This is a genomic window from Micromonospora sp. CNZ303, assembly GCF_004345505.1.
Genome location: NZ_SLVT01000021.1, coordinates 1 through 56,432, shown reverse-complemented (window position 1 = coordinate 56,432; position 56,432 = coordinate 1). Strand labels below are relative to the sequence as shown.

Sequence of the window (56,432 nt, the reverse complement as noted above, 5' to 3'; positions counted from 1 at the left end):
TGCGCCGGCTCGTCGCCGACCCCGCGCTCGCCGCCGAGGCCGGCCGCCCGTCGGCCCCCACGACCTGCCACGACGCCTTCGACTACCGACTCACGGTCGGGACGGTGGAGACCGGTTACGTGGACTGCCCGTCCGACGGTGGCGCGCCGACGACGACCCGCGCGGTGGTGGAACTGCTGCTCACCGCCACCGCCTGAGCCGCCCCTACCCCGCCCCGCGCCGTCGCACAAGGACGGGCGGAGCCCTCCGGCCCTCAGAACCGGTAGTCCTCCGGCAGGCCGGTGCCGCGCAGCTCCGGCGGCAGATGGGCGGTGTCGTTGACCGCGAGCAGGGTCGGCGGACCGCCCGGGCCGTAGCGGATCACCGTCAGCCCGCAGTGGTGCGCGTTGAACCCCAGCCAGCGCCGCTCCGGCGCGTCGAGCGCGTGCCGGACGAACCAGGCGATCAGGAACGTGTGCGTGACGACCAGGTCCCGCCGGTCCCCGTCGTCCGGGGCGGTGGCGAACCGCCGCACGGCTGCCGCCGCCAGTCGCGGCCCGTCGGCCCGCTCCGCCGGGGAGAAACCCGCCAGCAGCCGGGCGTACGCGGGCGGCAGGCCGGCCGGACCGGTGTCGTGCGGCAGGTGGTCACCGACCTCCTCGGCGGCGTGCACCGGCACCCCGGGCAGCGCCGCCGCGACCAGCTCGGCGGTCTCGACGGCGCGCCGCAGCGGGCCGTGGTGGACGGCGTCGACGGGCACGCCGCGCAGCCGCTCGCCGAGCAGGGTCGCCTGCCGGCGGCCCCGGTCGGACAGGCCGGTCTCCGGCGGGTCGACGCCCGGCGGGGTGCCCGGCGGGCGGTCCTGCTCGCCGTGCCGGGCCAGGTAGAGCAGGCGGGTCCCCACGGCGTCCCCCTCGTACGCGATCGAAAGGCGTGCCACCGGCGGCACGCCTCCCGATCATGGCTCCCTGCCGCCAGGTCAGCCCCTGGGGAACATCTGGCCGATGCGGATCTTGTTGCCGAACGGGTCGCGGATGCCGAAGTCGATCCCGTACGGGCGCTCCATCGGTTCGTCGGTGATCTCGACGCCCTTGGCCACGAGGTCCTCGTACGTCTTCTGCGCGTCGTCGGTGGTCATGAAGAGGAACCCACCCAGCGCCCCCTTGGTGAGCAGCTCGCGGACCTGCTCGGCGGTGGCCGGGTCCAGCGCCGGCGGGCCCGGCTTCTCCAGCAGGATCTCCCGTTCCGGGTCGTCGGGGAGGTTGACCGTGAGCCAGCGCATGAAGCCGAGGTCCTGGTCGGTGTTGACCTCCATGCCGAGCTTGCCCACATAGAAGTCGAGGGCCTCGTCCTGATCGAGGACGTAGATCTGGGAGCGGCTGATCGCGTTCATCGTCATGCCGGAAACGCTACGGGGCTCCCCTGACCTGCTGCTTATCCAAAACTGACCTCTGCTGCCCGAAGCTGCTGGGCCGGGTCCAGGCCTTGGTGAAGCACATCGGCACGGCGGCGGTCGGCGCCTTGCGCCGGCGGTACTCCGACGGCGACTCCCCGACGATCTGCCGGAACGTGCGGCTGAACGTGCCCAGGCTGGCGAAGCCGACCGCGTAGCAGACGTCGGTGACGTCCCGGTCGGTGTGCAGCAGCAGGTACATGGCCCGCTCCACCCGCCGCCGCTGGAGGTAGCGGTGCGGGGTCTCGCCGAAGGTCGCCCGGAAGGTGCGGATGAAGTGCGCCTCGGAGACGTACGCGATCCGGGCCAGGGCGGGGATGTCCAGCGGCTGGTCGTACGCGCGGTCCATCGCGTCCCGGGCGCGCAGCATGGCCCGGTTCGACTCCTCCGTCGCCCTGCTCACGCCGCCCAGCATAGGGTGCCGCCACGCCGGGCCCGCTACGGTGCGCGCGAGCACGTTGGGGCCGAGCATGGGACGCCCGATCAGGCTCGCCGCCCAGGGGTGCCGGAGGATGGCCGCCGTCAGTCCCGGGCCAGCGTGCGGAAGTCGTCGCGCCAGTCGCCCACGTCATGCGGGAGTCGCACGCCGCCGAAGACCTGGTCGACGGCCAGGTCGAGCACGGAAAGCACCACCACGAGTCCTGGGAAGCCGCCCGGAACGAGGTCTGGCGCCACGGCCGCACCCCGGCCGCCGAGCCGGTCTTCGTCGGCGTCACCAACGGCAGGCCCCTCCGCCTGATCTACGACGTCGAGGTCCACTTCGACACGACCGCTGCGCCAGGGCAGCCTCAGCTCGCGGCGGACCACCGGGAACGGAGGCGGCCGGTCACGGCAGGGGCGCCCGGGGGTGACCGGACCGGCCTCGTGCGGCGGTTGGCGTAGCCCGCTTGGGATTGCGCACCGTCAGCTGCGCCCGCGCGCGCGGGCGACGAGCTGCTCGAGGCTGAACAGGTAGGCGTCGAAGGCCTTGCGCCCGTCGTCGGTAAGGCGGACAGAGGTCCGATGCCGGACACTGCGGTCCTTGCGGACTTCCACGAAGCCGGCCTGCTCGAGTGCGGTGAGTTGTTTGGACAGCGCAGAGTCGCTGGTGCCGATGCTGTCACGCAGGAAGGAGAACAGCACCCACTCGGCCGGGGCGAGCAGAGCGCAGATGTTCAACCGGGCGGGGGTGTGCAGGAACGCATCCAGCTCCCCTGCGGGCGGAACGCCGTTGGCCGCGGGCGCGGCCGGCTCAGAGCGGCTCACGGGTGCAAGCTGGCGGCCAGGCGCGCCTGCACCGGACGGCTGAGCAGCGCGATCGTCGCGAGGGCGCCAAGAGCGCCGAGGGTGTTCGGCAACGGCCACTGCAGGGCACGGACCACGAATTGCACGGCGACGTCGGCGACGAAGGCCAGCACGAAGGTCGCCGCCAGCACCGCGGTCCAGCGCCTGGAAGAGCGGGTGGGCCTGAGCTGCACTCCGCGGTTCCACGCCACCCCCAGACCGATGACCATCAGCAGGCCCCACAGCCAGATCATGTCGGCGTCGATGAGCAGACCCAGGGCGAGGACGCTGAGGCAGATGCTCCACCACACCCGTGGAGGCCATGCGGCGGTGCCCGCTTCGATGCTCTGACGGCGGCGCTCGGCCGCCTGAGACAGAGTCCGTTCAGCTTCGCGGGCGTCCAACAGTTCCCCTCCAGGGCCGGCCGGGTACTTTCCTCACAAGAAAGTACTTCGGTCTTTCCCGACAGGCAAGTGGAGGTGGCGGCGGGGAGAGACACGGCGTTCTCCCCGACATGGAGAACTCGCGCGCCGCAGCGCGCGACAGCGTCGGGCACGAAAGGCCTGATGGAATTGGAGCCCCCGGCCGGGATCGAACCGGCGACATCTCGCTTACAAGGCGAGTGCTCTGGCCAGCTGAGCTACAGGGGCGTGTGGTGCCGAGGTCAGCATAGCGACTGACGTCCGGATTTCCGCCGCGGCAGGCCCCCCGACCACCGGAAACGTCTCCGCCCCCGTGCGGCGGACCGACATTGACGGTCGATTGATGTCCGCCCGTGCCCGAGTGACCGGAATGTCTATGCGGTCCGTCCCACCCCGTGCGCCCCGCCTTGGCAGGTGGCGGAAAGCCGTTTACCGTGCAGTGACACGGACGACATCTCGATCACCGAGAGGTTGCCCGTGGGCCGGCGCGTCCCGTGCCGGCCGCTCCTTCACTCGGATCGTCCGGCACGTTCCTGCCGGTGAAAGGAAGCACCCCACCATGGCTACGGTCACCTACTCCAAGGCGTCCCGGATCTACCCGGGCACGGAGCGTCCCGCCGTCAACCAGCTCGACCTGGAGATCGGCGACGGCGAGTTCCTCGTCCTGGTCGGCCCCTCCGGTTGCGGCAAGTCCACCAGCCTGCGCATGCTCGCCGGCCTGGAGGATGTCGACCAGGGCTCGATCCACATCGACGACCGGGACGTCACCCACCTGCCGCCGAAGGCCCGCGACATCGCGATGGTCTTCCAGAACTACGCCCTCTACCCGCACATGACGGTGTACGAGAACATGGCGTTCGCGCTCAAGCTGCGCAAGACCTCGAAGGCCGAGATCGACCGGCGGGTCAAGGAGGCGGCGGCGCTGCTCCAGTTGGAGGAGTACCTGGGCCGCAAGCCGAAGGCCCTCTCCGGCGGTCAGCGCCAGCGGGTGGCCATGGGCCGGGCGATCGTCCGCGAGCCGCAGGTCTTCCTCATGGACGAGCCGCTGTCGAACCTCGACGCGAAGCTGCGTGTGCAGACCCGTACCCAGATCGCGTCGCTCCAGGCGAAGCTGGGCGTCACCACCGTCTACGTCACCCACGACCAGGTCGAGGCCATGACCATGGGCCACCGGGTGGCGGTCATGCTCGACGGCGTGCTCCAGCAGGTGGACACCCCGCGGGCGCTCTACGACACCCCGGCCAACGTCTTCGTCGCCGGCTTCATGGGCTCCCCCGCCATGAACATCAAGACCGTGCAGCTGAGCGAGCGGGGCGCCGCCTTCGCCGACCTCCAGATCCCGCTCACCCGTGAGCAGGTCGAGGCGGCCCGCGCCGACGGCGGCGACAACAAGGTGACCGTCGGCTTCCGCCCCGAGGACTGCGACCTGGTCAGCCCGACCGAGGGCGGCATGCCCGTCGTCGTCGAGCTGGTCGAGGACCTCGGCTCGGACGCCAACATCTACGGCCACGCCGCGCTCGAGGGCAGCAACGAGCGCTTCGTGGTCCGTACCGACCGGCGCACCATGCCGAACATGGGCGACACCGTGTTCGTCAAGCCGCGCGAGGGCCGCAGCCACGTCTTCAACGCGAGCACCGGCCACCGCATCTGACGTACGACGAGATGGGGGTGCCCGCCGACCGGCGGGCGCCCCCATCGTCGTCTCCGGCTGTAGGCCCCCGGGCGGGAGAAGGGGCGGCCCGCCATCGGCGGACCGCCCCTTCTCCGTGTCTGCGGATCAGCCCTCGGCGGCCCGGCGGCGCGCCACCTCGGCGAGGGTGACGGCCGCGGCGACGCTGGCGTTGAGCGACTCGACGTCGGAGACCATCGGGATGCTGACCGTCAGGTCGCAGGTCTCGCCGACCAGCCGGGAGAGCCCCCGGCCCTCGGAGCCGACCACCACGACCAGCGGGCCGACGGCGGCCTCCAGGTCGTAGAGGTCGGTCTCGCCGTCGGCGTCCAGGCCCACCACCAGGAAGCCGGCGTCCTGACAGGCCTTCAGCGACCGGGTCAGGTTCGTCACCTGGGCGACCGGTACCCGCGCCGCCGCACCGGCGCTGGTCCGCCAGGCGGTCGCCGTGATCCCGGCAGCCCGCCGCTCCGGTACGAAGACACCCTGCGCGCCGAAGGCGGCGGCGGACCGGATCACCGCGCCGAGGTTGCGCGGGTCCGTCACCCCGTCCAGCGCCACCAGCAGCGGGGCGGCCTGCTCCAGCGCCGCCGCGACGAGGTCCTCGAAGGGCTCGTACGCGAACGCCGGCACCTGGAGCCCGATGCCCTGGTGCAGCACGCCGCCGGTCATCCGGTCCAGCTCGGCCCGGCTGATCTCCAGGATCGCGATGCCCCGGTCGGCGGCCGTCCGGACGATCTCGTTGACCCGGTCGTCGGCGTCGATGCCCTGCGCGGTGTAGAGCGCGGTCGCCGGCACCTGGGCACGCAGCGACTCCAGCACCGGGTTGCGCCCGACCAGCAGCTCCGGCGTGTCCTTGGACGGGTTGGACTTGCGGCCCGGCGCGACCCGGGGGCCGCCACGACCGGTGGGCCTGGCGCCCCGACCGCCCGTACCGCGCCCGCCCGTGGTCGGCACGCCCCGGCCACCGCCCTTGCCCCAGGTGGTGTCCTTGCTGCCCGGCTGGCCGATCTTGGGGGCGCGCCCCTCCTCGGCCGCCGCCCGGCGCTCCTTGTCCTGCTTCCAGGCGGTGCGCTGGGGCAGCTTCTCGGTGCCCGAGTAGGCCTTGTGCCAGGGCCGCTCGTCGGCGGGCAGGGTCCTGCCCCGCCCGGCGAGGGCGTCCTTGTTCTTGCCACCGGAGCCCTTCGGGGCTCCCGCCTTCGGCGTCAGACGCCGGCCACGGCGCTGCGAGTTGCCGGCCATCAGTCCTGCTCTCCAATAGTCCAACGGGGGCCCTGGGGGGTGTCCTCGACCACCACGCCGGCCTGCTTGAGCTGGTCGCGTACGGCGTCCGCGGCGGCCCAGTCCTTGCGACCGCGGGCCTGTGCGCGCTGCTCCAGGGCCAGCGCGATCAGCGAGTCCACCACGCCGCGCAGGTCGTCCGTGCGGCCGCCACCGGTCCACGCCGGGTCGAGGGGGTCGACCCCGAGGATATCCAGCATGGCGCGCGCGGAGGCCAGCGCCGTGCGGACGGTCACATCGTCGCCGCCGGTCAGCGCGGTGTTGCCGTCGCGGACCACCTCGTGCAGGACGGCGAACGCGGCGGAGGTGTTCAGGTCGTCGTCCATCGCCGCCGCGAACGCGCCCGGCAGCTCGCCGAGCTGGCCGGCGCCGACACGCTCGACGGCCCGCTGCACGAAGCCCTCGATCCGGCGGTACGCGACGGCCGCCTCGCGCAGCGCGTCCTCCGAGTAGTCGATCCGGGACCGGTAGTGCGCGGCGGCGTAGTAGTAACGCAGCTCCACCGGGCGCACCCCGAGCGAGTCGACGTACGTCAGGTCGAGGGCGTTGCCGAGCGACTTGCCCATCTTGGCGCCGCCGATGCTGAGCAGCCCGTGGTGCACCCAGTAGCGGGCGAACGGCAGCCCGGCGGCCTGCGACTGGGCGATCTCGTTCTCGTGGTGGGGGAAGGTGAGGTCCAGCCCTCCGCCGTGGATGTCGAACTCGGCGCCGAGGTAGCGCCAGCACATCGCCGAGCACTCGATGTGCCAGCCCGGCCGGCCCCGCCCCCACGGCGACGGCCAGTAGGCGTCCGCCGGCTCGTCGGGCTTGGCGCCCTTCCACAGCGCGAAGTCGCGCGGGTCGCGCTTGCCCCGGTCGGGCGCGTCCCCGGCCGACTGCATCGCGTCCGGCGACTGCCCCGACAGGGAGCCGTAGGCCGGCCAGGAGCAGACGTCGAAGTAGACGTCGCCGGAGTCGTCGGTGGCCGGGTAGGCGTGCCCGTCGGCGATGAGCTTGGCGATCAGCTCGTGCATCTCCGGGATGTGCCCGGTGGCCCGCGGCTCGTACGTCGGGGGCAGCACGTTGAGCGCCCGGTAGGACTCCGCCAGGACCAGCTCGTTGGCGTACGCGATCGACCAGAAGGGCTGGCCCCGCTCCATCGCCTTGACCAGGATCTTGTCGTCGATGTCGGTCACGTTGCGGATGAAGGTGACCTCGTAACCGGCGGCGAGCAGCCAGCGGCGCAGCACGTCGTAGTTGACGCCGGAGCGAAGGTGACCGATGTGCGGCGGGGCCTGGAGGGTGAGACCACACAGGTAGACCCCCACCTTGCCGGCTTCCCGCGGGACGAAGTCCCGCACCGATCGGGTGGCGGTGTCATACAGGCGTAGCGTCACCGTACAAGGGTAGCCGCCCCCGCATTCCTGGGTTGTCCGGAGCCGGGTCGTACGCTGCTGGGCGTGGAGACGACGGCGCGGGGCGGGGAGACGGCGCAGACGCTGGACCGGGGGCTGCGACTGCTGCACCTGGTCGCCGACGCGCCGGGCGGGCTGACCGTCACCGAGGCGGCGAACCGGTTGGGCGTCGGCCGGGCGGCGGTGTACCGGCTGGTCGGCGCGCTCGCCGCGCACGGCATGCTGCGCCGCGACGGTGAGGGCCGCCTGCGCCTCGGCGCCGGGGTGCTGCACCTGGCCCGGCGGGCCCAGCCGCTGCTCGCCGAGGGGGCGCTGCCCGCGTTGCGCCGCCTCGCGGAGCAGGCCGGCGCGACCGCCCACCTGACGGTGGTCGAGGGCGGCGAGGGGGTCGCGCTCGTCGTGGTCGAGCCGAGCTGGACGTCGTTCCACGTCGCGTACCGGACGGGGGCGCGGCACCCGCTGGAGCGCGGGGCGGCCGGGCGGGCCATCCTCGCCGGCCGGGCGGGCGCCGCCGGCCCGGTGAGCACCGCCGGGGAGTTGCAATCCGGGGCGTACGGCGTGGCCGCCCCGGTGCTCGGCGTGCCGGGCCTGGAGGCGAGCGTCGGGGTGGTGGCGCTGGCCCCGCTGGACGCCGGGGTGGTCGGCGCGCAGGTCCTCGCCGCAGCCACCGCCATCGCCACCGCCCTCTCCTGAGCCGCCGCCCGTCCGCGGGCGCGGGCGCTCTACCACATCCGCGCCCCGCCGTGCCGGTTGTCCACAGTCGGCATTCGTCGGGGCGGTCCCGGTTGTCCACAGGGCTGTCGGGCGGGGCCGGACGGCGGGCACGCTGCCCCACATGCCACCTCCACCGCACCGGCCCGGCGTACTGGCCTGGCAGGTCTTCCGCGGCTCAGACGCGATCCGACAGGGACTGGTCACCGAGCACCAGCTGCGCAGCTCGGCCTGGCTGCGCCTGCGCCACGACGTCTACGCCGACGCCCGGCTGGAACGGGACCACGCCCTCGCCTGCCGGGCCGCCGCCCTGCGGCTGCCGCCCGAGGCGGTCGTCGCCGGCCCTTCGGCGGCCTACCTGCACGGCGTCGAGCACGCCGCCTCCTTCGCCGACGACGTGCACGTCCTCGTCCCCAGGGCGATGCGCCTCGGCCCGCAGCGGGGCCTGCGCGTGCACTCCATGGGTCCGGCCACGTCGCCGTCGTACGCGTCTGCCCGGTCCCGGGGGACGGGCGGCGGTCCGGGCACGGCGGTCGGCCAGCCCGCCGTCCGCCGGGATGTCCCAGTCCGCCCGGCCGCTGGAAACCTGAGCACGGCGGTCCGCCCGCCCGCCGGCGGCTGGCGCACCGCGGTCCTCCCGTCCCCGGGCGGCCTGCGGGTGGCGGACCTGCGGACCGCCGGTGTGCCGGTCGCCACGGACCCGACCTCGGCGGCGTGGGAGACAGCGGTCTGGTTGGAGCCGCTCCGTGCCGTCGGCATCGTCGACTCGCTGCTCCGACAGGGGTCGACCAGCCGCGAGGCCCTCGCCGACGTCGCCGACCGCAACGCCGACCGGCCCGGCGGTCGCCGGGCGCGCTGGGTGTTCGGATTGGCGGATCCGGGCGCCCGGTCGCCGGCCGAGTCCGAGCTACGGGTGCGGCTGGTGCTGGCCGGGCTGCCGCGCCCCGCCGCCCGGCACCCCGTCCGGGTCGCCTCCGGGCTGGTGCTGCACGCCGGCCTGGCGTGGCCGGCGTACCGCGTCGCCGTCGCCCGGGACGGGCAGCACGCCGAGGCAGGCGGTGGGCACCTCGACCGGATCGCCACACTGGTCGGTGCCGGCTGGCTCGTGCTGCCGGTGACCGGCAGGCGACTTCGCCAGGACTTCCCCGGTGTCCTGCGCGAGGTTCGCGCCGCGCTCGGGGCCCGGGGCTGGCGCCAGTGACCGGTGCGCTTTCGCCACCGTCCGGCGGGTCGGCCGCCCACCGCCGGACATGCGAGGGGCCCGGCCGAACGAGTCGGCCGGGCCCCTGCCGTCCAGCCCTACGGGCGGGCGTTGGGCTTCAGCGGGGTCTTCACCGCCGCGTACGCGTCGACGATGCCGTAACCGTAGAAGCCGTTGAAGTTCAGCCCTCCGGCGCAGTAGGCGTCGAACTCCGCGTCCCGGCCCTCGTTGGCGTACGACTGCAGGCGCGGCTCCGGGCAGGCGTGCTCGGCCGCCGTCCGGTAGAGGTGCTGCTCCACCAGCTTCGGCGCCATGCCGAAGCCGCCGTGCCGCTCCTTCTTGCCGTGCTTGCTGACGATCAGCGCGGCGACGCCGGAGGCGTGCGGGGCCGCCATGGAGGTGCCCTGCAGGTAGGTGTAGTACCCGCACTCACCGTTGGCCTTGCACTGCTTGAAGACCGTCTCCTCGAACCCGGCGACGATGTTGCCGTTCGCGTCGACCGAGCCCTCCTCCTGGAGCACCTTCTTCGGGTACGTCGAGAGGATCATGTTGGCGTCGGTGCGGAAGGTGTCCGTGCCGAAGCCGTCACGGAACCAGCCGCCGGGCGCCGCAACGGCGGTCTGCTCGGTGCCGTAGTTCGAGAAGTCCGACTTCTTGCCCGACGGCCCGACCGCCGACACGCTGATCACGTTGGGGCCCTCGGTGGGCAGGTCCCAGCAGCTGTCGTTGTCGATCTCGCGCGGGTAGGGCGCGGTGTCGCCGTAGTCCGGGCTCGACACGTCGGTACGCGGGGCGCCCAGGTCCTCGTGGTTGTTGCCCAGCGCGCCGACCAGCGTGACGCCCCGGGCGTGGGCGAAGTTCAGCGCCCGCTTCATGGCCTTGATGGTGGCCCGCTGCTCGGCCTGGTCCTCCGGGGAGTCGGCCGGGTTGGCGGTGCAGTTGTAGAGCCAGGGGTCGACGTAGAAGGACATGTTGACCACGTCCAGGCCGACCTTGCCGGCGTGCAGCAGGCTGTTGACCACCGGCTCCAGGAAGAAGTAGCCGGAGTCCTGGCCGCCCTTGAGCTCGACCAGGGAGATGTTCGGGGCGACGCCGGAGAGGCCGAAGCCGTTGGCGGCGGCGCCGATCGTGCCGGCCACGTGGGTGCCGTGCCCGCCGTCGTCGGTGCCGACCGGGTCGAGGCAGCTCGCCACCTCGCACGGGCCGTCGACGTCCACCATGTCCGGGGCGAAGTTGCGGGACAGCGCCCAGTTGAAGTTCGGCGCGATGTCGGGGTTGCTGGCGTCGACGCCGGTGTCCAGCACGCCGACGGTGACCCGGCGGTCGCCCGGCTCGACCTTGCGGGCCTGGTCCGCCCGGATCATCTCCAGGCCCCAGAGCTTGTCATCCAGCGGATCCATCTTCTTGCCACGCTTGGCACCCGCGCCCTTGGCCGCGGCGGCGGCCAGCAGGTGCTCCTGCTCGACCCGGTCCAGCTTGGGCTTGCGGCCGATGGCCTTCTGCTCGGTGGCGCCGATCAGCGCGGTCGCGGCGGTGGCCTTCGCCGCGAAGTCGGCCCGGTCGCTGGTCACCCGGAACATGCCGACGTCGTCGGAGCGGGAGACCACCGTGCCGCCCGCCGACCGGATGGCGGCGATCGCGGCGTCCGCCGAGACGCCGTCCTCGGCGACGACGGTGAAGGTACGGGCACTGCTCGGCTCGGCGCTGGCCGGCACGCTCATGCCTGTCACCGCAAGTGCCAGCGCCGTCGCGGACGCGACGGCACCGGCGGTGAAGCGCTTGCTCACCACATCGGATCCTCTCGTTGAGGGACGTGGCAGCCATCAGACAACACCGCGGCACTTTCCGCCATAGCAACGTCGGCTATCACGCGAATCTGGTTCTCATCCGTGGTGGGCACCGCCGGACGGCGTGTGCGAGTCACGGCACGGCGGGCTCGGCGACCTGCGGCTGCGGATCGCCGGCACGGGGAGCGCGCAGCTCGTCGACGCGTACCAGGGCGACACCGGCGACGATCAGAGCGCCGCCGAGCAGTTGCACCACGGTGGGCAGTTCGCCCAGCACCAGCCAGGCGATCAGCACGGCGAACATCACCTCGGTCAGCCCGACGAACGACGACAGTCGGGCGCCGAGGATCCGGGTGCCGGCGATTCCGGCGAGGTACGCGACGACGGCGGCGACCAGCGACAGGCCGATCACCGGCACCAGCCAACTGGTGCGCTGCCCGGCGAAGGTGACCTCGCCGAGGGACACCCGCAGCGGCAACGCGCCGACGGCGCCGAGCAGCAGCAGGACGGCGGCCCCGACGGCCATGCCGCCGCTGGCCATGGCCACCGAGGGCAGCTCCTCGTCGACCCGCCCCGCGAGCACGAAGTAGCCGGCGAGGCCGACCGCCGCCCCGAGCCCCCAGAGCACGCCCACCGGGTCGAGCCCGCCGGCGCCGGTCAGGTCCAGGACGAAGAACAGGCCGGCGAGGGCCGCCACCGAGCCGACGACGGTCAGCCGGCGTGGACGCTGCCGGTGGACCAGCCACATCCAGCCCACCACCAGCACGATCCCGAGGTACTCGAGCAGCAGCGCGACGCCGACCGGCAGGTAGCGGACCGCGTTGAAGAAGCAGACCTGGGCCGTGGCGACCCCGAGCAGCCCGAACACGCCGATCGCGGCGAGGTTGCGGCGCAGCACACCCCACCTGCCGCGCAGGGAGAGCACGGCCGGGACCGCCACGACCAGCGCGGCGACGCCGACCCGGGCGGCCACGGCGGCTTCGGCCGACCAGCCGGCGTCGATGAGGGACCTGGCGAACGTGCCGGACGTGGCGAAGGTGACGGCGGAGAGCAGGGCGAGGCCGAGACCGAGCCCGGCGGCGGGTGGTTGACGCATCGATCCACTCCCACTGTCATGAGTAAACTGCCACTATGCTCATGACGCTAGGCGGGCGCCACGACAGGAGTCAAGTTGCTCTTCACCCATGACACGGAATGCTCCCTGACTGCCATGGCCGCGCTGGTCAACACCGACGGCCGCGCCGGTGAGGGCCTGCCCGACGTCGCCGCCCTGGACGCGTTCTTCATCGCCCACACCTACAGCGGGCGGCACGAGCACAGCGAGGACGAACTGCGGGCGGTACGCGACCTCCGACCCCGGCTGCGCCGCGTCTGGTACGCCGACACCGAGGGGATCGTCGCCATCGTCAACGGGCTGCTGCGCGAGAACGACGCGCTGCCCCAGCTCATCACGCACGACGACGAGCCGTACCACATCCACGCCGTGCCGCGTGACGCGCCGCTGGCGACCCGGATGGCCGTCGAGGCGGCGATGGCGCTGGCGGATCTCGTACGCACCGGCGAGCTGCGCCGGCTGCGGATCTGCGACCACCCGGACTGCGAGAACGTGCTGGTCGACCTGTCGAAGAACCGGTCCCGCCGGTTCTGCGACGCGGGCTGCGGCAACCGCGCCGCCGTCACCGCCTACCGCGCCCGCAAGACCGCCAGCCGGCACTGAGCCGACCACGCGCACCGCCGGCATCGCATCGTCGGCACAGCCAATGGCCATCGCTCGCCGAACGACCGTGCAGCCGTGAACGACGGTGAGAGCCGGGGCCGTCGGCTCGACGAGAGACGCCAGCCACCAGAGGCCCAGCCTGGGCTCGCGAACCAGCCGCGATCTGGCGAGCTGCCGCTCTGGTCCCATGCACGGGGCAGCTCGACAGTGACGCGACGCCCGGCCTCAGGCCGAGCCATCCCGAGGCCGGGCCAGGCCGAACCGAGCCGAGCCAGGCCAAGCCAAGCCAGGCCAAGCCAGGCCAGGCCAGGCCAGGGCCAGCCGGGGCCGGGTTCAGGGGTGGGTCATCCGGAGCAGGTCGAGTGCCTCGTCGAGCTGGGTCTCGCTCAGCTTGCCCGAGTCGACGTGTCCCCGGGAGACGACCACCTCGCGGATCGAGACCTGCTTGGCCAGCGCCTCCTTGGCGATGGAGGCGGCCTCGTCGTACCCGAGGTGGCGGTTGAGCGGGGTGACGATCGACGGCGAGCCCTCCGCGTACGCCAGGCAGACCTCGGCGTCCGCGACCAGGCCGACCACCAGTCGGTCGGCGAAGAGCCGGCTCGACGCGGCGAGCAGGCGGACCGACTCCAGCAGGTTGCGGCCCATCACGGGGAGCATGACGTTCAGCTCGAAGTCGCCCTGGGAGCCGGCGAACCCGACGGCGGCGTCGTTGCCGATCACCTGGGCGCAGACCTGTCGCACCGCCTCGGCGACCACCGGGTTGACCTTGCCCGGCATGATCGACGAGCCGGGCTGGAGGTCGGGGATGCGCAGCTCGCGCAGGCCGGCGCGGGGGCCGGAGCCCATCCAGCGGATGTCGTTGGCGATCTTGTAGAGACCGACGGCGACCGTACGCAGCTGCCCGGAGGTCTCCACCAGCGCGTCCCGGGCGCCCTGCGCCTCGAAGTGGTTGCGCGCCTCGGTCAGCGGCAGCCCGGTCGAGCCGCGCAGCTTCTCGATGACCTTCGCGGCGAAGCCGAGCGGGGTGTTGATGCCGGTGCCCACCGCCGTGCCGCCCAGCGGCAGCTCGGCCAGCCGGGGCAGCGCCCCCTCCAGCCGCTCGATGCCGTAGCGGACCTGGGCGGCGTACCCGCCGAACTCCTGCCCGAGGGTGACCGGGGTGGCGTCCATCAGGTGCGTACGCCCGGCCTTCACCACGGTCTCGAACTCCGCCGCCTTGCCCTCCAGCGCCTCCGCCAGGTGGGCCAGCGCGGGCAGCAGGTCCCGCGCGACCGCCTCGGTGGCGGCCAGGTGGATCGAGGACGGGAAGACGTCGTTGCTGGACTGCGAGGCGTTCACGTCGTCGTTCGGGTGCACGTCCCGGCCCAGCTCCCGGCTGGCCAGCGTGGCGATGACCTCGTTGGTGTTCATGTTCGACGACGTGCCGGAACCGGTCTGGAACACGTCGATCGGAAACTGGTCGTCGTAGCCGCCCTCGGCCACGTGCGCGGCGGCGGCGGCGATGGCCGCGGCCACGTTCGCGTCGATCACGCCCAGCTCGCCGTTGACCTCGGCCGCCGCCCCCTTGATCTGGGCCAGCGCCCGGATCTGGGCCGGCTCGATGCCCCGGCCGGAGATCGGGAAGTTCTGCACCGCGCGCTGGGTCTGCGCCCGCCACAGCGCCTCGGCGGGCACCTCCACCTCGCCCATCGAGTCGCGTTCGATCCGGTAACCCGTCGCCTCTGGAGTCGTCACGCGTACCATCCTGCCGCGCCGCGCGCCGACGTGCAGATGATCGCGGCGAGCCGGGTCGACAGCCTGGCCGACATCCGGCGGTACGGTCCGACCGGCGCAGCCAGGCCGGTCGGAAGCCGGCCGCCACCGCATGGTCACGCACTTGAGATCGCGGAAGTATCCACACTCCATCAGAGGGTCTTCCTCGCGGTCCGCGCAACCGACCAGCACGCCAGCCGGGCGAGCTGACGCACGGAGACGACGAGGGGCGCCGGGCCATCTGCCCGGCGCCCCTTCGCGTACGCGGGTCAGCGGCGACCGACCGTGAGCACCGGCTTGGTGACCTCGGCGAAGAAGTCGTTGCCCTTGTCGTCGACCACGATGAAGGCCGGGAAGTCCTCCACCTCGATCTTCCAGACCGCCTCCATGCCCAGCTCCGCATATTCCAGAACCTCGACGTGCTTGATGCAGTCCTGCGCGAGCCGGGCGGCCGGGCCGCCGATCGAGCCGAGGTAGAAGCCGCCGTGCTGCTGGCAGGAGCGGGTGACCTGGGCGGAACGGTTGCCCTTGGCGAGCATGACCTGCGAGCCGCCGGCGGCCTGGAACTTCTCCACGTACGCGTCCATCCGGCCGGCGGTGGTCGGGCCGAACGAGCCGGACGCGTAGCCCTCCGGGGTCTTGGCGGGGCCGGCGTAGTAGACGGCGTGGTCGCGCAGGTACTGCGGCATCGGCTCGCCGGCGTCCAGCCGCTCGGCGATCTTGGCGTGCGCGATGTCGCGGGCCACGACGAGCGGGCCGGTCAGCGACAGCCGGGTCTTCACCGGGTACTTCGACAGCTCGGCGCGGATCTCGTCCATCGGCCGGTTGAGGTCGACGCGGACCACCTCGGACGCGTCGAGCGTCTCGTCGGTGACGTCGGGCAGGAAGCGCGCCGGGTCGGTCTCGAGCCGCTCCAGCCACACGCCCGACGGGGTGATTTTGGCGACCGCCTGCCGGTCGGCGGAGCAGGAGACGGCGATCGCCACCGGGCACGAGGCGCCGTGCCGGGGCAGCCGGACCACCCGCACGTCGTGGCAGAAGTAGCGCCCGCCGAACTGCGCGCCGATGCCGAAGTTGCGGGTCAGCTCCAGCACCTCCGCCTCCAGCTCCAGGTCCCGGAAGCCGTGCGCGCTCATCGAGCCGGACGTGGGCAGCGCGTCGAGGTACTTGGCGCTGGCGTACTTGGCGGTCTTCAGCGCGTACTCGGCGGAGGTGCCGCCGATGACGATGGCGAGGTGGTACGGCGGGCAGGCGGCGGTGCCGATCAACCGCAGCTTCTCCTCCAGGAACTGCATCATCCGCGTCGGGTTCAGCAGCGCCTTGGTCTCCTGGTAGAGGTACGACTTGTTCGCCGAGCCGCCACCCTTGGCCATGAAGAGGAACTTGTACGCGTCGGGCTGCCCGTCGGGGTCCTCCGCGTAGAGCTCGACCTGGGCCGGCAGGTTGCTGCCGGTGTTGCGCTCCTCCCACATGGTCAGCGGGGCGAGCTGCGAGTAGCGCAGGTTGAGCCGGGTGTAGGCCTGGTAGACGCCGCGCGAGACGGCCTCGGCGTCGCTGCCGTCGGTGAGCACGTGCCGGCCGCGCTTGCCCATCACGATGGCGGTGCCGGTGTCCTGGCACATCGGCAGCACGCCGCCGGCCGCGATGTTGGCGTTGCGCAGCAGGTCGAGCGCGACGAACCGGTCGTTCGGCGAGGCCGCCGGATCGTCGATGATCGCCCGCAGCTGGGCCAGGTGCGCGGGGCGCAGGTAGTGCGCGATGTCGTGCATCGCCTCGGCGGTCAGCGCGGTGAGCGCGGTCGGCTCCACGGTGAGGAACCGGCGACCCCCCGGCCCGTTGACGACGTCGACGCCCTCGTCGGTGACCAGGCGGTATTCCGTCTGGTCCGGGCCGGTCGGCAGCAAGGGGGCGTACGAGAACGCGGCGGCACTGCTCATGAGCGGAAAGCCTAGGGCAGAAGGGTCGATCAGTCCCACCCGCCGGGTGGGTCCTGGGACGACGCTCTCACCCGGGGCAGAGCTCCCGCTTCGGGCCGCAGCTGTCCTCCGGCCCGGGTACGCCCGCCGTGCCGCCGGGTCCGGGTACGCCGCCGTCGCGCGGCGGGACGGGGGCGCCCGGCACCCCGCCGAAGCGGACGTAGCCGATCTCCCGCCCCTCACCGATGATCATGCCTCTCGGGCCGACCGCGAGGGCGTTCGCGGAGGTGCGCAGGCTCGCCAGTTCCCGCCCGGTACGCGGGTCCAGCGCCACCAGCCGGGACGGCTTCTCGTCGGCGATCACGGCCGCGTACGGGGTGAGCGCCGCGCCGGCCTTCGGCCCGGTCGGACGGGTCCACCGGACGCGCCCGGCGCCCAGCTCCCGGCCGACCACCGCGCGCTTGTCGGCCGGCCGGACCAGGGCGTACCGGTCGTCGACCGCGAGCAGCTTCTCCCCGGCGGAGGTGACCAGCAGCAGCCGCCCGTCGTAGCCGTCGAGGACCGCCTCGCGGGCGTCCGGGGCCACCCCGATCAGCACGTTGCGCGCGCCGTGCGGGTCCTCCCGCTGCACGCAGCCGGCGTTGTCGGCGGTCCGCAGGTTGATCCCGGCCCGCTGCCACGTCTCCTGGCCGGTCGCCGCGTCCCGGCCGGAGATCGCGAAGTAGCAGGTGCCGTCCTGGGAGCGGGCGGTGATCCGCAGCAGCCGACCGCCGACCACGGACAGCCGTTCGTCGCGGCCGGGCTCGACGTCCTGGAGCACCCGCCCGGTGGCGGTGTCGAGGACGTGCACCCGGCCGTCGATGGGGAAGCCGAGCAGCGGCGGTACGGGCTCCGGGCCGGCCACCCCGTCGTCGATGCGGACGGCGTCGAGCCGGCGGGTGTCGAGCAGCCCCGGATTGTCGCCGAGCAGCCCGCTGCGCACCCCGGGCACGAAGGCCGTCCAGAGCGGTGCGGTGCCGCGCGCGTCCCAGGCGCTCACCGTGCAGTCGGTGGCCTCGACGCAGCGGGCGTCGAGCAGCATGTTGCGGTACGTCCAGACGGCCACCGCGTCGCCGTTGCGCCGCCGGGTGGCGCCGGTCGTCGGGTCCAGCACCTCGTAGCCCTTGACCAGCAGCTTGCCCACGACGACGACGGAGTCCCGGTCGCCGCCGGCCACCGCGGCCCAGTCGGCCTTGCGTTCCCACAGCTGGGCGCCGGTGGCCAGGCTGCGCGCCTCCACGCGGGTGCGCTGCTCGACCACGACGGTCTCGCCGGCGATGGTCACGCTGCGCGGGGTGCCGCCGACGCGCTGCTGCCAGACCACGTCCGGCTCGGAGATGGGCTGGCTCCGGTTCACCCAGTCCCACATCCCGGGGAACGGGTTCCACACTCCGGTCGCGGCGAGCGCGACGACGACGACGAGCGCGAGCAGCAGCCCGCCACGCCACCCCCCGGGGCCGCCCGCCTTCGCCACACGCACACGGTAGCGACGACCGCCGCGCCGCCGCCGTCCCGCGCCGCCGTGTCGCCCCCCTTTCTCGCGCGCCTGCTCAGCGTTGGGCGGCGGAGCGGATCAGGGGGAGGGTGCGGTAGGTGATCTGTTCGGCCAGGGCGATGATCGTCGAGGCGCGGCGGATGCCCTCGTACGAGACGATCTGGTCGATCACCCGCTGGAGGTCGGTGTTCGAGCGGGCCACGATCCGGCAGAGCAGGTCGCTGGAGCCGGTGATGGTGTGCGCCTCCAGCACCTCCGGGATCGCGGCCAGGTGCGCGGCGACCAGGTCGTGCCCGTCCCGCTGGCTGATCTCCAGGGTGACGAAGCTGGTCACTCCGAACCCGATCGCCGCCGGGGAGATCTCCGGCCCGAAGCCCGAGATGACGCCCCGCTCGACGAGCTTGTCCAGCCGGGCCTGCACGGTGCCCCGGGCGACCCCGAGGCGCCGGGAGCACTCCAGCACCCCGATCCGCGGTTCCTCGGCGAGCAGTTCGATCAACCGCGCGTCGAGGGCGTCGAGCTGTACACCCTGACCAGCACTCATGGCATATCACCCTACTGAATGCGCAACCTGACCAGGCATGGGCGCGACAGTTGCCCAGTGCGGCACTTCCCCGCGATCCTCGCCACAGCACCACCGCACAGCAGCACCATCGCAGCACCACAAGCACCACAGCACATGACCGACGGCGGCGGCCACGGGGCCGACCGGAACTTGAGGGAGACCGCGATGACCCAGGCGATCGACCGACCCCAGGCGTCCGACGACGTCGACGTCGACGTGCTCGTCGGCGCCGTCGACCACGACATCAGCCGCGACCCGTTCCCGGTCAAGGGCCTCGACCACGTGCACTTCCTGGTGGGCAACGCCAAGCAGGCCGCGCACTACTACTCGACCGCGTTCGGCATGACCTGCGTGGCGTACCGGGGCCCCGAGCAGGGCTACCGGGACCACGCCCAGTACGTGCTGACCAGCGGCTCGGCGCGGTTCGTGCTGACCGGCGCGGTCCGGCCGGACGCCCCGGGCGCCGAGCACGTGACCAGGCACAGCGACGGCGTCTCCGACATCGCGCTGGAGGTGCCGGACGTCGACGCCGCGTACGCGCACGCCACCGCGCAGGGCGCCACCGGCCTGACCGAGCCGCACGACGTCAGCGACGAGCACGGCACCGTCCGGATGGCCTCCATCGCCGCGTACGGCGACACGGCGCACACGCTCGTCGACCGCTCCCGCTACACCGGCCCGTTCCTGCCCGGCTTCGTGGCCCGCAAGCCGATCGTGGACCGGCAGCCGATGATCGACGCCGGCCTCCAGCCGAAGCGCTTCTTCCAGGCCGTCGACCACGTGGTCGGCAACGTCGAGCTCGGCCGGATGGACGAGTGGGTCGAGTTCTACAAGCGCGTCATGGGCTTCTCGAACATGGCCGAGTTCATCGGCGACGACATCGCCACCGACTACTCGGCGCTGATGAGCAAGGTCGTCGCGAACGGCACCCGCAAGGTGAAGTTCCCGCTCAACGAGCCGGCGATCGCCCGCAAGAAGTCGCAGATCGACGAGTACCTGGAGTTCTACCGGGGCCCGGGCGCCCAGCACATCGCCGTGGCCACCAACGACATCCTGGCCAGCGTCGACGCCATGCGCGCCGCCGGCGTCGAGTTCCTCGACACGCCGGACTCGTACTACGACGACCCGGAGCTGCGCGCCCGGATCGGCCAGGTGCGGGTGCCGATCGAGGAGCTGAAGGCCCGCAAGATCCTGGTGGACCGGGACGAGGACGGCTACCTGCTCCAGATCTTCACCAAGCCGGTGCAGGACCGCCCGACGGTCTTCTTCGAGCTGATCGAGCGGCACGGCTCGCTCGGCTTCGGCAAGGGCAACTTCAAGGCGCTCTTCGAGGCCATCGAGCGGGAGCAGGAAGCGCGCGGCAACCTGTAACACTGACGAGCGTGACGCAGCCTCCGACGTACCCGACGCCGCCGGCCGGTGGGCCTCCGCCCGCCGCCGGCGGCTTCGCGCCGCCGTCCGGTCCCTCCAGTCAGGGGTACGCGGTGCCACCGCAACACGCCCCGCCCGGTCAGGTCCCGCCCCCGGGCTGGACGCCGCCGCCCCCGGGCTGGGCGGGGCCGCCCCGTCCGGCCCCGGCGCTCGGGCCGGGCGGCCAGCCGCTCGCCAGCTTCGGCGACCGGCTGCTCGCCGCGCTGATCGACGTCGCGCTGAGCACGGCGGTGGCGATGGTCCTCTTCCTGCCGCCGTTCCTGATCCTGATCTGGAACATGATGGACGACCTGACCCGGACCAACCCGGACGGCACCCTCGCCGATCCCGATCCCGCGTCGTTCCTGACCGACGTCATGCTGCCGATCCTGCTGCTCGAACTGGGCCTGATCGTGGTCATGCTCGGGCTCTACTGGCTCTACCACGTGGAGTACATGAAGCGCACGGGCCAGACGTACGGCAAGCGGGTGATGAAGCTGCGCGTCGTGCCGCTCGACCCGGCCGCCACGCTGGACCGGCGGATCGCCGGCAAGCGGTACGCCGTGCAGTACGTCGCCGCCATGTTCCTGCCCGGCCTCAGCTACCTCGACGGGCTCTGGCAGTTGTGGGACAAGCCCTGGCAGCAGTGCCTCCACGACAAGTTCGCCGGCACCGTCGTCGTTAAGGTGTCTGCGTGAGCGAGCGCAGCGAGGCCAGGCCATGAGTGTCGGACCGGGATGGTACGTCGACCCGGCTGATCCGGAGACCCGACGTTACTGGGACGGCGAGGGCTGGATCGGCGCACCGATCCCCGTCGACGCCACCCCGCCCGAGGGGCCGCCGCCGGCCGAGCCGCCACCCGCACCCGCCCCGACGTCACCCGCGGCCCCGGTGCCCGCGCCGGGCGCCCCCGCGGGCGGGCAGCCCTTCCCGGGGCAGCCACCCCCCGGGCAGGCACACCCGGGGCAGCCGCACCCCGGGCAGCCGCACCCCGGGCAGCCCTATCCCTGGCAGCCGCCGCAGGGGCCCGGCCACCCGCAGGGTCCCCCGCCCGGCTGGCCGCCCGGTGGCGGTCCGCCGCCTGGCTGGCCACCCGGTGGCTGGCCCGGACGGCCGCCGGAGCCGCGCCCGCACGGGCTCCCGCTGGCCGGGTTCGGCGCCCGGCTGGTCGCGCGGCTGATCGACTTCACGGTCGTCTTCGCGCTGAACGCCGTGGTGAACGGCTGGTTCGTCTGGCGGCTGGTCGAGGAGGTCACGCCGTACTGGCGGGAGGTGTTCCGGCGGGCGATGGCGGGCGACAGCTCCACCGACAACCTGCCGCAGCCCAGCGAGCAGGCCGGCGGCCTCCAGGTCGTCATCCTGCTGATCGCCACCGCCCTCTGGCTCGCGTACGAGGTGCCGACGACGGCCTCGGGCGGGCAGACCTTCGGCAAGCGGCTGGTGGGCGTCAAGGTGCTGCCGGTGAGCGCGGACGAGCCGCTCGGCTTCGGCCGGGCGCTGCGCCGGTGGAACACCCTCGGCCTGCCCACCCTGCTCTGGTACTGCTGCGGCCTGGGTCTGCTGCTCCAGCTCGTCGACGCGCTCTCCCCGCTCTTCGATCACCCGCTGCGCCAGGCGCTGCACGACAAGCGGGCACAGACCGTGGTGGTCCAGCTCCCCCGACGCGACCGCGGCGCCACGGGCGGGCGCACCGCCACCGACAAGCCCGCCACCGACGGGGACGCCGCCCCGAACGACCGCACCCCCGACGACCGCACCGACCCCTCGGGAGACACCCCATGACCGACCCCGGACGTCACCAGCCGGAGCTGCGGCTGACCCGCCCCGACCTGGACGCGCTGCCCAACTACGTGCCCGGCCGCAGCCCGGCCGACCTGGCCCGCGAGCTGGGCCTCCCCGAGGCGATCAAGCTGGCCAGCAACGAGGTGCCGTACGGGCCGCTGCCCGGCGTCGTGGAGGCCGTCGCCGGGGCCGCCGCCGGGGTGCACCGCTACCCGGACATGGGCGCGCTCGCGCTGCGCGAGGCGCTGTCCGAGCGGTACGGCGTGCACGTCGACCAGATCGCCACCGGCTGCGGGTCGGTGGCGCTGGCCGAGCACCTCGTCCGGACCACCTGCCTGCCCGGAGACGAGTTCCTCTACGCGTGGCGCTCCTTCGAGGCGTACCCGATCATCGCGGCGACCAGCGGCGCGACCAGCGTGCGGGTGCCCAACGACGCCGGGCACGGGCACGACCTGGCGGCGATGGCGGCGGCGGTGACCGACCGGACCCGGCTGATCGTGGTCTGCAACCCGAACAACCCCACCGGGACGTCGGTGCGCCGGGCGGAGCTGGACCGGTTCCTGGACACGGTCGGCGAGGACGTGCTGGTCGTGATCGACGAGGCGTACCGCGAGTTCGTCACCGACCCGGACGTGCCGGACGGCCTCACCTACCTCGACCGGCCGAACGTGGTCGTGCTGCGCACGCTCTCCAAGGCCTGGGGCCTGGCCGGCCTGCGGATCGGCTTCCTGGTCGCCCAGCCGACGGTGGCGGCGGCGATCCGCAAGGTCGTGACGCCGTTCTCCAGCAACATGGCCGCGCAGGCGGGCGCGCTCGCCGCGCTGGCCCAGGAGGACGAGGTACGGCGGCGGTGCGCCCTTGTGGTCAGCGAGCGCGACCGCGTCACGGAGGCGCTGCGCAAGCTCGTCCCGGACGTGCCGGACAGCCAGGCGAACTTCGTCTGGCTGCCGCTGGGCGACCGGGCGGTGGACTTCGGCAAGGCGTGCGAGGCGCGGGGCGTGATCGTCCGCCCGTTCGCGGGCGACGGGGTCCGGGTCACCATCGGCACCCCGGCCGAGAACGACGCCTTCCTGGCGGCGGCGGAGACCGCGCTGGCCTGAGGCAGGTGCCGGTCCGGTCCGCCATCCCCTCGCGGACCGGACCGGACTCTCAGGCGACCTCCACCGGTTGCCGGATCCGGGCCCGGCGGCGGTACGCGTGGACCGCGAACAGCAGCAGGACCAGCCCCGAGGTGGCCAGCCCTCCGGTGAGCACCTGCCCGGAGCGGTCGACGGCGCTGGTGGCCGCCACCGGTACGGGCCCGAAGCTGACCCTGCCGGTGGCGGAACGCTTCGTCCAGCCGCTGGCCAGGTCGAGCTTCGCCGCCCAGGGTCCGTCCGGCAGCCGACGGTCCAGGGCGACCCGGACGGTGCTGCTGCCGTCCAGCGCGAGGGTGCCCGCCTCCACCTTCACCGGTCCCGCCGAGAGCCCGCCGGGCCCCTCGGTGAGCCGCAGCTCGCCGGCCAGGTCGAGCGCCCGCCTGCCGGTGTTGCGGACCTGGGCGGTGAGGACGGGGGTGCCGTCCTTCTCCCGCCTGCCGGTCAGCGGGCCGATCTCGAAGCCGGAGGGCGGCTCCCCGCCCGGGCCGACGGAGAGGTAGACCCGGATCCCCGCCCGGCCGACGTTGCGCACGTTCTGTCCGTCCACGCCGGCGACCTCGGCCCAGACCACCGCGTACCGCTCCCCGGCCTCGGCGCTGCGGGGCACGGCGATGGTGACGAGGGCCTCCACCTCCTCGTCGGGGGCCAGCACCTCCTCCGCCGGCGCGACGTCGATCCAGCTGCTCAGCTCGTTCCCGGTGCGCTCCGGGGCGAGGACGAACCCCTTCTTCGTGACGTCGGCGGCGGCGGAGTAGAGGGCGACCGTCCGGCGGATCTCCGAGCTGTTCTGCACCATGATCCGCCGCTTGATCGTGGTGCCGGGGCGGACGTGGTCGACGATGTACCTGTGCGCCCGGGTGTCGTCGCGTCGCTCGACGGGGGCGTCGAGCAGGCGTATCCCGACCGTCGTCGACGGCGCGTCCGGGCTCGGCTGCGCCGAAGGGCTGGCGGAGGGCCTGTGCGGGCCCTTCCGCCCCTCCGGCTCGACGGCCGGCACGTCCGCCTCGGGGACCTGCGGCTCGGCGAGCGCTGGCGGGCGGCCGGCGGCAGCCGGCGAGGGCTGTGCGGCCGACGCCGGCGCCCCGGCCGTGACCAGGACGGTCACCGCCAGGGCGAGGGCGCGGGCCCGGTCATGCCACCGAATGGGTGATCACCCCCGTGTAGGTGCCGCCGACGGCGGTGGGCGGAACGGCGATCCGGATGTCGGGGGCCCAGCTCGCCGTGTTGTTACCGCTGCCCGAGGTCTTCGAGAAGGCGGTGCGGGGGACGCTCAGCGTGACCGCGTCGGCCTGGGTGGGCTGCCCCGGCACGAACACGCCGGTGCCGGTGGTGTTGGTCGCCCCGCCGGACCAGTACTCCGCCAGGCCCGGCGTGATGGTCTCCTCGGGCGTGCCGCCGCCGGTGGTGAAGGAGCTGGCCGACACCGTGACGGTCCAGGTGGCGTTCAGGGCGGCCCGGCTGTCGGTGACGGTGACGGTGCCGAGTTCGCCGGTGATGACGCCGCCGGAGAAGACGGAGCCGAGGTTGACCGAGGCGGGCACCGTGATGTTGAGGTCGGCGGTCGCGACGGTGAAGGTGACGATGGTGTCGCCGGTCGGCGCGGCCGCGGCGGGCGCCGCCATGGCCACCACGGCGGCCGCGGCGGCGGTCAGGGCAAGAAGTGGCTTCTTCATGAGACGCACGTTAGACGTCGCAACAGGGACAATGACGAAGCTTTGAGACAAATCGCCCATCAGGCGACAGAGTGCGTGATCGTGCCGCGGTAGGTTCCCCCGACGATGCCAGCCGGGATGGCGATCCGGATCGTCGGCACCCAGGCCACCGTGTTGTTGCCGCTGCCGGCGGTCTTGCGGAACGCCTCGCGGACGACGTTCAGGGTCACCGCCTGGGCGGAGGTGGGCTGTCCGGGCACCAGCGTGCCGCCGCCCGTGCTCCGCGTCGCCGGCCCGGACCAGTAGGAGACCCGGTCGTTCGCGATCGTCCGCTGCGCCCCGCCGGCGCCGGTGACGAAGACGGTGGCAGAGACCGTGGCGACCCAGGTGTTGGGGTTGACCGGGCCGCGCGCGTCGCGCACCTCGACCGTGCCCAACTGGCGGGTGATGGTGCCGCCGGTGAACCCGCTGCCGAGGTTGACGGAGGCGGGAACGGTGATGTCCACCCCCACCGTCCGGGCCAGCCGGACCGTCCGGCCCGACGGCGCGGCGTCGGCCGGCGAGGCGGTGGCGAGGATCAGGATCGCGCCCAACAGGGCTGCCAGGAAGCGCACAGTGGGACTATAAATAACTTATGTCCGATTTGTCGAGCAGCCGGGCCGGTCGGGGTGTCACGACGCGACGCGGATCGCCGCTCACGCCGCGGCGAGGATCAGCGGCTCCGAGGTGAGGTAGTACCGCTGGTCGTCCGCCGCCGGGTCGACCGGCTTGCGGAGCCGCTCCACGGCCACGAAACCGCTGCCCGCGTACACCGCGCCGGACACCCAGCCGATCCCGTCCGAGCCCACGTTGAGCGCGAAGAAGGACCGCTGCGCCCCCGTCGCCGGGTCCAGCGTCAGCAGGTCGTTCGTCTCCGTCAGCAGGTGCACCCGGTCGGGCTGGACGGCGAGCAGCCGCGCCTGCGACAGGCCCGGACGGCGCCACAGCTCCGCGCCCGTACGCGCCGAGCGGCCCACCGCCACCCCGTCCACGACCGCCACGGCCGTCCCGCCGACGAGTTCGGCGTCCGGCCGGTCCAGGGCCGGGGCGGCGACCGGTTCCCCGGCGCCGAGCAGCCAGCCCCGGCCCGCGTCGTCGCCCGGCCTCGCCGTCCGCAACCCGGTGCACCCCGTCCGGCCGGTGCCGCAGCCCAGCAGGGTCGCCACCAGCTCGTCGCCGGCATCCGGCGGCCGCCAGCGCATGCCCACCGCGCCGGTCGCGGCGTCGCGGAACTCCACCGTCGCCGGCTCCGCGCAGGAGTCGACGGTGATCAGGTGTCCCGACGCGGTCGTGCCGAGCGCGTCCCGGCACCCGGCGACCGTGTCGCCCGGTGGCAGCGTGACGGTGACGTGCGACCGCCACAGTTCGCGGCCGTCGGCCAGGTCCACGGCACGCGCCCACTCCGCCCCGGCCGCCACCACCACCTGCCGCCCGTCGGGCGCGGGGGCCACGAAGATCCCCTGCGGATCCCAGACCGTCGCCGCGCCGGTGCGCCGGACCGCCCGCTCCCCGACCGGCGCCGGCCCGTCCGCCCGCCAGGCGACCCGGCCCGTCCGGGCGTCCAGCGCCACGAGCCGCCCGTCGGACCAGCGGGTGACCACCGTCGTCCCGCTCGCCACGACCCCGTCGAGCGCCGCCGGCCAGCGGCGGTACGACCAGTACGGGGTCGTCCGGTGCCGGCCGTCGACCGGGCGGTCGGCGTAGACCTGACGGTGGGCCGCGTAGACCCGCAGCCGGCCGTCCACGACGAGCGGGGCCACGGGGAGCCGACCGATCACGCCGGCTGAGGGGGACGCGGCAGCCGGGTACCCGGCCCGCGCGGGCGTGCTGACCTCGGCGGGGGCGAGCACCCGGTAGACCGTCGCCGCGACGGCGACGGTGCCCAGCAGCGCCGCGACCGCCACCGCGATCCGCCGCCGGCCGTTCGGGAACCCCATGCCGCACCTCCGCCCGGCACCCTACCCAGCGGAGCCGGTCCGGGCCCTGTCAGGTCGCCGGCGCCCGGGCGCTCCGGCGGTGACCCTGCCGGGCACTACGTAAGGCCCCGGCGTGCGCCTCGGACCACCCGGCGTGCGCCTCAGGCCGCCTCGGTCGCGTTGGTGGCCGCCGCGGCGGCCAGGTCGGCGAGGTCCTGCCGCAGCGCGCGCTCGACCGCGCGGGCCGCCAGCCCGCCGAGCAGCAGCGCGACCACCCGGCCGTACGGGGCGGTCGGTACCGCCTCCTGCTCGACCGTGACGGCGGTGCAGCCCCGGCGACGCCGCTCGACCGGGCGCAGCGCCCAGGTGATCCGGTAGTCCACGCCGGCGCCCCGGGAGCCGAGCACCAACCGTCGGGGCGGCTCGGCCTCGATGACGAGGAACTCCTCGACCAGCGCGGTGCCGTCGGGCTGGGAACGGGTCTCCCGCCACACGGTGCCGGGACCGAACGGGCCGGGGGTGAGCACCTCCACCGGCCCGGTGAAGCGCCGGGTGCGGGTGGTCAGGTCGGTCAGCAGCCGCCAGAGGTCGACGTCGTGCGCCTCCACGAACTCCGTGACCGCCACCGTCGACATGCCACCTCCCGTGGCCTCGACGGTACGCCGGGTGAGCGCGGACCGGGGCCCCCGGAGCGGAATTTCCACCGCCGGGAGCCCCGATCCGGAGCGGTCGACCCGTCAGCGACCGAACTGGCCGGCCCGGATCGCGCCGACGAAGGCCGCCCACCCCGGCGGGCTGACCGCCAGCGTGGGGCCCGCCTGGTCCTTGGAGTCGCGTACGCCCACCACGCCGAGGGCGTCGACCAGGTTGTCCGCCACCTCCACGCAGAGCCCCTGGTCGTTGGAGCGGCTGCTGGTACGCCAGACCGCGCCCGGGAGATCGTTCATCGTCGTCACCTTCCTGTCGTCGGTACGCCAACCGGCGGCCGGGCCGGGACCGGAAGGGGGCGTCCGGCCCGGCCCCGGCGCGGCATGGCGACGGAATCCGCGACGATCAACGCGCAAGCAACGGTCCCCGGTCGCACCAACTGTGCGACCGGGGACCGTCGATGATCGGAAGGTGGGTCAGCGGGCGGCGAGGATCTTCCCGGTCACCTCGCCCAGGGCGATGGTGGTGCCGTCCGGGCCGGGCGCGGTGGCGGTGATCGTCACCGTGTCGCCGTCCTCCAGGAAGGTGCGGGTCCCGCCGTCGGCGAACTTCACCGGCTCGCTGCCGCCCCAGGTGAGTTCCAGGAACGAGCCGACCTGTCCCCGTTCCGGCCCGGAGACGGTGCCCGAGGCGTAGAGGTCGCCGGTGCGCAGCGAGGCGCCGTTGACCGTGAGGTGGGCCAGCTGCTGGGCCGGCGTCCAGTACATGGTGGCGAACGGCGGCTCGCTGACCCGCTCGCCGTTCCACTCCACCGACAGGCGCAGGTCCAGCCCGAGGTGCGGCACGTCGCGCAGGTAGGCGGCAACCGGCGGGTCCTGGTCGGGGGCGGGGACGAAGGCGTCGCCCAGCGCGTCCAGCGGCGTCACCCAGGCCGCGACCGAGGTGGCGAAGGACTTGCCGAGGAACGGGCCGAGAGGCTGGTACTCCCAGGCCTGGATGTCGCGGGCCGACCAGTCGTTGACCAGCACGACACCGAAGACGTGGTCGGCGAAGTCGTCGGCCGCGACCCGGGAGCCCAGCGGGCTGGGCACGCCGACCACGAAGCCGACCTCGGCCTCGATGTCGAGGCGTACGGACGGGCCGGTGACCGGGCCCTGCGGGGTGGCCCGCTGCCCGCTCGGCCGCACCACCGGCGTGCCGGAGACGACCACCGTGCCGGCCCGACCGTGGTAGCCGATCGGCAGGTGCTTCCAGTTGGGCAGCAACGGCGGCTGACCGGGGCGGAAGATCTGGCCGACGTTGGACGCGTGGTGCTCGGAGGAGTAGAAGTCCACGTAGTCGGCGACCTCGAACGGCAGCTGCATCCGCGCCTCGGCCAGCGGCACCAGCAGCGGCTCCACCGCCGGCCGGTGGGCGTCGTCGGTGAGCAGCTCGGTCACCCGCTGCCGGACGGCCGTCCACTGTGGGCGACCGAGGGCCATGAAGTCGTTGAGGGTGGGCCGACCCAGCGTCCCGGCGGCCAGCACCAGGCCGGCCTCCTCCGCGCCGGCCAGGTCGAGCACGAAGTCGCCGATGCGTACGCCGACGCGCGGCGCGCCCTCCGCGTGGCGGAACACCCCGTACGGGAGGTTGGCGACCCCGTACGACGAACCGTCGGCACCCGTCACCCAGGTCATGCTTGAAAGCCCCCGTTCACCAGCCCCAGCCGGATCAGATCGGTCAGTGGTTCCAGGATGCTGCACGAGCCGAAGCCGATCCACAGCGGGCGCGGGCCGTCCAGCCCGGCCTCGGCGTACTGCACCAGCGGGCGCGGGTCGGTCGCGGTGAGCAGCTCGGCGACCGACTCCACGGTGGCGCCCCCGGCGGCCGCCAGCGTCGCCGCCAGCACGTTGACGAAGCCGTGGTGGGTGAAGCCGGTCTCCGGGTCGAGATGCCGGACCGCCTGGTGCAGCCCGGCGGTCAGCTTGAACGGCAGGTCCCGGTCCCGGCAGGCGCAGATCACGGCGGCCAGCTCCGCCGGGGTGGGGAACAGCTCGGCGGCCAGCCCGCCGGTGCGGAACTTCGCGGCGATCGGCACGCCGTCGGCGCGGGCGGCGGCGAGCGCGTCCAGCGCCCCCATCAGCCCGAACGTGAGCGGCAGCTCGGCGTATACGGCGTCGAGGGTGGCCGGACCGGCACCGGCGCGGCGGGCCAGCGCCACCAGCTCGGTCAGGCCGGGAAGCGGGTCCTCGCCGCGCTTGGCGACCGCCGCCTCCACCTGGCGCACGCGGATGCGCGGGTCGGCCGTGGCCCGCACCTCGTCGAGCCGGTCGAGGGGCACGTCGCCGATCACCCCGACCGCGATCCGCTCGTCGGCGCCGAGCAGGCCCGCCACCTCGGGCAGCCTCGTGGCCGGGACCAGGAGCGGGCCGACCAGGTCGGCGTACCAGGAGGCGCGGTGCCGCCGGTGCGCGGCGACGGCGTCGGGCAGCGGCGCGCTGCCGGGCGGGAAGACGGCGGCGTCGTCGACGAGGCCGTCGACGAGCGCGGGCACCTGCGTTGACACGAGACAAGAATGTACGGGACGCTACAAGTAACGGACAACAGCGTCCGATTATCGGACGCCGCTGGATCGGTGAACGGGACGAACCGGGAGGCGAGATGCCGTACTACCGCAGCGTCGGCGAGGTGCCGCGCAAGCGCCACACCCAGTTCCGCCAGCCCGACGGCAGCCTCTACGCCGAGGAGCTGATGGGCCAGGAGGGCTTCTCCTCCGACTCGTCCCTGCTCTACCACCGGCACGCGCCGACCGCGATCGTGGCGGCCGAGGAGTTCACCCCGCCCGCGTTCGCCCGGGTGCCGAACCTTCCGCTCAAGCCCCGCCACCTGCGCACCCACAAGCTCGACGGCGCCGGCGCCGACCCGGTGCTCGGCCGGCAGTACCTGCTCGCCAACGACGACGTGCGCATCGCCTACGTGCTGGCGGACCGGCCGTCCCCGCTGTTCCGCGACGCCACCGGCGACCACTGCCTCTACGTGGAGTCGGGCACCCTGCGGGTCGAGTCCACGTTCGGCGTGCTCGACGCGGTGCCCGGCGACTACGTCGTCATCCCCACCTCGACCATCCACCGGCTGGTGCCCACCGGCGACGCGCCGACCAGGCTGCTCGCCGTCGAGGCGGCGGGGCACATCGGCCCGCCCAAGCGCTACCTCTCCGTGCGGGGCCAGTTCCTGGAGCACTCGCCCTACTGCGAGCGCGACGTCCGGGGGCCGGACGCGCCGCTGCTGGTCGACGGCGAGGACGTGGAGGTGCTGGTCCGGCACCGGCGCGGTTGGACCCGCTACGTCTACGCCCACCACCCGTTCGACGTGGTCGGCTGGGACGGGCACATGTACCCGTGGGCGTTCTCCATCCACGACTTCGAGCCGATCACCGGCCGGATCCACCAGCCGCCGCCCGTGCACCAGACCTTCCAGGGCCCCAACTTCGTGATCTGCTCGTTCGTACCCCGCAAGGTCGACTACCACCCGGACGCGATCCCGGTGCCGTACAACCACCACAACGTCGACTCCGACGAGATGCTCTTCTACACCGGCGGCAACTACGAGGCCCGACGTGGCTCCGGCATCGAGCAGGGCTCGATCTCGCTGCACCCGTCCGGCTTCACCCACGGCCCGCAGCCGGGCGCCGCCGAGCGGTCCATCGGCGCGGACTTCTTCGACGAACTCGCCGTCATGGTCGACACCTTCCGGCCGCTGGACCTCTGCGACGCCGCGACCGCGTGCGAGGACGACGGCTACGCCTGGACCTGGGCCCGCCGCCCCTAGGCGGACGGTTCCGGGTGAGCGGTGCCGCCCTCCGGCGGCGCGGACCGCGGCACCTTCGTGCGTAGGGGTGACGGGCCTCCCGCACATCGGCCGCGTGAGCGCGGTTCCTTCTGTTCGTCAGCCGGCAGCCGTCGTACGGCCATCGGCGACTGGACGCTCGGACGAATAGTTCGTGGGCGGAGCTGACTAACATCTTGCGCACTGTCCATCTTGTCATCGACAAGTGCGCTTGTTCGTCGACGACATTCCCCCTGGAACCGGAGTACACGATGCGCGACATGACGGCCACGCTGGCCGACCTCGAAGACCTCAACCTGGCCGACCTGGAGGTGTCCGACCTGCTGGAGGTGCACGCCGTGCGCGACGCGGTGGCCCTGCCGGAGACCGGCGCCTCGGCGAGCACCTCCGCCGTCTGGCGGTGGCTGGGCTACTCGTCCTGCGCCGCCCAGCTTCCCCAGTAGTCGTACCGGACCGGGGCTGAACCGGTGGGGCCGGGGACGCCGACACCGGCGTTTCGCGGCCTCACCGGCTCAACCGGGGTCGCTGCCGACGACCGCGTACGGAGGAGACCGTGACAACCACCCGCCAGTCCCCTGCCCCGCCGGTGTCGCCGGCACCGGGCGGCCGAGTCGCGCCGGAGGTCCAGGTCGCCCCGTACGTGCTGATCCGCAGGACGGCGGTCGACCTGCCGGCTGCCGGTCCGGTCGGACGGCACCTGCGTCGTCTCCAGGACCAGCTCGTCGATCGGTTGGTCGATTGCCAGGCCCTCGGACCCGAACTCACCGAGGAGCTGTACCGGCTCGGCGGTCAGGCCCCGACGGCGTACCGCCGCTCGGTCCTGCTGCCGCTGCGGCGGGACGTACACAACGACCGGTCGCCGGCCAGCGACCTGCGCGCCCGGCTCGGCGACCTGCCCGACCGGCTGCCGGCGCTGGGGCGTTGGTTGCGGGCCCGGGCCGAGATCGACCGGCTCACCGGCGCCGTCGACGCCGGGTCGGCTGCGGCGCTGGCCGAGGAGCGCGTCGCACTCGCCGCCCTGTGCGGCAGCGAGCCGTTCGGCCGGGCGGTCGCGTTGACCAGCCCCGAGCTGTTGGCAGCGGTGCAGCGGACGGCGGCGCGCGGCGGCGAGCCGGACGCCCGGGGTCGCAAGTCCGAACCCACCGTGCTCCGTTACGCGTTGCGAGCCACCACCCGGACCAGCCCGCTCTCCTGGTTCACCATCGTCGGCTGGGCCCCCTGGCCGGACGACGGAGCCGTCCCCGCCCCGCCCGACCGGGCGCTGCCGACCCACCCGGACCTCGCGGCGGGCCTGGACGTGACAACGGCGGGAGAACCGGTGGCGGTGACCCGTCCCCCCGCCAGCCTGGTCACCAGCCTCTTCCTGGCCGGGACCAGCCGCCCGGACCAGATTCTGCGCACCCCGCACCGGCTCGCGCCCGGCACCCGCGTGCAGGACGGGCACGTGGTGTTCTACCGCGAGCACCCGACGACCGGCGCCGACGGCACGCCGGTGATCCGGGAGGAACGGGTCCGGATGCCGCTGCGGCCCGCACTGGCCGCGATCATCCGGGTGCTCCGCGCCGCACCCGACGGACACCCGCCGGCGGAGCTCGTGGCGGCCCTCGGCCGAGGCGCCGCGCGCCCCGCCACGGACGCCGCCGAGGCCGAGCGGCTCGCGCGGCGTCTCGTCACCCAGCTCTGCGACGAACGCCTGCTGATCCCGGTACCGCCGACCACCGAGCACGACCCGGCGGCGCTGGCGGCGATCGCCGACTGGCTCGGCGACACCGGTGCCCCCGCCCTCGCCGACCAGGTACGGCATCTCGACAAGGACATCCGGTCGCTGGCGGACGTCGACGCTGCGCGGCGCGGCCCGCTCGTACGTCGGATCGACGCCGGCTGGCACGGGGCCCTGCGGCAGCTCGGGGCCGCCGCACCGGCCCAGGCGCCCGTCACCGAGGATGTCGTGCTACCCGGGCCGGCACGCCTGACCCGCCGGCCCGGGGACACCGCCGACCTGACCGCGCTGACCAGCCTCGCGCTGCTGTTCGACGAGGACCAGGTGCTGCGCCGGCTCCTGCGACACCGGTTCGTCGAGCGCTACGGTCCCGGGGCCCGCTGTGCCGACCTCGGCCAGTTCTTCGCCGAGATCGGCGCCGGCTTCGACGACCTGCCGACGGTGACCCCGGAGGGGACCCTGGTGGGCGGTCCGATCGCCCTGGTGCCCGAGCTGGCCCAGCTGGCCACGCTGCGGCAGGAGGTGGTCCGGGCGGTACGCGCCGACGGCGGGAACGACGGTGTGGAGACCGTCATCGGTGCCGGCCTGGTCGCCGAGGCGGCCGCCGCACTGCCCCGCTGGCTGCGGGCCCGGCCGGTGTCGTACGCCTTCTTCGGTCAGCACGGCCCGGACGGGTCGCTGCACCTCAACCACGTCTACGGCGGCTGGGGCCGGTTCACCAGCCGCTTCCTGGACCTCTTCGGCGACAGCGGCATGCGTGCCGCGGTGGCCGCCCAGCTCCGCCGGGTGCTGCCCGGCCGGGTGGCCCAGTTCCGGCCGGTGCACGGGTTCAACGCGAACCTGCACCCGCTGCTGCTCGGCGAGGACATCGGCGACGACCAGCGGCTGGGCGGGCTCGACCTCGCCTCGGTCGAACTGGTGCACGACCTGGCCGGCGACCAGATCCGGCTGCGCGATCCGGCCACCGGTGACCTGCTCGACGTGCTGTACCTCGGGTTCCTCTCGCCGCCGGCGCTGCCGGCCCGGGTGGCCGCGCTGCTCGGCGACCTGGGCAGCGGCGAGGTGGGGCTCCGCCACCTGGCCGCGACCCGGACGGTGGCCGGCCCGGGCGGACAGGCCGTCGTCTCCGACCGGCTCCGCTGTGGCCGCGTCGTCCTCGCCCGCCGGAGCTGGCGCTTCGACGAGGGCGCCGAACGGCACCTTCGCGAGCTCGGCTCGCCGTCGGTCGCCGACGCCGCGGCGCTGCGGGCGGGCTGGGACCTGCCCGATCAGGTCTTCCTGAACCAGGGCAGCCGGCGCGACGGACGGCCGCCCGCACCGGGCCACGCCGCGCGGCACCCCGGCACCCCGGCGCGGCAGCCGTCGGAACGTCCGTCCGCCCCGCCGCCTCCCCCGGCGATCGCCGGGCTCCGGGAGGCGGTCGCCCGGCCCAAGCCGCAGTTCGTCGACCTGGCCAGCCCGCTGCACCTGCGCTGCGTGCCCCGATGGCTCGGGCGGATCACCGGCCGGCTGCTCGTCGAGGAGGCCCTGCCCCGCCCCGCCGGCCACGACCGGCCGCACCGGGTCACCGAACTGGTCGTCGAGACCTACCTCCCGGCGGCCTCCCGTGACTGACCGGCGCCGGCCGTCCGACCGCACCACCGAGCCGAGTGGAGCCCAGCCATGACCGAGCCGAGCACGACCGGACTGACTCCGACCACCGACGTCGTGTGCCACTACCACGAGGAGGCCAAGGCGTCGCTGCTGCGCGACGCCGTCCTGCCCGTCGCGGAGCGGTTGCGCGGTGCCGGGCTGGCCGTCCACCTGGAACGGCACTGGTTGCACGGCCCGCACGTGCGCCTTCGGCTACGCGGCCCCGAGGCGCAACGGGCCACTGCCGCCGCCGAGGCCGCCGAACGGTTGCGTGGTCACCTGGCGGTGGCGCCGTCCCGGGCCGGGCTCGACGAGGAGCTGCTGCTACGCCGGTCCGAGGCGGCCGGCCGGGCGGAACTCGTACCGCCCCCGTACGACCCGATCCACCCGGACAACACGGTGCTGGTGACCGACGGCGACCAGAGTGCGCTGGCCGCGCTGCTCGGCACGCCGGGCGCGGTCGAGTGCCGTGCCGACATCCTCGCCGCCGGGCTGGCTCCCGTGCGGGTGTCGCTCGACCAGCTCGCCCTCGTCGGGGACGCCCAGGCCGCCCGGGTGGGCGTCGTGGTCACCGCCATGGCCGCGCACGCCGACACCTGGCCGGGACGGCTGCTGTCCGGCTACCACACCTTCCTGTCGCACCTGGAGGACTTCCTCTTCGGCGAGCGGGACGAGCTCCTGCGCCCGCGCTTCGCCGCCTTCGCCGACCGGGCCGGCGGGAGGTACCACGACCTGGTCCGCCAGGCGTCCACCCCGGACACCGCCGAGCCGGTGGCGGCGGCGTGGCGGGCGTGGAGCGCGGCCGCGTGGCGGATCGCCGAGCGGGCGTACGACGCGGGCGCGCTCGACGGGGCGTTCTCCGCCGAGTTCCGGCGGCGTACCACCTCGTTCGACGACGCCACCGCGATCCGGTGGGACCTGAGCCGTCGCGGGGCGAGCGCCTACCACCAGGCGCTGGAGGCGTCGGGCTTCCAACGGGTCGCCGCCAGCCGGGAGTTCCAGGTCTACCGGTTCTGCACGAACATGCTCTACCAGCTGCTGACGCTCTGCGACGTCGCGCCGCTGGAGCGGTACCTCGGTGCCTATCTGCTCGCCGAGGCCACCCAGGAGATCCACGGCGTGACATGGCAGGACGCCCTCACCGCCCGCACCGGGTGACCCGGGTGGAGGCGACGTGGGTGAGGTGACCCTGCGACCGGGCACCCTGGTCCGGGCGGTCGAGGGCGGGCTCCTCGTGAGCGGCTGGCGGTCCAGCTCGGTGGTGACCTGCCCGCCGGTCGCCGGCGAGCTGTGGCAACGGCTGGAGCCCTCCCTCCGCCGGGGGCTCGACCCGGCGACCGCCACCCTGGGACTGCCCGACCGGACCGCCCGGGCGGTGGGCTGGCTGCTCGGTCTCCTCGCCGAGCACGGCGTCCTGGTCGACGTCCGGGTGCCGCTGGACGGCCATCCGTTGGCGGCCTGGCTGGCGGGGCTCGCGCAGGATCCGGCCGACGCGCTGGACGCGGTGTCGCGGTGTGCGGTCGCGGTCACCGGCGAGGGCGACCTCCCACCGGCCGTACGGGCGGCACTGGCCGTGTCCGGGCTCTCCGCCGCGCCTGGAGAGGCTCTCCACGCCCTGCGGGAGCTGCCCGGGGACGGCGGCGGCGCGGACCTGGTCGTGTGGGTCCGGACGGAGGACCCCGGCGAGCGTCGGGAGCCGCCCGTTCCCCCGTGGCCGGAGGCGGCACCGCGGCAGCCCGGCTCCCTGCGGCCCGCGGTGCTGCCGGTGACGATCCGTCCGGACGGCGCGCTGATCGGCCCGCTGGGCCCGCCCGGTGACCCCGCCGCCGCAGGCCACACCGCCTCGGGCCAGGCCGCCGCAGGCCAGGCCGCCGCAGGCCAGGCCGCCGCAGGCCAGGCCGCCGCAGGCCAGGCCGCCGCAGGCCAGGCCGCCGCAGGCCAGGCCGCCGCAGCCACGGACGGCGGTCCGGCCGTGTCGGCGACCGACCACCGGCTGCTGCCGTCCCTCGTGGCGCACGAGGTGGTACGCATGCTGGCCGGGCTCGCCGACGGCACGGCGCTGTCGCTGCGCGGCGGGGTCGTCCAGCGCGTCGGCGAGCCGACCGGCCGACAGCCCTGGCCACCGGCCGCGCGGACCGGGCCACCCGCCGCGCGGGACGGGGCGCTCACCGGTGACGGGGCGCCAGCCGCGCGGGGCGGGGCGGGCGCCGGTGACGGGGTGCCGGGCGCCGGACCGACGGCGGGATCGGTGCCGGCCCGCCCACCGGTCGGCCTCGACACCGCGTCCTCCGGTCCAGGCGCGGCGGAGGACGGCCCGATGCGGGTCGTCGGGGACGACGACCGCCTGGTCCGGGCGATCACCGTCAGCGCCTCGACCGTACGGCGGACGGACCGGCCCGTGGTGGTGGGCGTCGCGGCGGACTGGCCGGTGGCCCGGCACCTGGCCGAGCAGCGGGCCGCCCACGCGGCCGGCAGGGCGTACCTGCCGGTGCGGGGGCGCGGGACGGCGATCGAGATCGGCCCGTTGAGCGGCCCCGGTGCCGGCGGCTGCCTGCGGTGCGCCGACACCCGGCAGGAGGCCGTCCTCGGCGCCGGCAGCACCGCCACGCTGCTCGCCGGTGGCCGGCCGCTGCCGCTGCCGCCGTACTGGCACGGGCTGGTCGGCGCGCTGGTCGCCGGCCAGCTCACCGACGACGCCGACCCGCGCCTGGCCAGCGTGCTGTCGGCCCGCGACGGCGCGATCAGTCGGCACCTGATCCGAGCAGTGCCGGACTGTCCGGACTGCGGTGCCCTGCCAGCCGACTCGGCCGGGGCCGCCACGATCGCCCTGCGCCCCCGCCGGCAGGCCGCACCCGACCGCCTGCGGGTCCGTCCCGGACCGCCGGACCTGGCCGTGCTCCGCGCCGAACTGGTCGACCCCCGCTACGGGCCGGTGACGCACGTCCACACCGACCGGCAGGGCCCGCTCGCGCTGGCGGCGGCCGAGATGCCCGTGCCCGGCCGCTCCGGTCGGGTCGGTGGATACGGTCGCGCGGCGGACCAACCGGCCGCGCAGGTGCTGGCCCTGCTGGAGGCGGTCGAGCGGGAGGCCGGACGCTGCCCGCAGGCCCGCCGGACGACCACGCTGGGCAGCTACCGGGAACTCGCCGCCGACGCCGTCGACCCCGCCCGGCTGGGCCTGCCGGAGCCGGAGGCGGTCCACCACCCCGGGTACCGGCTGGACCCCTTCACCCCGGACACGGTGACGTCCTGGGTGTGGGCGTACGACCTGGTGGGTGACCGGCCTGTCCTCGTGCCGGAGCACGCCGCCTACTACGGGGTGGACCGTGCCGGGGCCGCCCGGTTCCTCTACGAGTCCTCCAGCGGCTGCGCCGTCGGTGGCTGCCTGGAGGAGGCGATCCTGCACGCCTGCCTGGAGACGATCGAGCGGGACGCCTTCCTGCTCACCTGGTACGCCGGCCGTACGCCGCCGGCTCTGGCGCTGCCGCCCGACGTCGATCCGCTGACCCGGCACCTCACGGACCGGATCGCGGCGGAGGGCTACCGGCTGCACCTGCTCGACATCACCAGTGACGTCGGGATACCGGCCGTCTGGGCCCTCGCCGTCACCGACCGACCAGACCGGGGCGCGACCTTCTCCGCCGCCGGGGCGCATCCCGATCCCCGCCGGGCCGCCGCGGCGGCTGTCCTGGAGGTCGGCGTGAACGTGACCGTCGCGCCGAAGGTGGCCCGCCCACCGCGGGACCGGCTGCTCGCCATGCTCGCCGACGCCGACCTGGTGGAAGGACTGGGAGACCACGCCGCCCTGCACCTGCTGCCGCAGGCCCTGCCCCGCTTCGACTTCGCGCTGCGGGAGGCCGCCGCCGGCCCGGCGCGACCGTTCGACGAGCACTTCGCCGGCTGGCGCGAGCGGTGGCCGCACCCCGACCTGACCGAGGTGCTGCGCAGGGTCGTCGACGCGATGGCCGCCGCCGGGACGCCGCCGCTGGTGGTGGACCAGACCGGGGCGGCCGAACGCCGCCTCGGCCTGGCCGCCGCGAAGGTCCTCGCGCCCGGGGCCGTGCCGATGACCTTCGGGCACCTCAACCGGCGGGTCGACCTGCCCCGCCTGCGGCAGGCCCGGCTCGCCGCCCCCGACCACCTGATCCTGCCCCACCCGTTCCCCTGAAGGAGAGCCGAGCATGGCTCGCTGGTCCGCCCTGCACGTCCACCTGCACGCCGGCCCCGAGTGCACCGAGACGGTGCTGCGGGAGCACATCGTGCCGACCACGACGGACCTGCTCGCCCGGGGCGAGATCTCCTCCTGGTTCTTCGTCCGGTACTGGGAGGGCGGCCCGCACCTGCGCTGGCGGGTCGCCGACGCGACGCCGGAGACGGTACGGCGGATGCGCGCCGGGCTGGTCGAAGCGGTGGCCGCGCTGCCGCCACCTGCCCGGGAACTGCGTCCGGCGGACTGGTACGCCCAGTTCGGAGTGCACACATCCGACCGGCCCGGCGTGGGGCACGGGACCGGCGATCGGCCGGAGCTGGGCTGGCACCCGCACGGCACCGTGGTCGAACAGCCGTACCGGCCGGAGGTCGACCGGTACGGCGGCCCGGACGCGATCGGCGCGGCCGAGGAACTCTTCGCCGCGTCCAGCCGGGTCGCCGCGGCCCTGCTCGGCGCGCCACCCGCCCGCCGCCGGTCGACGGCCGTGGACCTGCTGTTCGGATTCCTCACCGCCAGCGGCCTCACCGGGCACGAGGCGGTCCGGTTCCTGCGCGGCTACGCCAACGGGTGGACGCTGGTGCCCGAGGCGAACGGTCAGGACCTCGGCCCTGCCGTGGTGGCGGCGGAACGCGACTTCCACGCCGACGCCTCCGCCTACCCGGCCCGGCAGCGGCTCATCGCCGACATCGTCACGCGCGGCAGGGGGGCCGGCACCTCCGTGAACTACTGGGCGGACGAGGTCGCCGCCTACGTCGAGCGGCTACGGGCGCTCGACGGGCAGGGTCGACTGCTCGGCACGGTGCCCGGCATCCTCGCCTCGCAGCTGCACATGCTGCACAACCGCCTCGGGCTGAGCATCCCGGCCGAGTGCCACCTCGCCTGGCTGACGTCGCTGGCGTACGGCGCACCGGCCGCAGCGCCGGACTTCCACGCCGACGGGATCGACGCCCCGGACCGCGCGTACCACGAGGGGTCGAAGTTCGTCCGCACGCGGTGGCCGAGCCAGCGTCCCCGTACCGTCGAGCCCGCGCCGGGTCGCCCCCTCCTGGCCGACGCCGTGACCCTGGCACTGCCGGAGCCGACGCCGGGCGCGCTCGCCGACACCACGCTCGCCACTGTGTTGCTCGACCGCCGCACCCGGTACGACTTCGGCCGAGCGGAGACCGGCGTGGCGGACCTGGGCCGGCTGCTGCGCTACGCGGCGGGCGACACCGCGCCGGCGGTCGGCGGCCAGCGACGACTGGCGTACCCGACGCCGGGCGCCCTGGCGACCACCCGGCTGCTGGTGCTGCCCCGCCGGATCGCCTCGGTGCGGGCGGCACTCTACGAGTACCTGCCGGAGCGGCACGCCCTCCGGCAGGTGGCACCCGATCCGGGCACCGACCGGCTGTCCCGGGTCGCCCCGCAGTTCGCGCCCACCGGTCCCGACGTCGTCCCCGGCGCCGACGGGCTCGACGTCGAGACGGTGCCGCTCTGGCTGTTCGTGGTCGCGGACCTGCGCCGGGCCCGGGCCCGGTACGGGCTGCGCGGCTACCGGTTCTCCGCCATGGAGACCGGCCACCTCGCCCAGAACCTGCTGCTCGGCGCGACGGCCCTCGGGCTCTCCGCCGCCCCGCTGGGCGGATTCTTCGACGACGAGCTCAACCACCTGCTGCTGCTCGACGGGCTGGACGCCAGCGCCTTCTACGCCCTCGCCCTCGGCTGAGGTCGGTCGCCAGGGCCAGCCCGACGGACCGGGCGGCCCCGCCGATGGATCGGGTGGTCTCCGTCGGACCAGCCGCCGGATCAGGTGGCCCCGACGGGCCAGCCGACGGATCGGGTGGTGCCGGCCGGCCGGTGCGGGCTCACGCCGTGGTGCGGGACAGCACGGCGAGTTCGGCGGCGACCGCGGCGAGGATGGCGAGTACCAGCGGCCACGGGGTGCCGACCAGGGCGTAGAGCAGGATCAGGGCCGGGGCGGCAGCCGCCGCGTAGACGGCCAGGGCCAGCGTGCGGTCGGAGCGGAGCAGGCTCGGCAGGATGGTCCGGGACAGGCCGGGCAGCCGGGCGGCGAAGCGCCAGACCACCAGCGCCCCGCCGAGGGCCGCGAACGCCGCCGCGACGCGGGACAGCCCGGGGCTGCCCGGCGCCATGCAGGCGATCAGCACGGCGGTGATCATCGTCCAGCCCGCGCCGTAGACCACGAGCTGGCGCAGGCCGAGCGAGATGGTCCGGCCGGAGTCGACCCGCCCGGGGCTCATCGACGCGGCCTCGGCGAGGTGTTCCAGCGCCTCGCTCCAGCGCCGCTGCTCCAGCCGGAGCACGCCGATGTCGTGCCGGGCCTCGGCGAGCTGCGGGTCCAGCCGCAACGCCTCCCGGTAGGCGCGCTCGGCCAGGTCGAACATCTGCATGTTCGCCGCCACCAGCCCGAGCACCAGGTGCGCCTGGGGGTTCTCGGGTGCCAGCTCGACCCCGCGCCAGGCCGCGTTCAGCGCCGGCTGCCCGTTGCGCGAGCCGGCCAGGATCGCCGCGGCGCTGCTCTGCGCGTACGCGTCGTCGGGGCCCAGCGCCAGGATCCGGTCGGCGGTGCGGGCCGCCTCGGCGTACTCCTCCAGATCGCCGAGGGCGAGGGCGCGGGCGACCAGCGCCGGAACGCTGTCGGGGGCGGCGGCGACCGCAGCGTCGGCGGCGGTACGCGCCTCCGTCGGCCGGCCGGCCGCGAGGTGGACCCGGGACAGCATGGTCAGCGCCCCGGCGTCGGCCGGGTCCAGGGCGACGGCGTAGGAGACCTCGGCCGCGGCCTCGTCGTAGCGACCGAGTTCGGCGAGGAGCTGGGCGCGCTGGAGGTAGCCGTCGGCGGCGGAGCGGTCTGAGGTGGCGTCGCTGGACATCGCGGCGAGCCTAGGCGGCCGGAGCCTCGTACACCAGGGCCACCGCGATGCCGGTGAGCCCTTCGCCGCGCCCGGGGAAGCCGAGGCCGTCGGTGGTGGCCGCGGAGACGGTCACCGGCGCGCCGACCGCCTCGGAGAGCACCCGCTGGGCCTCCTCGCGGCGCGGGCCGATCTTGGGGCGGTTGCCGACCACCTGCACGGACACGTTGCCGATCGCGAATCCGGCGGCCCGCACCCGGCGGGCGCTCTCGGTGAGCAGGGCGACGCCCGACGCGCCCGCCCACTCGGGTTGGCCCACGCCGAAGTTGGCGCCCAGGTCCCCGAGGCCGGCCGCCGAGAGCAGCGCGTTGCAGGCGGCGTGCGCGGCCACGTCGGCGTCCGAGTGCCCGGCCAGGCCGTCCTGGTCGGGCCAGTGCAGGCCGGCCACCCAGCACGGCCGGCCCGCCTCGAAGGCGTGCACGTCGGTGCCGATGGCCACCCGGGGAACGATCATGAGAAGAGGGTACGCGTCAGGCGCCCGTGGCGAGCAGGTGCTCGGCCAGCGCCAGGTCGAACGGGCGGGTGACCTTCAGCGCGTACTCGGAGCCGGGGACGCAGGACACCGGGACGCCCTGCTTCTCGACCAGGCCGGCGTCGTCGGTGAGCGGGTCACCGGCGGCGGCGTGCGCGGCCGTCAGCACCGCCCGGCGGAAGCCCTGCGGGGTCTGCACCGCGCGCAGGGCGGAACGGTCGACGGTGCCGAGGACGACCTCGTCGGCGCCGACCTCCTTGATCGTGTCGACGACGGGCAGCACCGGGATCACCGCGTCGTGTCCGGCGCGGACGGCCGCCGCGACGGACTCCACCAGGTCGGGCGGGGTCAGCGCCCGGGCGGCGTCGTGCACGAGGACGATCTCCGGGCCGGCGGGGACCGCCGCGAGGGCGGCGGCCACGGACGCCTGCCGCTCGGCGCCACCGGGCACCACGGTCACCGGGGCGACCGGGGCGAGCAGCTCGCGTACCGCCGCCACCTCGGCGGCCGGGGCGGCCACGACGATGGTGTGCACCGACGGCGCGGCGGCGAGCCGGCGGACCGCGTGCACCAGCAGGGGTTCCCCGCCGAGCAGGCGCAACGCCTTGGGTCGGCCGGGGCCGAGTCGTACGCCGGCACCGGCCGCAGGCACGAGGACCGCGACGTCACCGCACGGATTGAGCTGCGCGGTCACGTCGCGGTCCTCGGTGGTTTGTTCGCTACGAATCGGGTACGACGATGCTGCGGGGACTAGGCCTCGGTCAGGACCTTGTCGAGCAGCGTCTCCGCCTCGTCCTTGGTGCTCTTCTCGGCCAGCGCGACCTCGCCGACGAGAATGTCGCGGGCCTTCGCGAGCATGCGCTTCTCACCCGCGGAGAGGCCCCGCTCCCGCTCCCGACGCCACAGGTCGCGCACGACCTCGGCGACCTTCAGCGGGTTACCGGAGGCCAGCTTCTCCAGATTCGCCTTGTAACGCCGCGACCAGTTGGTCGGCTCCTCGGTGTGCGGTGCACGGAGCACGTCGAAGACCTTGCCGAGGCCCTCTTCGCCGACCACCTCGCGCACACCCACGATCTCGGCGTTCTCGGCGGGCACCCGGACCGTCAGGTCACCCTGTGCGACCCTCAGGACGAGGTATTGCTTAGGCTCGCCCTTGATCACCCGAGTCTCGATTGCCTCGATGAGTGCGGCCCCGTGGTGGGGGTAAACAACGGTCTCGCCGACACTGAAAACCATAGGTTCGAAACCCCTTTCGCTGTGTCTAGGGTAACACGCTCAGGCACCGATGTCTCACCGCTGTCCTGACCGTTGGCGCAGCTCAGGGGCCCTGTGAGAGGTCTTTCTTCAGCTTGACAGACCGCCAAACCAGTGGTTTGACCACGCTCCGTAACGCTCGGATGACGTCCCGGTACGAGTGACGCGAACGTCGAGATCAAGGGCTATGCGCTCCTCCCATGGTAGCCCGCCGGCCGGGTACGCGCCCAGGTGTAGCGGCAGCCCGCCCCGTGCGGGACGCTGGAGGCCGAGCCGCTGTCCGCTCGCCGAGACGTCCTTGGGGGTCCGATGGGCAAGCCCGACGCAGACGGCCCCGGACTGCCCGACCTGCCACCGGAGTGGGGCCGGGTGGTCGTGCCGGACGACGCCTCCGCGCTGGCCGCCGAGGCCGAACAGCTCCGCCTTGAGCTGCACGCAACGCCCCGCCATTCCGCTCCACGTCCGCCGGCCCGGTCCTCGTTCGCCCTCGCCCTGCTGGTGCTGCTGGTGGCGGTGCTGACCACCCTCGCCGGCCTCGCGGCGGTCACCTGGCCCCGACCCGGCCGGTCCACCCCGGAGCCCGCCCCCACCCCGTACGCGCCGGCGGCCGGTCGGCCGCTGCCCGCGCTGGACCTGGTCGACGCCGGCCAGTCACCGGTGCCCCTGCGCGGACTGGTGCCAGCGATGATCATCCTCGTGGACGGCTGTCCCTGCCCGGCCGACGTGGCCACCGCCGCCGCCCTGGCACCGGCCGGCGTCACGGTCGTCACCGTCGCCGGCACCCGGCCCGTACGCGCCACGCCGCCGCCCGGCGGGGCCACCGTGCGACCGCTCGCCGATCCGGCCGGCGGGCTGCGCGCGTTCCTGCACCTGCCGGCCCGCCCCGGCACCACCACCGCGCTGCTGGTGGACCGGTCCGGCGTACTCGTCAAGGTGGTGCCCGAGATCCGCTCCGCCGAGGACTACCGCGCCGACCTGACCCGCCTCGCCGCCTGAGCAGCGCGGATGACCTCAAGCGTCGGTTTGACGCCCACCGCCGCATAGCCAAAAAGGGGGTTCAGGGCAGGGCGACCAGTTGCGCCTCGACCCGCAGCGGCTCCGCGTTGGCGCTCGACAGCGAGACCTGGAACGGCCCGCCCCTGCCGGTGACCTCCGTCGACGTGACCGAGCCGTCGCAGGCGCTGGTGATCGGGTCGGCCGCCCAAGCCCCCTCGACCACGATCAGCAGCTCTCCCGGGCCGACGCAGCGGTACTGGAGCAGGTGACGCGCTCCGCCCTCCGCGGAGGCCCTCTTGACGAGACCCTCCGCCGGACTGAGCACGGCCCGGGCGGTCCAGACCGTGTCGGGGAAGCTGGCCAGCCTGCCCCGACGCCCGTCGCCCGCCCGGAGCGGGTCGTCCCCGGCGCGGCGCTGCTCCGGATCCTCGGCGTCCACCCGCACCGTCGCGCCGCCGCGCGGGTCCACCCGCACCGTCGCGCCCTCACGCGTCTCCGTCCGCACCGCCGCGCCGCCACGCGGATCCGTCCGGACCGCCGCGCCACTGCTCGGGTCGACGACCCAGAAGCTGGCGGGCCGTCCGGATCCCTCAGGGGGCACGACGAACCGGACGTGGGCGTCCGGCGGGGCGGCGAGCCGGACCCGGTCCGCCGGTGCGACGTTCGACAGGTTCGGCACCGGGCCGGTGCGGGGGGCCTCAGCCTGCCACCAGAAGCCGCCGCCGACCAGCGCGGCCAGCCCCGCCACGGCCAGTACGGCGCCACGCAGCCGGTCGTCGGCCCCGACGCCAGCCGTGTGCCCACCCACGTCCGGCCCGGTCTCCGGCCGGTCTGTCGCATCGGCGTCCATCATCAGAGGGTAACCGCGCCGGGCGAACCGCTCACTCCTGTCGTTCGAGCAGCGCGGCGTAGAGGGTCAGGCCGGGGCCGAACGCCAGCATCACCACCCGCCGCGACGGCGACGCGGCCCGGCGCAGCCGGTCCAGGATCAGCAGCACCGTCGGCGACGAGCAGTTGCCGTGCTCGTCGAGCGTCGCGCGGGACGCCGCCAGGCCCTCCGGCGGCAGGGCCAGCTCCCGCTCGACCACGTTCAGGATGCGCGGGCCGCCGGGGTGCACGGCCCAGCCGTCCACCTCGGGCAGCGCCGTGCCGTGCCGGGCCAGCAGCCCCTCGACCAGGCCCCGGACGTGCGTGGAGAGCACCTGCGGCACCTTCGGCGACAGCCCCATCCGGAAACCCGTGTCGGTGACGTCCCAGGTCATATGGTCGGCCGTCGAGGTGTCCGTGACGGAGGTGACCTCGCGCAGCGCGTACCCCCGGCCGCCGGGAACGACCACGGCGGCGACCGCGGCGTCCGAGAAGAGCGCGTGGGAGACGATCTGCTGGGTGTCCACCCGGGCGCTGGAGGGCTGGATGTGCAGGCTGGTCAGCTCCGCGCAGAGCAGCAGCGCGGGCCGGCCCCGGGCGGTGACGAAGTCGCTCGCCGCGCCCAGGCCCGGCAGCGCGGCGTAGCAGCCCATGTGCCCGACGAACAGGCGCTGCGTGTCCGGGGCCATGCCCAGGTCCCGGGCGAGCAGGATGTCCAGCCCCGGGGTGGCGTACCCGGTGCACGAGCAGACGACGAAGAGCCCGACGTCGCCGGCGGAGAGGCCGGCGGCCGTCAGCGCCCGGCCCACCGCCTCCTTGCCCAGCGGCAGCGCCTCGACCAGGTAGCGGCGCATCCGCCGCTCCGTGGGCCAGTCGGAGACGTCCTCCAGCAACGGGTTCACGGCAGCCTGCCGGCGGGTGACCCCCGAGTGCGCGAAGATCCGCTGCGCCAGCGCCCGCGTGCTGCCGGAGAAGTGCTTCGAGAAGAAGCCCTCCCACAGGTCGTCCTGCGCGGCCGACGGCGGGTGCGCCGTCCCCAGCCCCGCGATCACCGGTACGGACACCATGCCCACCTCTCGTCCGGCCTTGCGCACCGGGCGGTCGAACCCGCCCCTGGACGGGCCGTGCGCCCGCGCGTCCGCCGACCCGGCGGACCCCCCACGCTCACCAACGAGGCACCGATCCGTCGCGGTCCGGGTCACCGCCCAGCGCGGCGACGCCCAGCCAGTCCGCGCAGACGTCCGACGTCGCCGGGTGCAGCGAGCCGCACCGGGCGTCCCGGTAGAGCCGCTCCAGCGGATGTCCCCTCCGGGTCGCGGACGTGCCGGCCGCCTCCAGCACGGACGCCGCCACGTCGGCGGCGGTGGTGCCGGCGAGCAGCTTCGCCCGCCAGACCCAGCGGTTGGTCTCCGCGTCGCCCGGCGCCTCGTCCACCCGACGGGCCGCCTCCGCGACCACCAGCTGGGCCGCCGCCACCGCCGCGTCGGCCCGGCCCAGGCGGGACCGGACCGCCGGCAGGCCGGCGAGGTTGCGGACGTTCAGGTGCTCGGCCGCCGCGTCGACGGCCGCCCGGGCCACCCCGACGTAGACGGCGGCGTAGCTGGCCACCAGCCAGTGCGGCATGAGCTGGGCGACCACCAGGGCCAGCCCCTCCACGCCGCCGAGCAGCCGGTCGGCCGGCACGGTCACGTCCAGGTGCAGGTCGTGCGAGGAGGTCGCGCGCATGCCGAGCGAGTCCCACGTGGGCTCGACGGTCAGCCCGTCGCCGGCCGGCACCAGAAACTGGGAGACCACCGACTGGTCGGCGGCGCTGCGGGCGGCCACCAGGTAGCCGTCCGCGTGCCCGGCCCCGGAACAGAACGTCTTGCTGCCCTTGAGGTGCCAACCGCCGTCGACCGGCTCGTAGACGGTGCTGAGCTGGGAGAGCCGGGCGCCGGCGCCGCGCTCGCTCATCGCCACGGCGTACCAGGAGCCCTGGGCGGCGGCGGTGAGCAGCCGGTCCCGGGCGGCCAGCGCCTCGTCCGGGACGCCGAGCGCCTCGGCCAGTTCCTCGGTCACCGCGCCGAGCGCGCCGGTGACCGAGGCGTGCATGTTGAAGACCAGGGCCGTCGCGCCGTTGCCCCGGGCCAGCTCGGTGGCGACCGCGGCGTACTCGGCGAAGGTGGCGCCCATCCCGCCGAGGGCGGTGGGAACCATCAGGCCGAAGAGCCCGGCCTCGCGCAGGTCACGGAAGTCCTCGACCGGAAACGAGCCGTCCCGGTCGTGCTCGGCCGCCCGGGCGGCCAGCCTCGGTGCCAGGCGGCGAGCCGCCTCCAACGCGTGCTGCGTCATACAGCCCCCTTCTCGGCCCTCTCCCTACCCAGGAACGGGCACCGCTATCCGCTCCGCGTACCACGCCCCTGGTAGAGCACGGCCGTCGACCAGGTCGGCACGATCCGTGGCGGCGGGCCGGCGACCGTCGCCTGCGGACGGTCGGTCGGAACCGCGTCCGGGCGGCCGGCGGCGCGCACCCGGCGGACCAGCCAGCCGAGCAGTCCCGGCATCCCCGGGCGGATGCCCCGCAGGCGCAGGTCGACCCCGTGCCGGGCGCACTCCGCCACCAACGCCCGGGCGTCCACGAACAACCGTGGATCGTGGATGCCCTTCGGCACCGTGGGCAGCCGCTCGGCGATCCGCACGGCCAGCAGGCGGCTCAGCGCCGTGTCGTTAAGCGTGTCCAGGACGAGCAGGCCACCGGGCCGCAGCAGCCGGCACGCCTCGGCGACCGCGCGCCGCCAGTCCGGCACGTGCTCCAGCAACTCGCCCGCGGCGACCACGTCGGCGCAGCCGTCGACCAGCGGTACGGCGGTCACGTCGCCGTTGACGACGGTCACCCCGTGCGCGGCGGCCTGGGTCAGGGCCGACCGGGTGAGGTCGACGCCCACGTGCCGGTAGCCCTTGCCGGCCAGGTGCGGGGCGAGCAGCCCGGCACCGCAGCCGAGGTCGACGAGGAGGGCGCCGGGGCGGGACGCAGGTGGCACGAGCGCCGCGCGGGCCTCGGCCAGCCAGTGCAGCATCGCGAACGCGCCGTCCGGCCGCCACCACTCGCCGGCCAGGTCGTCGTACTGGCGCGGATCGTTGCGTGGCAGGGTGCGGCCCGCGTCTGGCATGGACCGAGCGTGGCACGACTGCCCGGTAACGACCAGACTTTCCCTATGTCGCCAACGGTGCTAGGGCTGGTCAGGGCGAGTCACCCGGAGCCGGCCGCCGCGGTCACCACGGTGGCCGGGCTGCTGGCGTGGGGCGTCGGGCACCGGCCGGGCGGGATCCTCGCCGTGGTGCTCACCGTGGCGGCCAGCCAGCTCGCCGTCGGCTGGGCCAACGACGCGCTCGACGCCGACCGGGACGCCACGGTGGGGCGTACCGACAAGCCGGTCGCCGCCGGCGCGGTCGGCCGGCGCGCCACGGCCGTGGCCGCGGCGGTGGCCGCGCTCGCCACCCCGGCGCTGGCCCTGGCCACCGGGCCGGCCGCCGCGCTCTGCGCCACCCTCGGGCTGGTCTCCGCGCTGCTCTACGACTGGCCGCTGAAGTCGACCCCGGTCTCGGTGCTGCCCTACGCGGTCTCCTTCGGTTCGCTGCCCGCCTTCGTCGTGCTGGCGCTGCCCGGGGCGGTGGTGCCGCCGGTCTGGCTGGTCGCCGCCGCGGCCTGCCTGGGCGCCGGGGCGCACTTCGCCAACGTCCTGCCCGACCTGGCCGACGACGCCCGGACGGGGGTGCGCGGGCTGCCGCACCGGCTCGGCCCGGCCGGCAGCCGGGCCGCCGCCGCGCTGCTGCTGCTCGCGGCGACCGCCACGCTGGTCCTCGGGCCGCCCGGGCCGCCGTCGGGGGTCGGCCTCGCCGCGGTCGCCGCCGCCGTCGTGGTGCCGCCGCTGAGCTGGTACGCGGGACGCGCCGCCGCCCGGGCCGGAGGCCGGCAGGTGGCCGCCTTCCGGGCCGTGATGCTGGTCGCCCTCATCGACGTCGTCCTGCTGGTCACGAGCGGCCGACTGGTGTGACGCGCGTCCCCCCGGGTGCCATCTCCGGGTCGGCGTGCGGGGGTGGATCAGGCCCAACTACCCTGGAGCGCGGTCTGCGCGGGCATGGCCACCACGCCCGGCGTGAGCACCGGGTGGGATCGTGACGAGGAGGACCGACGTGACGCGCTCGATCAGGGGTTCCCGGCGGGCGGCCCTGCTGCTGTCCGGGATGGCCGCGGCGACCGGGCTGCTGCTGTCCGGCTGCGGCGCCGGCCAGGTCTCCGAGACCGCCAACAAGGAGCCGTCGGTCCAGGGCGTCAACCTGTCGGCCGGCAACGGCGAGTACGCGGTCCGCGGCCTGCTGGTCGAGTTCCCCGGCACCGAGGGCTACAAGGCGGGTGCCAACGCCGTCCTGAGCGCCGTGATCTACAACGACTCGCGGAACCCGGTGACCGTGACCGTGACCACCGACAGCGCGCGCGAGTTGGTGATCACCGGCACCGGCGCCTCGGCCAGCCCGTCGGCGTCCCCGAGCGGGTCGGAGTCGCCCGCCCCGTCCGGGTCGCCCTCGCCGGCGGAGTCGGCCAGCCCCGGCGCCTCCGAGAGCCCGTCGGGATCGGCCAGCCCGGGAGCCTCCGAGAGCCCGTCGGAGTCGGTCAGCCCCGGCGCCCCGGAGAGCCCGGCCCCCGAGAGCCCGGCCGCGCCGGCCGGCGAGCCGGCCCGGATCGAGATCCCGCCGCTGAGCTACGTGCAGCTCAACGCCCAGTCGAACCGGGTCTTCCAGCTCATCGGCCTGAACGAGGCGCTGCGCTCCGGCCAGAACGTCACCATGACCTTCGATTTCGGCAACGGTGCCACGGTCACCGGCCCGGCCCCGGTCGCCGTGCCGCTCACCCCCGCCGCGCCCCCGTCGAAGATCGTCGAGCGCCTGGGCGGCTACGAGGAGAACGAGGGCGGCGGTCACTGACCCTCCGCCCCGCTGTTTCCGACGACACCGTCGGCGTGGTGACCGCCACGCCGACGGTGTCTTCGTCGTACCGGAGGACTAACGTCCCGGTGTGACCACCTCCCGATCGACCTCCTCCCGCGCCGGCGGGGCCGGCGGGCGCGGCCGCGCCGCCGCCCGCGAGCCCCGGCCGGCCTACGAGTGCGACGCCTGCGGGCACCAGCCGCCGAAGTGGGTCGGGCGCTGCCCGGAGTGTGGCGAGTGGGGCTCGGTGGTCGAGTGCACGGTCACCGGCCCGACGGTCTCCGGCAAGGTGGTCAGCTCCCGGATGCCGGCCGAGCCGGCCCGGCCGATCGCCACCATCAGCGCCGCTCCGGCGAGGGCCCGCCCCACCGGGGTCAGCGAGCTCGACCGCGTCCTCGGCGGCGGCCTGGTTCCCGGGGCGGTGGTGCTGCTCGCCGGCGAGCCGGGGGTCGGCAAGTCCACCCTGCTGCTCGACGTGGCCCAGCAGTGGGCCGCCGGCGCCGGCAGCCCCTCCCTGGTGGTCAGCGGCGAGGAGTCGGTCAGTCAGGTCCGGCTGCGCGCCGAGCGGATGGGTGCCCTGCACGACCAGCTCTACCTCGCGGCCGAGAGCGACCTCGCCGCGGTGCTCGGGCACCTCGACGCGGTCAAGCCGGGCCTGCTGGTGCTCGACTCGGTGCAGACCATCTCCACCAACAACGCCGAGGGCGTGTCGGGCGGGGTGACCCAGGTGCGGGCGGTCACCGCCGCCCTGGTCGCGGTCGCCAAGGAGCGGGGCATCGCCACCGTGCTGGTCGGCCACGTCACCAAGGACGGCCAGGTGGCCGGCCCCCGGGTGCTGGAGCACCTGGTCGACGTGGTGCTGCACTTCGAGGGCGACAAGCACTCCTCGTTGCGCATGGTGCGCGGCGTCAAGAACCGGTTCGGCGCCGCCGACGAGGTCGGCTGCTTCGAGATGCACGAGGGCGGCATCAGCAGCCTCGCCGACCCGTCCGGGCTCTTCCTGACCCGCTATTCGGAGCCGGTGCCCGGCACCTGCGTCACGGTGGCGATGGAGGGGCGCCGGGCGCTCGTCACCGAGGTGCAGGCGCTGATCGGCGCGACCGTGGCCGGTTCGCCCCGGCGGACGGTCTCGGGGCTCGACTCGGCCCGGCTCGCGATGGTGCTGGCCGTCCTCCAACGACGCACCGAACGCCTGACCCTGCACGACCGGGAGGTCTTCGCGGCCACTGTCGGCGGCATCCGGGTGGTGGAGCCGGCGGCCGACCTCGCCGTGGCCCTCGCCGTCGCCTCGGGCGGGCTCAACCTGGCCATCGCACCGCACCTGGTGGCGATCGGCGAGGTCGGCCTGACGGGCGAGGTGCGCCGTGTCGGCGCGGTGCCGCGCCGGCTGGCCGAGGCGGCCCGGCTCGGCTTCCGGCTCGCGCTGGTGCCTACCGGCTGCGGCCCCGAGAGCACCGGCGTCACGCCGGAGCACATGCGGGTGATCGAGGTGACCGACGTACGCTCGGCGCTCCAGGCCGTCGCCCGGGCCTCCGCCGAGTGACCGCCGGGGATGGCCGGTGGAACGTCCGGCCCGATACCGGACAGCCCGGACTCCGGCCCACGGTCCGGGCGAGGTGGGGCATCGTGACACATCACAGTAACCACGACAGCACCCACCGCAGGGCAGTCCGTAGACTGTGTCCGTGCCGACCGACCGCGACACCGCCAAGCCTGCTGGCGCGACACCCCACGCCCGCACCGGCGCCGTGGGCTCCCCCGCCCGCGCGATCAGCGTGACCGTGACCGGCGGCGCCGGGGGCGCCGGCGACCCGTTGCGGGCGAACCTCGCCCTGATGGCCCCGGGCACCGCGCTGCGCGACGGCCTCGAGCGCATCCTGCGCGGCCGGACGGGCGCGTTGATCGTCCTCGGCTACGACAAGGTCGTCGAGGGTCTCTGCACCGGCGGGTTCCCGCTCGACGTCGAGTTCTCCGCCACCCGGGTGCGGGAGCTGTGCAAGATGGACGGCGCGGTCGTGCTCTCCAGCGACGGCACCCGCATCGTGCGGGCCGCCGTGCACCTGATGCCCGACCCCACCATCCCGACCGAGGAGTCCGGCACCCGGCACCGCACGGCGGAGCGGGTCGCCCGGCAGACGGGCTACCCGGTGATCTCGGTCAGCCAGTCGATGCGGATCATCAGCCTCTACGTCAACGGCCAGCGGCACGTGCTGGACGACTCGGCGGCGATCCTGTCCCGCGCCAACCAGGCGCTCGCCACGCTGGAGCGCTACAAGCTCCGGCTCGACGAGGTCTCCGGCACCCTCTCCGCCCTGGAGATCGAGGACCTGGTCACCGTACGGGACGCGGTCGCGGTGGTGCAGCGGCTGGAGATGGTCCGCCGGATCGCCGACGAGATCGCCGGCTACGTGGTGGAGTTGGGCACCGACGGTCGCCTGCTCGCCCTCCAGCTCGACGAGCTGATGGCCGGCGTCGACGCCGACCGCACCCTGGTGATCCGGGACTACCTGCCGGCCGGCCGGAAGTCCCGCACCCTCGACGAGGCCCTGGTGGAGCTGGATCTGCTCGGCGCGACCGAGCTGATCGACCTCGTCGCGGTCGCCAAGGCCATCGGCTACCCGGCCGCGTCCGACGCGCTCGACGCGGCGGTCAGCCCGCGCGGGTTCCGGCTGCTGGCCAAGGTGCCCCGGCTGCCGGTCGCCGTGGTCGACCGCCTCGTCGTGCACTTCGGCAGTCTCCAGCGGCTGCTGGGCGCCACGGTCGAGGATCTCCAGGCCGTCGAGGGGGTCGGCGACGCACGCGCCCGGGGCGTCCGCGAGGGGCTGTCCCGGCTCGCCGAGGCGTCGATCCTCGAACGCTACGTCTGACCCGGCCCCGTACGCCGGCGTCGGCCCGGTCCCCCGCGGGCACAGCTCCGCGCTGCGCCCGTCACCGCCATCCGGGCCGCGCCCGTCACCGCCATCCGACGGGCGGGCCCGGCCGACCGCGCGGCGGCCCGTCTGTCCGGCGGCCCGGTCGCGGCTCGGCCGCCGTTCGTCACGCGGCAGTGTCCGGCGGCCCAGGCTGGCCGCCCGGCCCACGGGTGGTCAGTCGGTGACGGTGAGCTTGACCGGCTCGCTGAGCTTGGTGCCGACCCGGGCGTAGACCTGGTAGGTGCCGGCCGGCGGGTGGGGGCCCGCCGCCACCCCGTTGGCGCACTTGGTGGTGTCACGGCCGTTCCAGCCCACCTGGTAGGCGCGCTCGAAGCCCGGGGTGAAGGACTGCACGTCGGAACCCTGGGCGGTGCCGCACGTGTCGGACGACCAGATCTTCTCGGCCCCCGACTTGATGAACAGCTCCTGCACGGAGGCGCCGACATCGCGGCTGCACGTCCGCTCGGACCGGTTCTTGATCTTGAGCTGGAGGTCCACCACGGCCCCCCGGACCACCGAGGCGGGCTGGGCCACCGGGGTCACCGTGATCTCGGCGTCCGTGCAGGCGCCGTCGCCGGCGGCCGGCACGACGGGCGCCACCGGTGGCGAGTCGGTGGTGACCGGCCCGCCCGACGGGTCGTCGGCGTCAGGGCCGTCCGCCGCACCCGGCGAGGGCCCCCCGGTCTGCGGGGCGAGCACCGAACCGGTGGGTTCCGGCGAGGCACCGGAGGACGTCGCGCCCGGAGTGGGCTGCGCGTCACCGCCCTTCTTCGCGTTCCGGTCCGATCCGGTGCACGAATAGAGCAGGACAATCAGGAAGAGAAGCCCCGCTCCGAATACGACGGCGCGACGCCGCCAGTACACGGCGGGGGGCAGGGGGCCGACCGTCAGACGCATGATGCCCCCACCGTAGCGGCGCGGGGCACGCCAGCCCCGCACGACGCGCCGAGGCGCCCACCGCTCACCGCACCGACCCTCCACATGCGACGTATCCGGCTGCCGACGGTGTCCCGCCGGCGACGCTGGGTCGCCGCGCCGCCGGCACTCAGAGGTAGACCTTGCGCTGGTAGATGGCGTGCGCACCCGCGACCCGGTCCAGGAAGAGCAGGCCGGCGCAGTGGTCGATCTCGTGCTGGAGGGCCCGCGCCTCGAACCCGTCCGTCACCAGCCGTACGGGCCGGCCGGTGCCGGGCAGGACGCCCTCCACCACCAGCCGGCTCGCCCGCTTGACGTCCCCGGTCAGGTCGGGCACCGACATGCACCCCTCGCGCGCCACCTTCCACCGGCTGGCCTCGACGACCCGGGCGTTGCACAACACGAAGGTGCCGTGCACGGTCAGCGCCTTCGGGTGGCCCGTCACGTCCACCGCGAAGACCTGCGCACCCACGCCGACCTGCGGGGCGGCCAGCCCCACGCAGCCCGGGGACACCCGCATGGTGGCGATCAGGTCGGCGGCCAGCCGTACCGTCTCCGCCGCCGTCGGATCCACCTCGCCGCCGGAGCGGCTGAGCACCTGCTCCGGCGCGGACACCACCGGCCGCACCTCCCCCGGCACGGCCAGGGACTCCGGGGTCCAGTCGCCGAGGCCGACGTACGCCTCGATCTCCGGTCCGCGCCCGGCGCCGGTCACAGCAGGTCCGGATCGGCCGGCCGGAGGGTCACCCCGACACCCAGCTCCTCGGCCGTCGCCGCCAGCCGCCCGGCCAGCCCGTCGGCCGTGCCGGGCGCCAACTCCACCTCGGCGACCACCACATAGAGCGAGCCGGTGAGGCGGGTGCTCAGGTCGGTGACGTTGCCGCCGGCGTCGGCGAGCACCCGGGTCATGGCCGCCACGATGCCCATCCGGTCCGCGCCGTGCACCGCCATCACGTACGGCTCGCCCGCGGGAGCCGTCTCGCCGTCGGGGGTGACCGCGCGTACGGTGGCCAGCAGTTGGCCGTCGACGGAGAGCGGCGTCAGCGCGGCCTCGACATCGGCGGCGGCCGGGCCCACGCAGATCAGGGTCATCGCGAAGTGCCCCCGCAGCCGGGTCATGGTGCTGTCGGTGAGGTTCGCGCCGAGCCGGGCGAGCAGCTCGGCGACGTCGGCCACGATGCCTGGCCGGTCCCGGCCGATGACGGTGATCGCGAGCTCGTTCATCCGGGCATTCTGCCCGATCCGTCCGCCGCAGCGGCAGCGCCCCGCCCGGACCGCCCAGACAGCGGGACGGTGGTGGCGCCCGTCGTGGCACCGTCGCCCGCGCCGTGCCGGCGGTGGGACGCGTGACATCATCGGCGACGCGATGTCTGAGCCCACTTTCGCCACCCTGGTCAGCCGGTGGTACGAGGAGAACGCCCGCGACCTGCCATGGCGCGGACCCGACGTGAGCCCGTGGGCCATCCTGGTCAGCGAGGTCATGCTCCAGCAGACGCCGGTCGTGCGCGTCCTCCCCGCCTGGGAGGCCTGGCTGGCGCGTTGGCCCGAGCCGGCCGCGCTGGCGGCGGACAGCCCCGCCGAGGCGATCCGGATGTGGGGGCGGCTCGGCTATCCTCGTCGGGCGGTGCGGCTGCACGACTGCGCGCTGGCGGTCGTTGAGAGGCACGGCGGGCAGGTCCCCGACCGGCTGGACCAGTTGCTGGCGCTGCCGGGCGTCGGCACGTACACGGCCCGGGCGGTGGCCGCGTTCGCGTACGGTCAGCGGCACCCGGTGGTCGACACCAACGTGCGGCGGGTGGTCTGCCGGGCGATCGCCGGCGAGCCCGACGCCGGCCCGGCGACCCGCCCGGCCGACCTGGTCGCCACCGAGGAACTGCTCCCCGTCGAACCGGCCGCCGCCGCCCTGGCCAGCGCGGCCTTCATGGAGCTGGGCGCGGTGGTCTGCGTCGCCAGGTCGCCCCGCTGCGGCGTCTGCCCCGTCGAACCGGTCTGCGCCTGGCGCGCGTCCGGCCGCGAGGCGCCCGCGGGCCCGACCCGCCGCCCCCAGCGGTACGCCGGCACCGACCGCCAGGTACGCGGGCTGCTGCTCGGCGTACTGCGGGAGGCGACCGGGCCGGTGCCGCACCAACGGCTCGACCAGGTGTGGGCCGACGACGTCCAGCGGGCCCGGGCGCTCGCCGGACTGGTGCGGGACGGTCTCGTGGAACCGGTCGGCGAATCCTCGTTCCGCCTCGTCGGCGACGGGCCACCGGTCCCGGTGGGCTGACCCGGCACGGATGCTGGGCGGCGCTGCACGGCCCGGCGCTGCGCGGCGTGGTTGGCGTGGGCGTTGGGCGGTGCGGAACGCTGGGCGGTGCCAGGTCGGCGTGGGCCAGCCCCGGGCGTGACGAAAGGGCCGGCCCCTTGTGGGGGGCCGGCCCTTGTCGTTTTCGTGTCGTTGCTGGGTCAGGCGGTGTAGCCGCGGGTGGCGATCCAGTCGGCGAGGTTGTCGACGCTCATGCGGTAGGAGGCCTGGTTGGGGTTGG

General features: G+C 74.5%; 54 protein-coding genes and 1 tRNA gene (1 of these 55 running past the window's edge). 21 read left to right on the top strand and 34 right to left on the bottom strand.

The window, feature by feature from the left end; all coding sequences use genetic code 11:
- Nucleotides 1–197: the end of a protealysin inhibitor emfourin gene (locus tag EV374_RS26755; RefSeq protein WP_132239927.1), read on the top strand. Its footprint begins 292 nt before the window's first position; only the last 197 of its 489 coding nucleotides appear in the window; its start codon lies off the left edge, out of view; the stop codon is at nt 195–197.
- Between the two features lie 56 nt (nt 198–253).
- On the opposite strand, the gene EV374_RS26750 is transcribed toward EV374_RS26755, so the two are convergent.
- The 7 genes from EV374_RS26750 to EV374_RS26725 all read right to left on the bottom strand — a co-directional run bounded on the left by EV374_RS26750 (nt 254) and on the right by EV374_RS26725 (nt 3,345).
- Nucleotides 254–919 (bottom strand): histidine phosphatase family protein, encoded by a 666-nt coding sequence (locus tag EV374_RS26750; RefSeq protein WP_486485982.1) that lies wholly within the window; start codon nt 917–919, stop codon nt 254–256.
- Between the two features lie 39 nt (nt 920–958).
- Nucleotides 959–1,378 carry a VOC family protein gene (locus EV374_RS26745; RefSeq protein WP_132239926.1) on the bottom strand — a complete coding sequence of 140 codons (420 nt, stop codon included), beginning with the start codon at nt 1,376–1,378 and terminating at the stop codon, nt 959–961.
- Nucleotides 1,379–1,388: 10 nt separating this feature from the next.
- Nucleotides 1,389–1,847 carry a helix-turn-helix domain-containing protein gene (locus EV374_RS26740; protein WP_486485981.1) on the bottom strand — a complete coding sequence of 153 codons (459 nt, stop codon included), beginning with the start codon at nt 1,845–1,847 and terminating at the stop codon, nt 1,389–1,391.
- Nucleotides 1,848–1,954: 107 nt separating this feature from the next.
- On the bottom strand, nt 1,955–2,107 hold the full coding sequence (locus EV374_RS32780) for a hypothetical protein (protein WP_165947922.1): 153 nt from the start codon (nt 2,105–2,107) through the stop codon (nt 1,955–1,957).
- A gap of 228 nt (nt 2,108–2,335) precedes the next feature.
- Entirely contained in the window at nt 2,336–2,677 is a 342-nt protein-coding gene (locus EV374_RS33625; protein WP_486485980.1) for a helix-turn-helix domain-containing protein, read from the bottom strand.
- The gene (locus tag EV374_RS33620; protein WP_486485979.1) at nt 2,674–3,099 is read right to left on the bottom strand and encodes a hypothetical protein; all 426 of its coding nucleotides are present in this window, start codon (nt 3,097–3,099) and stop codon (nt 2,674–2,676) included. Before EV374_RS33620 ends, EV374_RS33625 begins: the two co-directional genes overlap by 4 nt.
- A gap of 169 nt (nt 3,100–3,268) precedes the next feature.
- Nucleotides 3,269–3,345, bottom strand: a tRNA-Thr gene (locus EV374_RS26725).
- A gap of 331 nt (nt 3,346–3,676) precedes the next feature.
- On the opposite strand from EV374_RS26725, the gene EV374_RS26720 reads away from it, so the two are divergent.
- Nucleotides 3,677–4,768, top strand: coding sequence for a sn-glycerol-3-phosphate ABC transporter ATP-binding protein UgpC (locus EV374_RS26720; protein ID WP_132239924.1), 1,092 nt, complete (start codon nt 3,677–3,679; stop codon nt 4,766–4,768).
- Between the two features lie 126 nt (nt 4,769–4,894).
- On the opposite strand, the gene rlmB is transcribed toward EV374_RS26720, so the two are convergent.
- Nucleotides 4,895–6,028 (bottom strand): 23S rRNA (guanosine(2251)-2'-O)-methyltransferase RlmB, encoded by a 1,134-nt coding sequence (gene rlmB / locus EV374_RS26715; RefSeq protein ID WP_132239923.1) that lies wholly within the window; start codon nt 6,026–6,028, stop codon nt 4,895–4,897.
- Nucleotides 6,028–7,443 (bottom strand): cysteine--tRNA ligase, encoded by a 1,416-nt coding sequence (gene cysS, locus EV374_RS26710; protein WP_132239922.1) that lies wholly within the window; start codon nt 7,441–7,443, stop codon nt 6,028–6,030. The genes rlmB and cysS overlap by 1 nt, the downstream gene beginning before the upstream one ends.
- Nucleotides 7,444–7,506: 63 nt before the next feature.
- On the opposite strand from cysS, the gene EV374_RS26705 reads away from it, so the two are divergent.
- Together EV374_RS26705 and EV374_RS26700 are read left to right on the top strand one after the other, a co-directional pair.
- Complete coding sequence (locus EV374_RS26705; protein WP_132239921.1) at nt 7,507–8,154, top strand: helix-turn-helix domain-containing protein; 648 nt, start codon at nt 7,507–7,509, stop codon at nt 8,152–8,154.
- A 142-nt stretch (nt 8,155–8,296) separates the two neighbouring features.
- On the top strand, nt 8,297–9,373 hold the full coding sequence (locus tag EV374_RS26700; RefSeq protein ID WP_132239920.1) for a hypothetical protein: 1,077 nt from the start codon (nt 8,297–8,299) through the stop codon (nt 9,371–9,373).
- A 98-nt stretch (nt 9,374–9,471) separates the two neighbouring features.
- On the opposite strand, the gene EV374_RS26695 is transcribed toward EV374_RS26700, so the two are convergent.
- Nucleotides 9,472–11,160, bottom strand: a complete 1,689-nt coding sequence (locus EV374_RS26695; protein WP_132239919.1) for a S8 family serine peptidase — start codon at nt 11,158–11,160, stop codon at nt 9,472–9,474.
- Between the two features lie 133 nt (nt 11,161–11,293).
- Nucleotides 11,294–12,256, bottom strand: coding sequence for an EamA family transporter (locus tag EV374_RS26690; protein ID WP_132239918.1), 963 nt, complete (start codon nt 12,254–12,256; stop codon nt 11,294–11,296).
- 75 nt (nt 12,257–12,331) lie between these two features.
- On the opposite strand from EV374_RS26690, the gene EV374_RS26685 reads away from it, so the two are divergent.
- Nucleotides 12,332–12,877 carry a CGNR zinc finger domain-containing protein gene (locus EV374_RS26685; RefSeq protein ID WP_132239917.1) on the top strand — a complete coding sequence of 182 codons (546 nt, stop codon included), beginning with the start codon at nt 12,332–12,334 and terminating at the stop codon, nt 12,875–12,877.
- Nucleotides 12,878–13,210: 333 nt separating this feature from the next.
- On the opposite strand, the gene EV374_RS26680 is transcribed toward EV374_RS26685, so the two are convergent.
- The 4 genes from EV374_RS26680 to EV374_RS26665 all read right to left on the bottom strand — a co-directional run bounded on the left by EV374_RS26680 (nt 13,211) and on the right by EV374_RS26665 (nt 18,623).
- The gene (locus EV374_RS26680; RefSeq protein ID WP_207914586.1) at nt 13,211–14,620 is read right to left on the bottom strand and encodes a class II fumarate hydratase; all 1,410 of its coding nucleotides are present in this window, start codon (nt 14,618–14,620) and stop codon (nt 13,211–13,213) included.
- 278 nt (nt 14,621–14,898) lie between these two features.
- Complete coding sequence (locus tag EV374_RS26675) at nt 14,899–16,566, bottom strand: fumarate hydratase (RefSeq protein ID WP_132239915.1); 1,668 nt, start codon at nt 16,564–16,566, stop codon at nt 14,899–14,901.
- A 67-nt stretch (nt 16,567–16,633) separates the two neighbouring features.
- Nucleotides 16,634–18,019: an outer membrane protein assembly factor BamB family protein gene (locus EV374_RS26670; RefSeq protein ID WP_132239993.1), complete on the bottom strand. Its 1,386-nt coding sequence runs from the start codon at nt 18,017–18,019 to the stop codon at nt 16,634–16,636.
- A 115-nt stretch (nt 18,020–18,134) separates the two neighbouring features.
- On the bottom strand, nt 18,135–18,623 hold the full coding sequence (locus EV374_RS26665; protein WP_132239914.1) for an Lrp/AsnC family transcriptional regulator: 489 nt from the start codon (nt 18,621–18,623) through the stop codon (nt 18,135–18,137).
- 186 nt (nt 18,624–18,809) lie between these two features.
- Between EV374_RS26665 and hppD the strand changes: the two genes are divergently transcribed.
- From hppD to hisC, 4 genes are read left to right on the top strand one after another with little or no spacing between them, the layout of a single operon-like run.
- On the top strand, nt 18,810–20,015 hold the full coding sequence (gene hppD / locus EV374_RS26660; protein WP_132239913.1) for a 4-hydroxyphenylpyruvate dioxygenase: 1,206 nt from the start codon (nt 18,810–18,812) through the stop codon (nt 20,013–20,015).
- Between the two features lie 11 nt (nt 20,016–20,026).
- Nucleotides 20,027–20,752 (top strand): RDD family protein, encoded by a 726-nt coding sequence (locus EV374_RS26655; protein ID WP_132239912.1) that lies wholly within the window; start codon nt 20,027–20,029, stop codon nt 20,750–20,752.
- Between the two features lie 22 nt (nt 20,753–20,774).
- Nucleotides 20,775–21,836 carry an RDD family protein gene (locus EV374_RS26650; RefSeq protein WP_132239911.1) on the top strand — a complete coding sequence of 354 codons (1,062 nt, stop codon included), beginning with the start codon at nt 20,775–20,777 and terminating at the stop codon, nt 21,834–21,836.
- Complete coding sequence (gene hisC / locus EV374_RS26645) at nt 21,833–22,936, top strand: histidinol-phosphate transaminase (protein WP_132239910.1); 1,104 nt, start codon at nt 21,833–21,835, stop codon at nt 22,934–22,936. Before EV374_RS26650 ends, hisC begins: the two co-directional genes overlap by 4 nt.
- Nucleotides 22,937–22,985: 49 nt before the next feature.
- Here the strand turns inward: hisC and EV374_RS26640 are convergent, their stop codons facing one another.
- From EV374_RS26640 to EV374_RS26605, 8 genes are all read right to left on the bottom strand, one after another.
- A complete protein-coding gene (locus EV374_RS26640; RefSeq protein ID WP_132239909.1) occupies nt 22,986–24,080 on the bottom strand; it encodes a hypothetical protein in 1,095 nt (364 codons plus the stop codon).
- Nucleotides 24,081–24,105: 25 nt separating this feature from the next.
- Nucleotides 24,106–24,648, bottom strand: a complete 543-nt coding sequence (locus EV374_RS26635) for a hypothetical protein (RefSeq protein ID WP_132239908.1) — start codon at nt 24,646–24,648, stop codon at nt 24,106–24,108.
- Nucleotides 24,649–24,707: 59 nt separating this feature from the next.
- On the bottom strand, nt 24,708–25,241 hold the full coding sequence (locus EV374_RS26630) for a hypothetical protein (protein WP_132239907.1): 534 nt from the start codon (nt 25,239–25,241) through the stop codon (nt 24,708–24,710).
- An 81-nt stretch (nt 25,242–25,322) separates the two neighbouring features.
- Entirely contained in the window at nt 25,323–26,603 is a 1,281-nt protein-coding gene (locus EV374_RS26625) for an outer membrane protein assembly factor BamB family protein (RefSeq protein WP_132239906.1), read from the bottom strand.
- A 140-nt stretch (nt 26,604–26,743) separates the two neighbouring features.
- On the bottom strand, nt 26,744–27,217 hold the full coding sequence (locus EV374_RS26620) for an SRPBCC family protein (RefSeq protein WP_132239905.1): 474 nt from the start codon (nt 27,215–27,217) through the stop codon (nt 26,744–26,746).
- A 102-nt stretch (nt 27,218–27,319) separates the two neighbouring features.
- Nucleotides 27,320–27,529: a DUF397 domain-containing protein gene (locus tag EV374_RS26615; protein ID WP_132239904.1), complete on the bottom strand. Its 210-nt coding sequence runs from the start codon at nt 27,527–27,529 to the stop codon at nt 27,320–27,322.
- Between the two features lie 177 nt (nt 27,530–27,706).
- On the bottom strand, nt 27,707–28,906 hold the full coding sequence (gene fahA, locus EV374_RS26610) for a fumarylacetoacetase (protein ID WP_132239903.1): 1,200 nt from the start codon (nt 28,904–28,906) through the stop codon (nt 27,707–27,709).
- Nucleotides 28,903–29,775, bottom strand: a complete 873-nt coding sequence (locus EV374_RS26605) for a hypothetical protein (protein ID WP_132239902.1) — start codon at nt 29,773–29,775, stop codon at nt 28,903–28,905. Before EV374_RS26605 ends, fahA begins: the two co-directional genes overlap by 4 nt.
- Before the next feature lie 95 nt (nt 29,776–29,870).
- Here EV374_RS26605 and EV374_RS26600 point away from each other — a divergent pair, with 95 nt between their 5' ends.
- The 6 genes from EV374_RS26600 to EV374_RS26575 all read left to right on the top strand — a co-directional run bounded on the left by EV374_RS26600 (nt 29,871) and on the right by EV374_RS26575 (nt 40,322).
- The gene (locus EV374_RS26600; protein ID WP_132239901.1) at nt 29,871–31,037 is read left to right on the top strand and encodes a homogentisate 1,2-dioxygenase; all 1,167 of its coding nucleotides are present in this window, start codon (nt 29,871–29,873) and stop codon (nt 31,035–31,037) included.
- Nucleotides 31,038–31,315: 278 nt separating this feature from the next.
- Nucleotides 31,316–31,498 (top strand): thiopeptide-type bacteriocin, encoded by a 183-nt coding sequence (locus EV374_RS26595; RefSeq protein WP_132239900.1) that lies wholly within the window; start codon nt 31,316–31,318, stop codon nt 31,496–31,498.
- Nucleotides 31,499–31,608: 110 nt separating this feature from the next.
- Nucleotides 31,609–34,389, top strand: a complete 2,781-nt coding sequence (locus EV374_RS26590; RefSeq protein ID WP_132239899.1) for a lantibiotic dehydratase — start codon at nt 31,609–31,611, stop codon at nt 34,387–34,389.
- 48 nt (nt 34,390–34,437) lie between these two features.
- Nucleotides 34,438–35,565 (top strand): lantibiotic dehydratase C-terminal domain-containing protein, encoded by a 1,128-nt coding sequence (locus EV374_RS26585; protein WP_132239898.1) that lies wholly within the window; start codon nt 34,438–34,440, stop codon nt 35,563–35,565.
- 16 nt (nt 35,566–35,581) lie between these two features.
- On the top strand, nt 35,582–38,575 hold the full coding sequence (locus EV374_RS26580) for a TOMM precursor leader peptide-binding protein (protein ID WP_132239897.1): 2,994 nt from the start codon (nt 35,582–35,584) through the stop codon (nt 38,573–38,575).
- A 13-nt stretch (nt 38,576–38,588) separates the two neighbouring features.
- Entirely contained in the window at nt 38,589–40,322 is a 1,734-nt protein-coding gene (locus EV374_RS26575) for a thiopeptide-type bacteriocin biosynthesis protein (protein ID WP_132239896.1), read from the top strand.
- A gap of 139 nt (nt 40,323–40,461) precedes the next feature.
- Here the strand turns inward: EV374_RS26575 and EV374_RS26570 are convergent, their stop codons facing one another.
- From EV374_RS26570 to EV374_RS26555, 4 genes are read right to left on the bottom strand one after another with little or no spacing between them, the layout of a single operon-like run.
- A complete protein-coding gene (locus EV374_RS26570) occupies nt 40,462–41,487 on the bottom strand; it encodes a tetratricopeptide repeat protein (RefSeq protein ID WP_132239895.1) in 1,026 nt (341 codons plus the stop codon).
- A gap of 10 nt (nt 41,488–41,497) precedes the next feature.
- On the bottom strand, nt 41,498–41,980 hold the full coding sequence (ispF, locus tag EV374_RS26565) for a 2-C-methyl-D-erythritol 2,4-cyclodiphosphate synthase (RefSeq protein ID WP_089003124.1): 483 nt from the start codon (nt 41,978–41,980) through the stop codon (nt 41,498–41,500).
- A gap of 16 nt (nt 41,981–41,996) precedes the next feature.
- Nucleotides 41,997–42,692: a 2-C-methyl-D-erythritol 4-phosphate cytidylyltransferase gene (gene ispD, locus EV374_RS26560; RefSeq protein WP_132239894.1), complete on the bottom strand. Its 696-nt coding sequence runs from the start codon at nt 42,690–42,692 to the stop codon at nt 41,997–41,999.
- 56 nt (nt 42,693–42,748) lie between these two features.
- Nucleotides 42,749–43,234, bottom strand: a complete 486-nt coding sequence (locus EV374_RS26555; protein WP_007073334.1) for a CarD family transcriptional regulator — start codon at nt 43,232–43,234, stop codon at nt 42,749–42,751.
- A 327-nt stretch (nt 43,235–43,561) separates the two neighbouring features.
- Between EV374_RS26555 and EV374_RS26550 the strand changes: the two genes are divergently transcribed.
- Nucleotides 43,562–44,248 carry a hypothetical protein gene (locus tag EV374_RS26550; RefSeq protein ID WP_132239893.1) on the top strand — a complete coding sequence of 229 codons (687 nt, stop codon included), beginning with the start codon at nt 43,562–43,564 and terminating at the stop codon, nt 44,246–44,248.
- A gap of 61 nt (nt 44,249–44,309) precedes the next feature.
- Here the strand turns inward: EV374_RS26550 and EV374_RS26545 are convergent, their stop codons facing one another.
- The 4 genes from EV374_RS26545 to EV374_RS26530 form a co-directional block, all read right to left on the bottom strand.
- On the bottom strand, nt 44,310–45,098 hold the full coding sequence (locus tag EV374_RS26545) for a hypothetical protein (protein WP_132239892.1): 789 nt from the start codon (nt 45,096–45,098) through the stop codon (nt 44,310–44,312).
- A 31-nt stretch (nt 45,099–45,129) separates the two neighbouring features.
- Complete coding sequence (locus EV374_RS26540) at nt 45,130–46,188, bottom strand: type III polyketide synthase (protein ID WP_132239891.1); 1,059 nt, start codon at nt 46,186–46,188, stop codon at nt 45,130–45,132.
- A gap of 91 nt (nt 46,189–46,279) precedes the next feature.
- Nucleotides 46,280–47,446 (bottom strand): acyl-CoA dehydrogenase family protein, encoded by a 1,167-nt coding sequence (locus EV374_RS26535; RefSeq protein ID WP_132239890.1) that lies wholly within the window; start codon nt 47,444–47,446, stop codon nt 46,280–46,282.
- A gap of 44 nt (nt 47,447–47,490) precedes the next feature.
- A complete protein-coding gene (locus EV374_RS26530) occupies nt 47,491–48,264 on the bottom strand; it encodes a methyltransferase domain-containing protein (RefSeq protein WP_132239889.1) in 774 nt (257 codons plus the stop codon).
- Nucleotides 48,265–48,309: 45 nt separating this feature from the next.
- On the opposite strand from EV374_RS26530, the gene EV374_RS26525 reads away from it, so the two are divergent.
- The 4 genes from EV374_RS26525 (at nt 48,310) to disA (ending at nt 52,947) form a co-directional block, all read left to right on the top strand.
- A complete protein-coding gene (locus EV374_RS26525; protein WP_132239888.1) occupies nt 48,310–49,149 on the top strand; it encodes a UbiA family prenyltransferase in 840 nt (279 codons plus the stop codon).
- A gap of 139 nt (nt 49,150–49,288) precedes the next feature.
- Entirely contained in the window at nt 49,289–50,077 is a 789-nt protein-coding gene (locus tag EV374_RS26520) for a hypothetical protein (RefSeq protein ID WP_132239887.1), read from the top strand.
- Nucleotides 50,078–50,168: 91 nt separating this feature from the next.
- Nucleotides 50,169–51,623 carry a DNA repair protein RadA gene (gene radA, locus EV374_RS26515; RefSeq protein WP_132239886.1) on the top strand — a complete coding sequence of 485 codons (1,455 nt, stop codon included), beginning with the start codon at nt 50,169–50,171 and terminating at the stop codon, nt 51,621–51,623.
- Nucleotides 51,624–51,765: 142 nt separating this feature from the next.
- Complete coding sequence (gene disA / locus EV374_RS26510; protein ID WP_132239885.1) at nt 51,766–52,947, top strand: DNA integrity scanning diadenylate cyclase DisA; 1,182 nt, start codon at nt 51,766–51,768, stop codon at nt 52,945–52,947.
- A 219-nt stretch (nt 52,948–53,166) separates the two neighbouring features.
- Here disA and EV374_RS26505 read toward each other — a convergent pair whose 3' ends face one another.
- The 3 genes from EV374_RS26505 to EV374_RS26495 form a co-directional block, all read right to left on the bottom strand.
- Nucleotides 53,167–53,889, bottom strand: a complete 723-nt coding sequence (locus tag EV374_RS26505) for a hypothetical protein (protein ID WP_132239884.1) — start codon at nt 53,887–53,889, stop codon at nt 53,167–53,169.
- A 148-nt stretch (nt 53,890–54,037) separates the two neighbouring features.
- Nucleotides 54,038–54,595 (bottom strand): peptide deformylase, encoded by a 558-nt coding sequence (locus EV374_RS26500; RefSeq protein ID WP_396888740.1) that lies wholly within the window; start codon nt 54,593–54,595, stop codon nt 54,038–54,040.
- Between the two features lie 23 nt (nt 54,596–54,618).
- Nucleotides 54,619–55,131, bottom strand: a complete 513-nt coding sequence (locus EV374_RS26495; protein ID WP_132239882.1) for an ACT domain-containing protein — start codon at nt 55,129–55,131, stop codon at nt 54,619–54,621.
- 142 nt (nt 55,132–55,273) lie between these two features.
- Between EV374_RS26495 and EV374_RS26490 the strand changes: the two genes are divergently transcribed.
- A complete protein-coding gene (locus tag EV374_RS26490) occupies nt 55,274–56,173 on the top strand; it encodes an HhH-GPD family protein (protein ID WP_132239881.1) in 900 nt (299 codons plus the stop codon).
- Nucleotides 56,174–56,432: the final 259 nt, after the last annotated feature.

Bases quoted from the DNA above. Each gene is read 5' to 3' on its own strand.
- EV374_RS26745 (WP_132239926.1), bottom strand. From the start codon at position 1,378: ATGACGATGAACGCGATCAGCCGCTCCCAGATCTACGTCCTCGATCAG.
- EV374_RS26740 (WP_486485981.1), bottom strand. From the start codon at position 1,847: ATGCTGGGCGGCGTGAGCAGGGCGACGGAGGAGTCGAACCGGGCCATG.
- EV374_RS26720 (WP_132239924.1), top strand. From the start codon at position 3,677: ATGGCTACGGTCACCTACTCCAAGGCGTCCCGGATCTACCCGGGCACG.
- rlmB (WP_132239923.1), bottom strand. From the start codon at position 6,028: ATGGCCGGCAACTCGCAGCGCCGTGGCCGGCGTCTGACGCCGAAGGCG.
- EV374_RS26700 (WP_132239920.1), top strand. From the start codon at position 8,297: ATGCCACCTCCACCGCACCGGCCCGGCGTACTGGCCTGGCAGGTCTTC.
- EV374_RS26690 (WP_132239918.1), bottom strand. From the start codon at position 12,256: ATGCGTCAACCACCCGCCGCCGGGCTCGGTCTCGGCCTCGCCCTGCTC.
- EV374_RS26680 (WP_207914586.1), bottom strand. From the start codon at position 14,620: ATGGTACGCGTGACGACTCCAGAGGCGACGGGTTACCGGATCGAACGC.
- EV374_RS26675 (WP_132239915.1), bottom strand. From the start codon at position 16,566: ATGAGCAGTGCCGCCGCGTTCTCGTACGCCCCCTTGCTGCCGACCGGC.
- EV374_RS26665 (WP_132239914.1), bottom strand. From the start codon at position 18,623: ATGAGTGCTGGTCAGGGTGTACAGCTCGACGCCCTCGACGCGCGGTTG.
- hppD (WP_132239913.1), top strand. From the start codon at position 18,810: ATGACCCAGGCGATCGACCGACCCCAGGCGTCCGACGACGTCGACGTC.
- EV374_RS26650 (WP_132239911.1), top strand. From the start codon at position 20,775: ATGAGTGTCGGACCGGGATGGTACGTCGACCCGGCTGATCCGGAGACC.
- hisC (WP_132239910.1), top strand. From the start codon at position 21,833: ATGACCGACCCCGGACGTCACCAGCCGGAGCTGCGGCTGACCCGCCCC.
- EV374_RS26635 (WP_132239908.1), bottom strand. From the start codon at position 24,648: ATGAAGAAGCCACTTCTTGCCCTGACCGCCGCCGCGGCCGCCGTGGTG.
- EV374_RS26625 (WP_132239906.1), bottom strand. From the start codon at position 26,603: ATGGGGTTCCCGAACGGCCGGCGGCGGATCGCGGTGGCGGTCGCGGCG.
- EV374_RS26620 (WP_132239905.1), bottom strand. From the start codon at position 27,217: ATGTCGACGGTGGCGGTCACGGAGTTCGTGGAGGCGCACGACGTCGAC.
- EV374_RS26615 (WP_132239904.1), bottom strand. From the start codon at position 27,529: ATGAACGATCTCCCGGGCGCGGTCTGGCGTACCAGCAGCCGCTCCAAC.
- fahA (WP_132239903.1), bottom strand. From the start codon at position 28,906: ATGACCTGGGTGACGGGTGCCGACGGTTCGTCGTACGGGGTCGCCAAC.
- EV374_RS26600 (WP_132239901.1), top strand. From the start codon at position 29,871: ATGCCGTACTACCGCAGCGTCGGCGAGGTGCCGCGCAAGCGCCACACC.
- EV374_RS26595 (WP_132239900.1), top strand. From the start codon at position 31,316: ATGACGGCCACGCTGGCCGACCTCGAAGACCTCAACCTGGCCGACCTG.
- EV374_RS26585 (WP_132239898.1), top strand. From the start codon at position 34,438: ATGACCGAGCCGAGCACGACCGGACTGACTCCGACCACCGACGTCGTG.
- EV374_RS26575 (WP_132239896.1), top strand. From the start codon at position 38,589: ATGGCTCGCTGGTCCGCCCTGCACGTCCACCTGCACGCCGGCCCCGAG.
- EV374_RS26570 (WP_132239895.1), bottom strand. From the start codon at position 41,487: ATGTCCAGCGACGCCACCTCAGACCGCTCCGCCGCCGACGGCTACCTC.
- ispF (WP_089003124.1), bottom strand. From the start codon at position 41,980: ATGATCGTTCCCCGGGTGGCCATCGGCACCGACGTGCACGCCTTCGAG.
- EV374_RS26555 (WP_007073334.1), bottom strand. From the start codon at position 43,234: ATGGTTTTCAGTGTCGGCGAGACCGTTGTTTACCCCCACCACGGGGCC.
- EV374_RS26550 (WP_132239893.1), top strand. From the start codon at position 43,562: ATGGGCAAGCCCGACGCAGACGGCCCCGGACTGCCCGACCTGCCACCG.
- EV374_RS26545 (WP_132239892.1), bottom strand. From the start codon at position 45,098: ATGGACGCCGATGCGACAGACCGGCCGGAGACCGGGCCGGACGTGGGT.
- EV374_RS26535 (WP_132239890.1), bottom strand. From the start codon at position 47,446: ATGACGCAGCACGCGTTGGAGGCGGCTCGCCGCCTGGCACCGAGGCTG.
- EV374_RS26530 (WP_132239889.1), bottom strand. From the start codon at position 48,264: ATGCCAGACGCGGGCCGCACCCTGCCACGCAACGATCCGCGCCAGTAC.
- EV374_RS26525 (WP_132239888.1), top strand. From the start codon at position 48,310: ATGTCGCCAACGGTGCTAGGGCTGGTCAGGGCGAGTCACCCGGAGCCG.
- EV374_RS26505 (WP_132239884.1), bottom strand. From the start codon at position 53,889: ATGCGTCTGACGGTCGGCCCCCTGCCCCCCGCCGTGTACTGGCGGCGT.
- EV374_RS26495 (WP_132239882.1), bottom strand. From the start codon at position 55,131: ATGAACGAGCTCGCGATCACCGTCATCGGCCGGGACCGGCCAGGCATC.
- EV374_RS26490 (WP_132239881.1), top strand. From the start codon at position 55,274: ATGTCTGAGCCCACTTTCGCCACCCTGGTCAGCCGGTGGTACGAGGAG.